The following is a 57,671-nucleotide window of genomic DNA, read 5'->3' as shown; positions in this document are numbered from 1 at the left end:
TGGGTCTCGGACAACCAATAGGTGGCGTATTTTATCCCGTTCATTTTCTGCCATACTTTGTCCTTAAATTTTCATATCGGTAGATTTTGCTATGCAACAATATGGCTTCTAGGAGTCCTGATTTTCAAAGTCTGCCATATCAAAAAGGTAATTTATGACTTTTTATTTTATGGGTGTTTATTCAAGGTTAACCTCTCTACTCTGCCAAAAATTGACTTTCTGTTATGAGTAGAGGTTTGGTTGTATTGAGTGTTATGTGTAAATTGTTAATTACCAAGTAAAAATAAATACCCTTTCCCCAATCCGGCAACCCTATTCATCTCGTAAGGATTTTATTGGCTTTCAGCCCTATATTTGACAAATTGGCAAAGGTATTTTTGTAAGTAAAAATATAATCTAGTTTTTTCTAATTTATGTTACTTAAGTCACGACAAATTATAAGAAAATAGGCTGAAGTTTAAAATATTTTGAGTTAGGCTAAAAAATCAAAGCCCACGCAGGTGGGCTAAAATCTTTGTAGGCTGAGAAGGCACCCTTAATAAATTTTGATCACCGACTATGTACCGTATCTTAACTAGAAGCACGATGTACCGAATAATCACGTAAATGAAGTCTTACTAAGCGCAACCAGCGCATCCAAGTTTTAGCAGGGTAGTCAAAAAATGTGAAAATATCGCCAAAACCCAAATTAGTTTTTTGATGATGCAGCCAATGTTGTTCGGGAGTGGTGATAAATAGCAATCCACATAACAGAGTGACAAGTTGAGGAGTTTGCCATCCTAAAGCTGTGATATGTCTCCACCACACATGAAACTGACCTAACAGCAAACCACAAATCACACCAACAGGAGAGAAAGACCAGAGGAATAATGCTACAAGCAGGTATGGTAGTGCGCCTAATATACCATCTAAAAGCACCTGATAATTGAATGTTAAAATAGCATAGTGCCGAAAATCCTTTTTCCAAGAGTGGTGTGTTGTTAGATGAAGGCTACCAAAAACGTGCTGAGGTACATGATAAAAGAAAGTTGACAGGAAATCGCCTAAAAACAGTAACAACCAAGCAACAACGATAGCCTCAAGCATTTGTACTCCTAAAGTTGGATGGAAAAATTGCCTAGGGAAAATAACTCAAACTTGATAGCAGCAGTCACCAGTCAGCAATGAAAGGGGTGTAGTGTGTGGGGAATCCTATAATTAAAAATCAGAGGTTAAAAATCAGGACACTGTATTGAAAGCACTATATGTATCGAGAGCTATTTTTATCTCTTTCTGCATAGATACTTGCAGGGTCTGGGCATTTAGTCCCTAAACCTCATACCCTACTTTCAGTCAGTAGTAAAGCTATCTTGGTAAATGGCTGTGTCACACTTATTTTTTTCTTCATTGACCAGCAACACCGTGTATGTAGATCAGTTGCAGGTTTGTAAATTTAGATTTCTTAATCGCAGTGAACAGCAACTTTGGATTGATGATTGTTTGTCTGATGGTAAAGCGGTACAGTAAATTATACATTCACAACCCGATAGATATAGTGGAATTTATTTTTTCTATACACAATCTTCTTACTAAGACATACGGCGTAAGCAAAGATTGAGTTAACATCAGTACAAATTTAGGTTAAACTTTCCTTTTGCCTGTTAAAAGTTCTTTGTGTTGACAATTACAGCCGATAAGCGGTGAATGCAGTACAAAACAAGAGTGAAACAGCCATTTACCAAAATGGTTTAACTACTGACTGCTGTAAGTCCATAAATTCAACAAATTCAACAGGATGACTATATTGAGGTGATATTAAAATGCCCAAATGGAAATTATTAACAGAATTCACGTTTGATAGCGCCCACTACATCAAAGACTATAATGGTCCTTGTGGGAGAATGCATGGTCACACTTATAGGGTCAAAATCGAAGCAAAATCATCACAGTTACATTCTTCAGAATACTGTCCTCACCCCGTTATGGTTGCTGATTTTAGAAGCTTACGTTGGGCTAAAAAAGATGTCACCCAAGGAGGTTTAGATCATTGTGTTCTGAATGAAATTTTACCTCCTGAATATGAAACAACTGCGGAGATGATTGCTAAATATATTTATGATGAAACCAAAAAGCGATTACCGCAGGATGTAAAACTTAAGGTCGCAGTTTCAGAAACTCCTAATTCTTGGGCAGAATATGAGGATGATTGATGGTTAGAATTGTTGGCAGCATCCCAAATGTGTAAGTTGATTTTTTGGCAAGAAAGGCAATTGCTCCCAGGCTTGATATGAATCAACCGCAAAGCACGCAAAGAACACAAAGTTAAGATGGGTGAAAAGAGTTTTTCGTTTTGCTGCGGTTATTTTTTATTTCATGGGGATGCTCCCGAATTGTTAGATATGTTTGTGAATTTTTCTCTAAATTCTGATTTAGATAATTTGATTATTTCATCCTAAAAATCCTGATTCTGACATCAACTCAACCGTTGTCTTAACCACAAAGCCAATAAAGGTAAAGCTAACCGATAACCCTGTTCAGCACTGTAAATTAAACCTTTATTTTGTAACCCAGTTAAAGCACCTTGCAGACTTCCGCCTCTAGACAGTCCATGTTTTTGAATATATTCTTTACTTTGTGGTTTGTCTGTAGGATCAACAGCTAAACATTCTAAAAGATGTATTTGGCTTGCAGGTAATAACATCAATAAAGATTCATAGGTGATGGATAAATCTTTCAGGATGGCTTCAATTACTTGTTGGACTTCTTGTTCAGTAATTAATCCTTGTGAATGCTGCAAATTTAATAATCTGCGAATTAAGACCATCGCATCGCCAATATTTCCCTGAACTGTATCTAAGAATATTTGTAATGCTCTTGAATGAGGATCAAATTTGAGGTTTTCTGTATGCAAAATCTCTCTAGCCCACAATGCTAAAACATCTTTAGCTAAAGGAGCTAATTGGATGGCTTCTAGCGGGTAGTTACTATCATCTTGATGATGGCTTGTTTCAGCAATTGTCGCCAGCAAAACGTAACTAACATTAGGGTTTGCTTTGACTTCGCGTCTAAAGGTTGATTCCCATAAACTATTGCGATCCCAAGAACGAATATGCGGGAAACTCTGTAAAATCAATACTACTCGCTGATTTAAATCAGCAGCCATAATTTGTAATAGTTCCAGTAAAATAATAAATGCTTGCCATAGCTGTTTTTGATTCAAATAATGCAATAATTTAAGTTTACTTTCTGCATTAAATATAAAAAAGTCACTCGCGGTTTGATTAACCCAAGTTTCTATTTTTTTTGCTTCCCAATTTTGATTAATCGCTTCTGCTAATAATTGCAAAAATCTCTCGCCATCTGTAGCGCGGATACAGTCTATCTCCAAGACAACAGCACTCACTTCCTGCGCTGCAACTCTGACTAAAGTCCGTCTTCCACTTCCAGGTACTCCAGTAATCAGCAAATCACCATCCTGTGCAAGTATTTCTACAATGCGCTGAAATTCTAATGAACGTCCAATTAATTGTAAAGAAGTAGATAAGTTTAAGTTCACGGGTTTCTCGTCTCTGGTTATGGTTCGCGCTATTGAAGACAACATAAATCATTTGGTGTAATTATGATAACTATTGCAATATTTTAGTGCAGTAATGTTGTTGGCACTAAAAAGTCGTGCTATTAGTAATTTAACACTTTAAATAACTGAACATAAAACCTAATATCCACATTCCCAACTTCTAACAGAAGTATGGGACACATCCTCTATCCCTTATTAAATAGGTAATTCCCGTGTTAGAAGCGTGCGTACTGGCAACAATACTGTGCGGATTTTTCGGCATCATCCTCAAAAAAAACCTGGTGATGAAGATTGTTTCAATGGATGTGATGAGTACGGGGGTGATTGCCTTTTATGTATTTATTGCATCACGAGAGGGTTTATTTACTCCCATTCTTGATGAGGTGAAAAAACCTATTTACGCTGATCCTGTTCCCCAAGCAGTAATTTTAACAGCAATCGTCATCGGTTTTTCGATTCAAGCTTTGATGCTAGTCGGTGTGATGAAATTGGCACGGGATAATCCCACATTAGAAAGCAACGAAATCGAGAAAAATAACACACCATGAATACAATTACCATTGCTTGGATTGGCATCCCATTTTTTCTAGGGTTCATCATTTTTTTAGTTCCCCAACTTAACCGACATTTGGCATTGTGGGGAACAATTGCTTCAGCAGCTTATGCTATACAACTATTTCTAGAACCATCACCGATAAAACTGAATTTACTGGATAGTTTCGGTGTGACTTTAGAAGCTGATCAGTTAAGTGGCTACTTTATTTTAACCAATGCTTTGGTGACGGCTGCTGTTGTTTTCTACTGTTGGAGTAGTGATAAAAACGCTTTTTTCTATGCTCAAACTCTGCTTGTGCATGGTAGCTTAAATGCTGCTTTTGTCTGTGCAGATTTCGTCAGTTTATACGTAGCCTTAGAAGTAAGTGGGATTGCTGCTTTTTTATTAATTGCATATTCCCGTAGCGATCGCTCAATTTGGGTAGGCTTACGCTATCTTTTTGTTAGCAATGTAGCCATGTTATTTTATCTGGTTGGTGCAGTGCTGGCTTATCAAACAAATCATTCTTTTAGTTTTGCAAGTTTAAAAGGTTCACCACCGGAAGCATTAGCATTAATTTTTCTCGGACTATTAGTTAAAGCTGGAATTTTTGTCTCCGGTTTATGGCTACCTTTAACACATTCAGAATCAGAAACACCAGTTTCTGCCTTACTTTCAGGTATTGTTGTTAAAGCCAGTGTTTTACCTTTATTACGTTGTGCATTTCTTTCTGAAGAAATTAATAATATCGTCATAATTTTAGGTGTAGGAACAGCTTTAATGGGTGTATCCTATGCCGTTTTAGAAAAAGACACAAAACGGATGTTGGCTTTTCATACCATATCCCAGTTAGGCTTTATTTTGGCTGCACCAGCAGTAGGTGGTTTTTATACACTCACCCATGGATTAGTAAAATCATCTTTATTTTTGACTGCGGGTTCTTTACCCAGTCGCAATTTTAAAGAACTGCAATATAAATCTATTAACACAACAATTTGGATACCCTTAGTGATAGCTAGTTTATCAATTTCTGGTTTTCCTTTGTTGGCAGGTTTTGGGGCAAAGGTGTTAACCATGAAAAATTTAGTTTCTTGGCAGTTTATAGCCATGAATGTGGCAGCAGTAGGTACAGCCATATCCTTTGCTAAATTCATCTTTTTACCCCATAAAAAAGATGATGAACAGCAAGCAAAACCCGGTTTTTGGGTAGCAGTAATATTCTTAATCACTGGTTTATTTGCGGCAAATGTAGTCTATTTACAGGCTTATAATACTGCGGATATTCTCAAAGCCATTATAACTATCGCCGCTGGTTGGTTAGCATATCATTTGATTTTCAAACAGTTAGCAATATATATACCCCGTGTATGGGAGAAATTTGAGCATTTGGTTGGTGTCATGAGTCTAACTTTAATATTGCTGTTTTGGATGGTATTAGCATGATTGGACATTTAATATTAAGATTAACAATTTGGTTTTTACTCACTTCTGATGTGAGTTTGATAAATATTATCATCGGCGTAACAATTGCCCTTATCTTACCACGTGGTTACACATCAAGAGAAAAATTAACAGAATGGTTTAAGGTGAGCAGTCAAATTTTTGTTGCTATTCCTGTAGCTTTTAAGGAGGCATTTGAAATTATCTTGCGTCCCCATAATCAAGAAGAAATTATCATGGAAACAGTGAAGCTGAAGCGTTCTCCTCTTCTAGTTTTCATAGATATATTTCTGATTACTTTTACACCTAAAACCATAGTTGTAAGACACCACGAAGAAGAAGGTTCTTATGAAGTCCACTACATTAAACCCAGGGGTAGATAATCATGAATTTAGAAATAGTTTTAATCGCCATGATTGCAGCTTTACTTATCCCCATTTATGAAGCTTGGAAAACAGATGATACTTGGCAGAAAATGTTAGCTTTTGGCAGTGCTTCTAGCAAATCAGCCATCATAATTTTAGTCATTTCCGTTTTGCGTGATGATTGGATGATAGGTGTAGTAGCCGCAATTATGTTGAGTGTTGGCAATGCCGGCTTCATGTTATTAGCACATATTTTAAGAAGGTTAAATGAAGCATGATTACTATTATTAGTTATACCTTGATAGGCATAGGCTTATTTTTCTGGTTTTGGGGTACTTCTCATTTAGTCAGCAATAGATCAGTATTATTCAAATTACATGGTCTTTCGGTGACAGATACTCTGGGTTCAATGTTGATTATCGTTGGACTTTTAATGAAAATACCCAGCGAATGGCCATTACTGATTTTAGGACTTATTTCCTTAGCAATTTGGAATACCATGCTTGGTTATGTCATCGCATATTGTTCAACTCAAGAGGCAAAAAATGAATGATTCTTATCTCTATATAATTATTGCTTTGTTACCTCTAACTGCGGGGATGTTAGTAACTCAAGTTAACCCTTATCACGCCTTAATTCTGCGTGGGGTTTTGGGTGCAATAGCGGCGATGGTAGATGCAGTTTTAGGGGCGGCAGATGTGGCTTTAACAGAAGCATTAATGGGAACAATGTTATCTATTGCCCTCTATGCAATTGCTGTTCGTTCATCCTTAGTTTTGCGTTTAGGTGTGATTGAAAATCAATTAATAGAAAAAAATCAAGATAGCAATTTTCAAGAACTTATCAACGACTTTCGCAGCATTTTCAAAAAACATTATATGCGTTTAGAACTCGTACCTTATAACAGTAACCAGTGTTTGCAAAAGGCGTTAACGGAAAAAGAAGTTCATGCTACCTGTGCGCCATTAACAGCAAATAATCAAACACAGGAAACTTACCAAACTGCGATTAGAGTACAGCGCATTTATAACATTATTGAAAGTGAAATTTCATCACAAAACACAAGTTTAAACTATGTCAATGTTTCAGATTCAGGAGAGAAGCATACATGAAATGGGTTTACATTTTAGCTGGAATAGCTTTGTTTGTAAAAATGCTGATTATGCCTGAGTCAGCATCTGACTTACCAGATATTTCTATCACGGAAACAGTAGTTAGGGAAAGTGGTGTTGTTAATGCGGTATCAGGGATTATTTTCAGAAATCGCCTTTATGACACAATCTTTGAAGTGATTGTATTTACTATTGCGATTCTGGGATGTAATTTTTTATTAGCTAATGAAAATCCATCCTGCACTATTTATCAATTCAAAGATCAACCATCCATAATTTTAGCTCGTTTGGGTGCGACAATTGCAGCGTTAGTAGGTATAGAATTAGCAATTAGAGGACATTTAAGTCCTGGTGGTGGTTTTGCTGCGGGTGTAGCTGGTGGAACAGCGATAGGATTAATAGCAATTACTTCATCCTATCAATGGATGCAGGATATTTACCAACGTTGGCACGCTGCTGCTTGGGAGAAGGTTTCAGTGTTGGTTTTTATCGTTTTATCAGTGATAACTTTGTCCGGGTTCGAGTTACCACATGGCGAGTTAGGAGCATTATTTAGTGGGGGAATTTTGCCGATATTAAATATTATCGTTGCTGTGAAGGTGGCGTTAGGTTCTTGGGCTGTGGTTTTGATTTTTATTCGTTATCGGGGTTTGTTGTAGTTGTTAGTTTGAGGGTTTTTACGTAAGGAAGATAAGGAAGAATATCCCCAAATTTTTACATAATTTGTTGGCATAATTTGGGGTAAGATTATTGTTGACCATTAGCTAATTGTTGTAAGCATTGGGAAAATTCTAGCAATGATTGATTCTTGTTTAGAGTTTGATGATTAATCTCAATATATTCAGCAATTTTAAATGATTGACTTTCTTGATATTTCCTTTCTTCTAAATTTTTAAGTTTATCTTTAAGATGAGGATTGCTCTTAATTAAGATTTGGTTTGATAACTCCGTCAAACATTCTTTTGCACCATTTCCCCCTGCTTCAGCTTCTGCTATCAAATCTGTTTGGCCACGTTGTTTACTATTAGCAAATCTGATCCATTCTTTATTCTTTCGATTATCAGCATTTTTTGTAAAGTAGCAGCATATACCTAAACAATCAACTAATAGCCAAGCTTCAAGTTCTTGAACCATCGGAAAAAATTTCACTCTGCCTTCAAATGAGTTAACAACCTCTTCAATTCGATTAAATAAAGAATTTTTTTCGTTGCGTCTTTGAGATTGGGATTGTCTACCATCTGAATCTAAAAGAAATATTACTAAATCATCATTTTTTAAGTAACTGTTTACTGCCTTCTTTAAACCATCTTTATTTTTTGGATGTATGGCTGTATTAAAGCCTTGTTTAGAGCCAATTGTGATCTTTATATCATTACGACCATAAAAAATGACTATTTTATTAGCAATACAGTAAACTGCATCCCGATCATAATCGGATTCCGGCACCCAAAGACGAACACTTGGCATATTAACCAGCAAAAATTTCTTCAATTAAGTGACTATGATAAATTGCACTACCTAATCCAAAATCATTCATCCAATCTGAAAAATCATCTCGGCTTGCTGCTAATCTATCCAGTAGACAAGCTTTTGTGCCAATTTCTCCTTTCTGACTTAAAAGAATTACCGAAATGTCAGATGATATTTCCTCTGGAGAAAAACAATCAAGTAATTGAGAACTATGAGTTGTAAAAATAACTTGTGTTCTCTTGGATAACCTTTTGATCATATCAGCAATATCTTGTAAAATACCAGGATGAAAATTTCTCTCAGGTTCTTCAATACCAATAAGAGATGGAACATCAGATTGATAAAGCAGGATAAAATAAGCTATCAATCTCAAAGTACCATCTGACATATTAGATAAGGCTATTTTTTTACCATCTTCTTCAAGCACTGTAATCAGTGGCTTTTCATCTTTTTCTTCAACTATATCTAACCTAATGTTGAGACAGTCATATAGTTCTTGACTGATTTCATCAAATTTATTTTTATCATGTTTAGCCCAATACTGTAGAATTTCTTGAGCTTTACTAGCGTTGGGATTAAGGCTAGGTATTATTTCATCACCTTGTACAGATTTATAAATTATAGTTCTCTTTTGAATTCTAGGATAGATTCTGACACTATCAGGATCTACATCATAAAATTTCCAATCTTTGATATAGCTTGCCAACTTTTTAGTAAACGGTTTATTACCATATTTACCTGCATCTGTTAATGCTAGTCCATCACCATCAGAATCTGATTGGTATGTTTGAGAATTTTCGCCATTTTCATCATTTACTATTCCTTTGCCATTATTAATATTAATTACTTCAATTCCGTTGACTAAAAGATACTCTTTATCAATTAAAGTATTATTTTCATTGACACTTACTGAAATACTATATTCTGCTTTATTATTTTCATCATCTTCTATAGTAATTTCATAAAATATTTGTTTTTGATCAACTCTTAAAATTCTATCCATATACTCTATAGGAGGTAGCTTTGTAGCCATCAAAAGTCTATTAAGAAAACCTAGAGCTTCTAAAGAATTAGATTTACCACTAGCATTAGCTCCTACTAGAATTGTTAAATCTCGGAAATTTAAATCGACATCTCCCAAGCTTTTAAAATTTTTGATTTTTGCCGATATGAGTTTAAGAGTCATAAATATCTCCAGTATAGATTTAGTCTAGTAAAAACTTAAGTATTTGATTAATAGAGTAACAAAAAGCAATCATTTACTCCTATTTTCTAAAAATTCTCTAACCTAAGATTAACATTCAACTGAAGCTAGAGTACATAATTGCCTTTATAATATATCTTTGTTATTTTTTTGTTATTTTTTTTAGAAAATAAAGCAATTTACAAAAGCAAACTATAATGAGATAGTCCTTTCACGACATACATAAAACTAACATCGCTTCACCTGCGCTAATAAAACCACAATTTCATCCATTGCTTTCCTTACCACACTTGTAGGTTGTTCCGATTGATTAACCATAATACTAAAAACCAAAGGTTCATAATTAGAACCATTGACATATCCAGATAAAGAAACTACACCCATCATTGTACCTGTTTTGGCTTGGACAATTCCCTGGGCAGATGTGTTAAGAAACCGATTTTTTAAAGTACCACTTATACCCGCAACAGGTAAAGAAGCATGAAACACTTCTGCTAGGGAAGATTTATCCATAATTTGCAAAAGTTGTACCAAAGCTTCTGGACTAATTAAATTTTTACGAGATAACCCAGAACCATCTACTAAAATGTAACTGGTAGGTTCAACTCCCAATTCAGTTAAAGTTGATTTTAAAACTTCCAATCCTACATCAGCAGTAGTTTTATTTTTTGCTAATGGTTGTTTATTAGCTAGTGTTCTAAGTAAAACTTCAGCATACAAATTGTTACTATTTTTATTTGTTTCTCCCACTAAATCAGATAAAGGTGGAGATTCAATCGCCGCTATTTCTTGTTCATTTTTACCACCATTTTTGCTAGATGTATGTTTAACTTTAATCCCTGCCATTGCTAAATTTATCCGAAAATTTATGAGCAAATTTTGAACCGGATTAAAAACTGCCAACGCTGTAATTTCTGGTTTTGCATTTACAGCTAATTTTCCCTTTATCTCTAATATCTGCCCTTTTAAATCACGATTTACTTCCACAGAACCTGGTTCATTTTCTTGAACAGTAACAGAATTATTTTCAATTTTCCATTTATATGCTTCTGTGGGGTCAGCCCATTGTAGTCGTAATGGTTGACCGATTTTTTGAGGTAAAAGTGTTAATAAAACAGCATTTTCATTGAAAATCAAACTATTGACTGGTGCGCCATAATAGGCTTGTACATCTTCCCACTGCCAACTAGGATGAACTATTTCACCTTGAAAATAACTATCATCAGCAATTAATTGATCAACTTCACGAATACCTTGTTGATATAGTTGCTTGGCTAATATTTTCATTTGCTCATCTTTTAAACTGGGATCTCCTCTACCGACAACACGCAAAATACCATCAGCTTCTTGATAAATAGATGTACGCATCCGAAAATCTTTTCCTAATTTTTGCAATGCTGCTGCTGTTGTAAATAGCTTGGTTACAGAAGCAGGAATAAAATATTTTTCCGCATCTCGACTGTAAAGTGTTTGTGGAGATGATAGAGGTTTTACCAAAATTCCCCAACGCATCCTTTTAAATACAGGACGGTTAATTATATTATCTATAGATGATTTTAATTGAGCAGAACAAGTATATTTTGTAGTAGTTGGTGTAACTGGAGTTTGTGCTTGAACTATTTGTTGGTTCACACCACCGTGAATACTCACAAATAGCAGTATTAAGCTAATAGAAATTCTTTTAGATATCATAAAATTTCTCTCTGTGACGATGGTGGAAACAACAATAATCTCTTTAATTTAACACGCAAAAAGCCCATGATAGTCAAAAAAAATGCTAATCATGAGCTACATGAAATTATTTATCTGGGTTATTGTGCAACTACAAAAAAACGATATGACAAATTATTCCTCTTCCTCCTCTTCTTCATCTTCATATTCTTCAAACACCTCATCTATTAGTTCTTCTGCTCGCTCATCGGAAATTTTTAATGCTTCCTGAAGCTCAAATAGATACTCTTGTTCTGATTCAGGTATCTCTTCCTCCATACCCACCACCAATAGAGCGATGATATAGGCAGTTTCACGATAATTCTTTTTTGTTAAGGATGCGATCGCACTAGGGATTAAATTCTCTACTTTTTCTTGTGCTATCAAGGAGTTGACTGTTGCTGTTAATTTGTCAAAATCTTCCTCAGCGTAATCTTCAAACACTCCAATACCTTCTAGCATTTCGTCCAACGGGTATTCTTCCGTGGAAATAATGCCTTCCTCTTCTGTAGCAGATGAAAACAGTCCAATAATAGCGATCGCCGCTTCTGGTTCTAGCTTAACTGAAGTTTCACTGTGGCTTTTTACCAACTCAGATTTAGACATAAATATCCTTATGATTTAGCTAACTTCTAAGATTCCCAAATCATTGCATAAAATCACAGAGGCTGTTACTTTTTTTCATACATTAACTCCACACCCCACACCCCGCCCCAACGTGGTTTAGTCAAGGCGAGACCCCAACTTCTTCAAGAAGTCAGGGATCTGAAGTTTGATACTTACAACTTAGTTCCGCACTCAGCGCAGAAATTATGACTGGCTGGGTTTTTAGTACCACAATGACTGCAATAAACAGGCTCATCTGTGGCTGTGGGTGTTGGCTTGGGTAAACCAAACATCTGAGCGTTGCTCTTACCAGGGGCTACCATTGGATAGCAGTTTTCATCTCTGGTGACATGAACATTGACAATTACCGGGCCATTATGTGCCAGCATTTCGGCAATTTTATCTGCTAACTCTTCCCGGTTGCGAATAACCATGCCTTTGATACCGTAGGCTTGAGCCAAAAGTTCAATATCTGGCATCCCTACTTCCATATTTGAGCAGGAATAACGCTCACCGTAAAAGGCTTGTTGCCATTGACGCACCATCCCCTGCCAGCCGTTATTTAAAATCACAGTCTTGACATTTATGCCATACTGTGATAATGTTCCCAATTCTTGCAGGCACATTTGGAAACTGGCATCACCGCTAATGCAGATCACTTCTTCATCGGGGAAAGCCACCTTCGCACCCATCGCCGCAGGCACACCGAAACCCATTGTTCCCAAACCTGCACTGGAGATCCAGCGTCTTGGCCCGTTCTTTAAAAATTGTGCAGCCCACATTTGATGTTGACCGACATCGGTGGTGTAAAATGCGTTCGGTGCTTGGCCACCAACTTCGACAATTACTTCTTGGGGAGAAATGCTGTCAGGATGATGAGGCACAACCAAAGGATAATCTTGTTTCCAGCGGTTAATTAAGTTTAACCATTCTTGATTTTGGTTAGGTGTAGCTTTACTATTTGCATCTTGACATCGACGTAATAAGTCTTTGAGAACGTTCTTGACATCACCAACAATAGGAACTTCAGGAACGCGATTTTTACCAACTTCCGCTGGGTCAATGTCGATGTGAATGACTTTAGCGTGGGAGGCAAATTCATCTAATTTACCTGTTACCCGGTCATCAAATCTTGCACCCACACAAATCAGCAAATCGCAATCTGTCACTGCAAAGTTAGCGTAAGCAGTTCCGTGCATTCCCAACATTCCCAAAGACAGGGGATGATGTTCATCAAATGCACCGATACCCATCAAGGTGGTGGTGACGGGGATATTAAATAATTCTGCCAGTTGTTTGACTTCTGCGTGGGCATTAGCTGCGATCGCACCCCCACCAACGTATAACAAGGGTTTACGACTTTCTCTAATCAACTGAATTGCTGCGTTGATTTGTCGAGGATTGCCTTTAACAGTGGGACGATATCCAGGTAACTTCACTGAACCTGGTTCTACAGGCACATAATCAAATTCTTCTAAAGCCACATCTTTGGGAACATCAATCAACACAGGTCCTGGTCTACCTGTACTGGCAATGTGGAACGCTTCAGCCACGATCCGCGCCATGTCTTTCGGGTCGCGCACTACATAAGAATGCTTGACAATGGGTAAAGTAATACCGTAAATATCTGTTTCTTGGAAAGCATCTGTACCAATAGCTGCCCGTGGTACTTGCCCTGTCACCACAATCATCGGAATAGAATCCATATAAGCTGTGGCAATACCCGTGACTAGGTTTGTTGCCCCAGGACCAGAAGTACCGAAACACACTCCTACTTTACCTGTAGCACGGGCGTAGCCGTCAGCAGCATGGGAAGCACCTTGTTCATGTCTGACAAGAATGTGCTTAATTGTCCCAGTTGCTTCTACTTTATACAGGTCATCATAAATGGGAAGAATTGCCCCACCGGGATAACCAAAAATATACTCAACGCCATGACGAAGGAGACTATCTAGCAAAGCAAAACCGCCAGTTTCCCTTGTGGGAGTAACAGATGACGATTTAGAAATGTGGGAGTGCTTGTGATTTTCCGATTGTGGGAGAGTGATTTGAGAAGGCGAGCGCACGGTTAACCTCAAAATATAACTAAAGTTAAGGCTTAGATTCTGTATTTATAATTTCATTTTAATTTAAAAATTCCCCTAAATGCTGAAATAATCTCTATCTATCAGCTTAAAGATGGACTATGATTCTACAATTTTTAAATCAAATCTTGCAAGACTCTCCGGGTATTATGCCAAGTCCAAAAACCGATCACTAGGACAGTGAAACTCATGCCGCATAATACTAATGACAGGCCAAAGGCGTTAACTAGCTTGGTTGTAATCAACAGAGGAGCAGAAAGGGCAATATTAATGGCATGATTTTGAAAGCCAAACACCTTACCATGCATAGCCGGGGGTGTGTGCTGTTGAATCAAAGTTTGCATTGGCACGTTAATTAGGGCTGCTCCTAAACCTAAGAAAACGCACAATCCCAGAACTAAAGCTAGGTTTTGAGTAAAAATGAACATTGCCAATGCCACTGCCATAAATACAAAACCAATTAAAGGCAAAGGCTTACGATGTAATTGATGCCCAAAATGTCCGATAATTCCTGCACCTAAAACCATTCCCACACCAGCAGCCGCCACAAAAAAGCTAAAATCAGTTTGCTCTAGGTTTAACTTGGCAGCTAATCTAATAGATAATTCTAGTAAAGCAGCAAACACGCAGTACAAAGCGACAATTTGCAGCATGGCATTCCAGATGAGGCGATTTGTTTTCAGATACTGCCAACCTTGTAAGAATTCAGTTACAGGATTAGCTACAGAAGTCTGCCTATGTTCTTGAAAATGAATCGGTAGCATGATGATGGCAGACAAAAGGTAAAAACCACCAACCAATAGTTCTTTACCAAATTCAAAGTTAAGATATTCTGCCCAGTTCAAAATAGGCTTGCCCACAGCATAACCGACAATTAATGCTCCCATCATGGTGCTGCTAAATAAGGCATTAGCGGCCATCAAATTCTCTCGTTTCACCATCAGGGGAATAGTAGCTTGTTCGGCGGGAGCAAAAAACTGTGTCACCGTAGAGATCCCAAAATTTAGTGCTAATAATATTCCTAACTGCCGTGGTAAGAAGGGTATACACAGTGTTAGGAATCCGCGCACAAAATCAGAACCAACCATAATCAGCTTTTTTGGCATTCTGTCAACAAGGACACCACCAGCAGAACCAAAAAAGATAGCTGGCAGGGTAAAGGCCATATATAAATAAAAGCGCCCAGTACCTTCTGATAAGTTGGCAGGTAAATATTTTTTCTCTAATAAGTCAATCATTAATATCAGTAAAACCTTATCTGCTAACTGGGAAATCAGTTGCCCAATCCACAGCAGCATAAAATTGCGGTTCTTTACTAGTGCGGCAAAGCCGCTATTAACAGCCGTCGGTTCAGTGGGAAACATCAGATACTTAGGGAATAGGGAATAGGGAATAGGGAATAGGGAATAGGGACTTCCAACTAAAAAAATATTCCATCGTTTGGGTCAGCAGGGGAAGCAGGGGGCGCAGGGGAGGAAGAATCTCATACTCATATTGGTTCTCACTCATTGAATAATTTAATTTCTGGAAGTCCCTTAAGTTATTCTCCCCTTCTCTCCAGTTACGTTGGTTTAACTATTTTTCTTTATAGCGTTTTAACAATAGACGCAAGAATTCAGCAGCATTCAGGGATTTTTGGGGCTGAGAATATCTGGTTGAAGGATCTGCCCAGTGACCTTGTACTGTTTGGGGCGATCGCCACATTGATAGATGGTCTACTGGTGGGTCTGCATAAAAATTATCTTCCCCACTACCTAAAATAGCAGAACTCCAATGGGTAAAATAATCATGACTCAAGCGATGTATCGGGAAATTACCCCATAGTGGGACTCCCCAGCCATCTATAGCGATAAAAGCTTTGACATGACCGCCCAAGAGTTGCCACTTGGTAGCAGCGATAATTGCACCAACTACACCAGCACTAAAGCTAATGAATATAACAGGCGATTCTAGCTTATTACTGAGGCGATCGCCTAAAAACTGCACAATATGAAATGCTGATAAAGCTAAAATACTTTCTCCTGGAAAACTCAGTATATTGACTGCATTGTGATTGATTGCTACATCAGTCGCTGGATTTAAGCACTCTGCAATAAAACTTTCCGTTAATTTTGGTTCATGGATGCCAGGGCAAATAATGATATTCATGCCATTTTGGATTTTAGATTTTGGATTTTAGATTTTGGATTTTGGATTAGGGACTTCCAGAAATTAAATTATTCAATGAGTGAGAACCAAGATGAGTATGAGATTATTCTTCCTCCCCTGCGCCCCCTGCTTCCCCTGCTGACCCAAACGATGGAATATTTTTTTAGTTGGAAGTCCCTTAGAGGATGTCTGAGAAATTAAAAATGTCATTTTCATTCGTGAGAAATATTAAATATACACCCTGACACCCTGTAAATCTGCGTCTTGTCTTGTTTTTCAGGTACTTGTTATACAACAAAATCACCGCACTATGTCTTGGGATGTATATTTTTATGTTTATGTTTATCCTATCCCCCCGGAAGGGATAATAATGAACGAGTATGGGCAATGATACAGTCATTCCCACTTCCAAACTTGCCATTTTGGTTATATTGAGGAAACTATTGTGGTTGCAACTCCAGAAAAACTGCAACATACTCATGAGCATCTACCAGGCCATGACCGCATAGCTGTATTGCTCATGGGTTACGGTGAAGTCGAAAGCTACGAAGATTTCGCTAATTATAATGAACAGGCTTTAAATCTACTTACAGCCAAATTTGCACCAGTACCCACTTGGATATATCCCCCCCTAGCAAAACTGTTGGCATTATTTGACCGCCATGAGTGGGGACACACCCATCATGATTTCATCTCTCCACATAATGCCATTTTTGAACGGCAACGGGCGGGAATTGAACACGAATTACAACATAAATGGGGTGGTGGTGTTCAAGTTTTCAAAGCTTTTAACTTTTGCGCTCCTTTTTTGCCTAAACAAGTTTTAGCAGAAATCAAAAATCAAGGTTTTGAAAAAATCTTAATTTATCCCCTTTTGGTAGTAGATTCTATTTTTACCAGTGGTATAGCTATCGAACAAGTTAATAATGCTTTAGCTGAATTAGCTGATGGTGATGAACATTGGGTTAAAGGAATGCGTTATATTCCTTCTTTCTACAATGAGCCGGAATATATTAATTTAATGGCGCGTTTGGTAGAAGAAAAAATTAACTCTGACTTAGCAGATGCTTACTTACCTTCCCAAATTGGCATCGTGTTAATGAATCATGGTTGTCCTCACAAAGCCAAAGGATTCACATCAGGAATTGATGAGAGTCAAGCACTTTACGAATTAGTCAGAGAAAAGTTAATTAACCGTTATCCTTTAATTTCTGTAGGTTGGTTAAACCACGACACACCATTAATTGAATGGACACAACCCAATGCAACCCAAGCTGCAAAAAATCTCATTCAATTGGGTGCAAAAGTGATCATGTTTATGCCGATTGGTTTTGCTACAGAAAACCATGAAACACTGTTGGATGTTCATCACATTATTCATGATTTAGAAAAACAGCATTCTGGTGTTGATTATTTACAAATGGCTTGTGTCAACGACGATCCACAATTTTTGGATATGGCTGCTGAATGGGCAAATGTTCACATTGCAGAGTTGATGCAAGAGGAAGCTAAGGAAGTTAATGTACAGTTAGCTTTAACTCACCATCATCACCATCATTAGGTGACAGGTGACAGGTGACAGGTGACAGAAGAAGAATAACTTCTTATCTATTGCCTGTTGCCTTGTATTTTAAGTTTAAATGTTAATCTGGAACTAATACTAGACAAGTACCAGTTTCAGGAGGGAAGGATGACACAAGCTAACTTATCTTCAGCCATTGCTGTGAATATCCCTACTACACTGACACTGAATATTTCCCATGAGCAGTTTGTTGATTTAGCACTTGCTAATCGAGATTTACAATTAGAACGAACTGCAATGGGAGAGTTAATTATTATGCCACCTACTGGAAGTTATACAGGTAATAAAAACTTTGATATTGCTGGACAATTGTGGTTATGGAATCGTCAGCATAAATAATGATTTTAACGAACCACGTTCGCGTAGCGTGCCGAAGGCATAGGAGCGAAGTACACTCACCCGAATGCTTCGCCCCTTTTAGATTGTAACTTGCATATTTCTTGTTGATATCCAAGGAGAAATAGTTGCTTTAATTTCTTGACCAATTTTTTGTTCAGCAAGTCTAAGTTCATAATTTTTCTGCAAATTCATCCAAAATTCAGCACTCGTACCGAAAAATTGTCCTAAGCGTAAAGCGGTATCAGCAGTAATTGATCTTTTACCATTAATTATTTCGGTAATTCTATTTTTTGGGACATGAACCAAACGAGCTAATTCACTGGCACTTATTCCTAATTCATGCAGTTCATCAGCTAAAATTTCTCCAGGATGAATAGGTGGACGTGCCATATAATTCTCGTTTAGTGATAATCTATAATTTCTATTTTTCTGACGGAGACATATTGTAAATAATGGTAAATGTTATGCGTTACGTAATCTATAACTTTTTCAGTATAGCACAACCAAAGCATAAAAGGCGCTGCTGATTTCAAAGATGAAGAAAAATCTTGAAAATTCCTCATACCCTCATTCAACAGCGCCCAATTTCTAAATATTCAGCACTTACACAGCTTCTGTATTCTTTTCTCCAGTCCGAATGCGAACCACTTGTTCAACAGGAGAGATAAAAATCTTACCATCTCCAATTTCTCCAGTTCGGGCAGCAGAGATAATTTTATCAACTACCATATCTACTTGGGAATCTTCAACGACAATTTCCACCTTCAGTTTTTGTAGAAATTCAACCGTATATTCCGAACCACGATAGCGTTCAGTTTGACCCTTTTGTCTGCCAAAACCACGGACTTCAGAAATTGTCATACCGACAATTCCCGCATTAACCAAGGCAATTTTTACCTCATCCAGCTTAAATGGACGGATAATAGCTTCTACTTTTCTCATTTTTGTCAATTCCTCACTTCTAAGAACGTCGTTTATATATCTAACCAGATTAGTCGTCTAAAGCTGTAACTATAGAGCTACTTGTTTAACTTGAGTTTGGTGTATTTTATTTTTCTTTTGCTCTGATGTCTAGACTTACTTACTCTGTTGTTGTAGGAGAGAGCGCCAATCTGCGATCGCCTGATCTGTCCACAGCCAATTTTGAGATAACTTATCTACTGTAAAACTTACTGGATCATTCTGAATTACAAGTTGACGAAGTTTAATCGCCTCATTCATATATTGCGTTTGTTTATTAGCAGGTTGATTATTTACGGATTTATATAAACCCAAGGCTAACCCTGCATAAGAAGTTAATGCTTCCGATGGCAGAATACCATTTTTATTTGACGTTGCTGTCAAGTTTGTATTTTGGTTCTTCAGTGCTAAATTCACGGCCTTAAACCACGCATCATTAGCCCGATTCAGATTTCCTTCTGCATAGTAAGCAAACCCCACTGAGTTATTATACAACACAGAATTAGGCTGATCCCGCACCGCAATTTCCCAATAACGTCGGGCATCATCAACACTGTATTTTTTATCTCTGGTTTGGGCAAATTGCCAAGCCAATCTTCCCCGGATAAAGTTAACAGATGGATCTTCAGTTTGCTTGGCGGGGATCAGAGCTAAAGCGGTATCTGCTGAAGCTAAAGCCCCACGATTCAGCAGTTCCTCTACAGCTTCTAAACCTGGTTGTAAGTTACCTTGACTCAATTGTTCTGTAGCTGTAGCAGTGACAACACCTGTGGGAGATGTTTTTAAATCAATCGGTGCTTGTTTAGTGCTAGGAGCAGTTTGGGGAGGAATCGGTGGAATTTTGGGATTTGCTGACTTTTGATGATGCGACCACCAGCTTAAACCTATTATGGCAGCTAACACACCTGCACCCACAATCCCAAGCATCGGCCATAGTCGCCGTCGGCGACGTGATTGGCGAATTGAGGTTAATGGAATCTGTGGAGAAACTACCTGATTACTTTCAACTGCTGTTGCTGAACTGGGTTTCTCACCCCAAAAATCAATTTCCTCTTCCACCTCAGCAGACTGCATTTCCTGAAGATTATTCTCTCCTTTAGCTGGCTCTAATTCTGCCTTCATGGTAGTTTCTGCCGTGGGGACTTGTGGATTACCCAATTGGCGAAACAGATCCGCAACAATCGCTGAATCTTCATCATAACCAGGGTGATCATAGTCTGGTTCATCTAAAAGATCCCCCCAAGTATCATCTCCTAGCCAATCTAGCTCAGAACTCTCCCGTGCTAAACCAGACGGCATCATATCCTCAAAATTTAAAGGCATTTCTAAATCATCTGTTGAAGCATACATCGCATTAGCAGATGTTCCCATCGGTGACTGATATTCATTCAGTAACTCCCCACTGGTAGACACACCAGTTTGTGGGCTGAGAAAACCTTCAAATTCCCGATGTAAATACAGCATCGGTAACGCCCAATACATTTGGTGAGAACCATAGGCAGAAATTAAACCCTGACGCACCCGACTCACACACAAATCTAGAGGATAGCCCTGACTTAAGTTACGGTAAAACAATTGTGTTAGGGTCAGCGCCACTTCATCAGGAATCCGTTCTGACATCGCTAAAACGCTTTTAATCCCGCGTTTTACCAAGCTTTCAGTTAAGTTGCGTTCTCCTGTATCCCCAGATGTATCAGCTTTTGCCCTATATGCGCCCAAACAGGAGTTAAACACCGCCATTTGGATATTATTATTCACCAGCAACCCTGCTAAATCATCACCGCTCAGGGTTTCTGTTAAACCTGTTCTGCGACTAACTAAATAAATTTCTCCGCCGTTCGCACCCACATTACTATGACCAGAGTAATGAAGGACGTGATATCGTCCCTGTTCCAAGGCTTGAGTTAATTCTTCCCTACCTGGTTGATCAAGAACCGTCAAATCAATTTCTGGCAGGTAATGACCATTTTCTACATGGGGGTTTTGGCGATGTAGTTCCGCTTGCAGGTTAATCGCTTCTTGTTTGAGTAAATCAAGACGCACTTGATCAGTGGGGGAAGAAATGACCATCAAAACTTTTACCCCGCTTTCTTCCTGTGGTGTAGGTAGATTGCGTGTTGGTAGTCGTGATGTGGAGGGAATTCCACTCTGGTAGCGTGAAAAAGCAATATAAGGGCCTGTGGCCAAAGGGCGATCGCCTGCGTGCATCACTTCCCAAGGCAACCGCGCTAACCTGGTATCTTTTAGCCCCAAACGTAAGCGTAGTACCTGCTGCTGATTCTGGGCAATACCTTGGGCAGTAATCCAACTATCTCTCAGAGTGCCTTGAAACAGTGCATTATATAATTGTTGACCCAGTGCCACCAAGTTTACAGAGTTTCTGGCAATCGCATCTCCCTGTAGCACCAACTGTAAAGGGTCATTCATCAGATGTCCTGCTGCTGCTAACCACTCAGCCACAGGCCAAGTCACCAGTTCTTCTGCTAATGGCACCCCAGGTGCGACTTGTTCCGTCCGCACCAAGTAGTCATTTTGCCCTACTGGAGTTACGGAAATGTGAAATTCCTGGGTCACAACTTCTCCTATTTGCCTCCTAAATCCGGTTTCCACCGTACAAGTTTCTAGTCATTCTTCCCTCTTGCTGATACTTTAGATGAATATTAGTGAGGAATGTTTCTGATTTGGTGTTGTTTTGCCTTTTTTGGCTTATACAACTTTATCCGGATTGGATTACTTCCAACTAGAACACTTTATTGGTAGATGCACCTTGATCTTCAACTCCTCTGGTAGGTTAACACCGACCGGAGGTTTTCTTTTTAATTTTGGCAAAAAAAGCAATCTTTGACCCAACAATTTCTTAAGCATTCAGCATAAAAATTCAGGACAACCACACCAACCAATACTAATCGGTGTAGAACCTGGAAGTTGTAAGTTGGTTTAGAGAAGGGTGAAAGGGTAAAGAATCTAGGTTTTTTCTTCATCTTTTACCCTTCCCCTTTAACCTTTAATCGAGCAGTGTGGAGATCCAAGCCTGATAACTAACTCCCCTAAGCAGCTACTAGCCATAGGAATTTTTTCTGTAAGTGACAACCACCTACATCGGGTGAAATTTTTCCGGAGCATAGTACAGTAAATAGGAACGTTTAGATGGTAGATGCACCCTGATAACTAATCTCCCCTAGTTGGCTAACACCTCTGGGGGTTTTTTCTGAGGTTCAAAAATATCAATGATGGAAATGTCCGCCAATTTTTCCGGAGATCAGATTGAATACCTGAACATTAAATTAGTAGATGCACCCTGATAACTAATTTCCCCTAGTTGGCTAACACCTCTGGGGGTTTTTTCTTAGGTTCACAAACAACAGTAATTATGCACCTCAATTGATCCGGAGATGAAATTAAGTTCTTGAACATTAAATTAGTAGATGCACCCTGATAACTAATTTCCCCTAGTTGGCTAACACCTCTGGGGGTTTTTTTTGGTTAGTATTCATCATCCTAACTTGGTCAGCATTCAATACTCAACATTAAGCTAGGCTAAGAGCGAGACGCTACCTTGACAATTTAATGTTTATTTTCCAACTCAATACTAGCAAATTAAAACCTCCAGATTGTTGACATTATCGTTGCATCAGGTAGAGAAGTTTGATCTTGTTTGCTGGCGGCTGTTCAATAAATGCTCATATACCCTGATTATCAAAAATTTATCCGGAGGATTGTCCAGCACCTGAGAACATTAAATTGGTAGATGCACCCTGATAACTAATCTCCCCTAGCTGGCTAAAGCCTACTGGGGGTTTTTTATTAAGAATTGACCTCTCTGTCAACTCAAACCACAGAAATTCTGAAGTAGAGCGAAAAACGAATTTTTAAAGCCTTAGTGAAAGCACCTCTGACAATGTAAGTTGCTAGTTAGGAGTATGGCTATAACTGCTGCGAGGACTTAGAAACCATAGACCAAGCTGCGCTATTACGAGTTGGCAAGGCGATACATGATTCTCCTTTGCCTCTCTACTACCCTACTCTTCTACACCCCGACAAAAACAAAAAAACAAAATTCTAGGAAATAAATTTATCCGGAGGATTGTCCAGCACCTGAGAACATTAAATTGGTAGATGCACCCTGATAACTAATCTCCCCTGGCTGGCTAACACCTACTGGGGGTTTTTTGTAGGTAAAAGCACAATTTACGTATTAATTGGTCAATATTTTGCTGTAGCAATATTCTACCTTACTTGCTACTAGCTGGGAAGTACCAGTTTAACTTTGTTATTTGCCAAAAGTAAAACTTCTTCCTTTATCAGTAAAATATTTGGGTTTAAGTCTCCCTCCCATTGCTAGTAGGGTGGGTGCGCTATTACACCACATCATACACCTTGATAACTGTTCACTGATTTCATACCCTTCACTTCATTTTGGGGCTTAGTTGGGACTTCAGAATGATTACTGCGATATATAATCTCATTCTTAATTATTTTTATATAATTAGCTTCTGAGCGTAAATCAGGTTATTGGTTCAAAGGGGAGTACCGAAGAAAGGCTGTCTTGCTGGAGGCAAAAGGTTGTAGAAAATAATTCTTCCCTCTGGCAAAAGGGTTTAAAGCCGCTACTTTTCAGTATGGAAACATAAAAAAGATGTATATAGGAATAATATTTGATTTTTGAAAAAACTCCGTACACCTAAATTCTCTAAAACCCTTTTGCCTCTTGCATGAGTGCCTCTTGCCTGCCTACATAGATAATTTCAGATATCAAATCAGATTCCTATAGTGCGAAAAATACAGCGTCCTTGCTGGAAACCCCTGTTTTTAATTATGGGGTTCCCTACACCCCCTTCATCCTATAAGCACATAACTGTAATAATTGTTCACCCAAGAATAAATTTTTACGAAAAATTCATTAATCTCTGCTGCCGTCCACAATCTTAACAATAGTAAAAACACCTGAAATCTTACTTGTACCAATTCAGATACACTGAAATTATCAAATTACTCATGGGGATTGAATTTAATTTTTTAGTAAAAATACCGAAGACATACTTCAGTAAATGAGTCTTATATGTCACAATGATTTATTATTAGAACAAAAAACAGTCAATCACATAACCATATAAATTTTATCCGTACAAATAACATAATATATAGTGCTATATATTATTTCAAATTCCCTAATATTTTCGGAGTCGTCAGATGACTCAAAGCCTAGCTACCCAAAATTACCCTATGAGAAACTTCTCTACCCTGGTCGAACTACTACGCTGGCGTGCCACCTATGAACAGGACAAGCTCGCCTATACGTTCCTCATAGATGGGAAAAAAGAAGGTTCTCCGTTAACGTATCAGGAACTAGACCGCCAAGCCCGTGCTATTGGCGCATTGTTACAGCAACAGAATGCTCAAGGGCAGAGGGCATTGTTGCTCTACCCGCAGGGAGTGGAAGTCATAGCAGCTTTCTTGGGTAGTCTTTATGCAGGGGTAATAGCTATACCAGTGCCACCGCCAGATGCGGGTCGATTAAAGCGGGCATTGCCTAGGTTACGGGCGATTGTCGAAGATGCTAATGCGTCCTTTGTTTTGACCAATCAAAGCTTTCTAGACATTCTCAAAGAAGCAGCATCAGATTTCTCTGAATTACAAGAGATGACATGGATTGCCACGGAAGACGTTGATTTGCAACTAGCAGATCAGTGGCAAGATTCCCAAATTAGTGCAGATAGTTTGGCATATTTGCAATATACCTCTGGTTCTACCTCTACACCCAAAGGAGTGATGATCAGCCATCACAACATCATGCACCACTGCGCCTATCTACAAAAAGCCTGTGGTTACGATGCTGATAGTGTTTCCATCACCTGGATGCCCTACTTCCACGATTATGGATTGGTGGAAGGTATAACCGAACCACTATACAACGGACATCCCTGCTACATCATGTCTCCCCTGGCATTCATCAAACGGCCGCTGCGCTGGCTGGAAGCTATTGATCGCTATCGTGGTACTCATAGTCAAGCACCTAACTTTGCCTATGAATTATGTGTTAGCCGCATCAGTGATGAACAAGTGGCTAACTTAGATTTGAGTAGTTGGCAAGCAGCAGGAAATGCCGCCGAACCTATTAATCCTAGAGTATTAGAACAATTCTTTGAAAAATTTGCTCCTGCTGGTTTCCGCTGGGAAACCTTTGCACCTGCCTATGGGTTAGCAGAAGATACATTGCTAGTATCCACTAGTCCAAAACAACAACCACCAGTACTGTGTCTGGTAAAAACATCAGAAATTGAGAAAAACAAAATTGTAGAAGCTACTGGTTGGGGTGATGGTGTCCGGGCTATTCCTGGATGTGGACAACTGGTGTGTGATACCCAGGTAGCGATAGTTGACCCCGAAAACCTGACTCGTTGTCCACCCAATGAAGTGGGTGAAGTGTGGGTATCTGATCCTAGTGTGGCAGGTGGTTATTGGAATCGCCCAGAAGAAAGTGAAAATACCTTTCGCGCCCGTACATCTGATACCAATGAAGGCCCATTCCTGCGAACTGGTGACTTAGGCTTTATGAAAAATGGTGAATTGTTTATTACAGGACGGATCAAAGACTTAATTATTATCCGGGGTACTAACCACTATCCCCAAGATATCGAGTGGACAGTGCAGCAAGTTCATCCTTGTTTGCGTCCTGACTATGGTGCAGCCTTTTCTATAGAGGCGGATGGAGTAGAAAGATTGGTGGTTGTGCAGGAAGTAAAACGCAACCCTGAAGAATATCAAGCTGAAGAAGTGATCAATGATATTCGTCAGGCGATCGCCGAAATTCATGAACTGCAAGTTTATGCTGTAGTCTTAGCTAAACCAGGTAATATCCTCAAAACATCTAGCGGCAAAATTCAGCGTCGCGCTTGTAAAACCAACTTCCTATCAGGAGATTTGGAAGTATTAAATGACTGGAGTGAAAACCCCAAATACAGCGCCAACTATCGCAAATTATCCAAAGAAGTTGATAACTTACTAGACCAAGTGCAAGTTAGCCACTAAGGAGAACACTATGCAGCTACTCAAACAATTTTGGGTCGCCGAAGCACTCGAAAAGGATTTAGGCGATCCTGGTAATCCAGAGAGTATGATGTCCTTCCAACAGGTAATTGACCTGGATGAGAAGGAAGAATTTCCCCAGGAAATTATCGACTGGTTATATAACTGGAAACTCCAACATTACTACATTCCCACAGAATGCGGTGGTGAATTTACTTGTTTTGACGAGTTCATCTCCTTTGTGCGCGTGCTTGCACGGCGGGATCAAACAGCAGGGATAGCTTTCACTACAATGTTTTGGTCATTCTTGGTTTGGATGGCAGGAACAGATGAGCAAAAGCAAATCCTATCCAGCTTTATGAAAGATGCCAACGGTACTATGTGTTTAGCTTATTCAGAAAAAGCGCATGGTAGTGATTTGTTGGGTGGGGATATGGAAGCCAGAAAAGTTTCTGGTGGTTATCTCCTCAGCGGCGAAAAATGGCCAATTAACCGCGCTACCCGTTCTGGAGTTGCCTTTGTACTCGCTAGGACAGACCCAGAAGGGGGACCCCGTAGCCTTTCCCTATTCATGGTGGAAAAGAGCAAAATTGACCCAGCTAACTATAGTAATCTGCCCAAAATTCTGACACACGGAATTCGCGGTTCGGATATGAGTGGTATCTGCTTTGATAACTGCTTTATTCCCGAATATATGCGCTTAGGGGCTGAAGGTGCAGGATTGGAAATAGCATTAAAAGGCTTCCAAATTACTAGAGCCTTATGTGCAGCTTTTTCCCAAGGTGCGGCTGATACAGCTTTGCGTACCACTCTAAAATTTGCTATAGAACGCAAATTATATGGTAAGACAGTCTTTGATATGCCCCAACCCCGACGCACTCTCACCGATGGGTTTTTGGATATCTTGATTTGCGACTGTTCTACCTTTGGTGTGGGACGTGGTTTTAGTACCATGCCAGAACAAATTAGCGTTTGGTCAGCAGTGGTGAAATATTTTGTCACCACCACCTTGGAAACAGTGGTACAGAATGTATCCGTTGTTCTAGGTTCGCGCTTTTATATGCGGGAAGCACACGACTGGGGCATTTTCCAGAAAGTGTTGCGGGATAATTCCATCATCAGTATGTTTGATGGCAGCACGATTGTAAATCTTCATGCCCTATTACTACAACTACGGCAGTTAGCCAAATCTCGCGCCAGAAACGCGGGCAGCAAGCTAGAAGCCTTGTCCGGGCGGCTTGCTACCACTTTTGACCTCACACAGTCTTTGCCCGCCTTTGATGGCAAGAAACTGGAGTTAGTTAATAGAGGCGGCGATGATGTCTTACAAGGACTAGACTTGGCTTTAGCATCACTGGAGCAGCTAAAAACCGACTCTAATCTGAATCCAGATACTCTCTACCAAATCATTACTTTAACGGACATAGTGCGGGAAGAGCTAAACAATCTGGATGTGCAGATTACCGAGTCAACCTTCCAGTTTGGTCATGAACAAGACCCAGAATTGTTTGATATGGCAAAACAATACTGTGTACTGCACGCTGCTGCTTCCTGTGTGTATACATGGATTTATAACCGTAATCATCTGGGAGAATTTTTTGCTAATGGAGAGTGGTTAGCACTTAGCTTACGTAGGCTAATGTTAAACTTACGACCAGCAAAAGCATTACCTGGAAGAATTGACGACGGTAGTGTAGTTCAAGAAATGATTCGTTTGTATAACGAAGACCGGATGTTTTCCATAGTTCCTTTCCAACTAGCAAAATCTCAACCACAGGAAACTAGCACAGATGCAACTCCAAAACTCCAACTCCAAGCCTGAAACTATGAACGCTGTTGATACTATTCAAGGATGGTTAGTGAACCAGATTGCTAAACAACTGGGAATCAAAGCTGAAACTATTAAAGTGACTGAACCTTTGACACGCTATGGTCTAGATTCTATTGACTCTGTGACGATAGTTGGTGATATGGAAGATTGGCTGGATGCAGAACTTCCTTCTACCTTGCTTTGGGACTATCCAACTATTGAAAAAGCTGCTAAATATTTAGTTGATGAAGTTGGTGTTTCACCAGCGGAAACTACTACTGCTCAACCAGTTGCTGCTGCAAGCAAACCTAAAGAAGAAGCTACTCAAGGTAAAGGTTGGGGCGGTCTTTGGAACAAGATTAGTGGTAGTTGATATTGGTGATTGGGAAAGAAGGTAACAAGGAACAGAGAACAGGGAACAGGTAAAGAATTTTCTCCCCATCTCCCCACCTCCCCATCTTCCCACCTCCCTATTCCCTATATTTCACAGGTTGGAGGCATGGTGAATTGAATTTTTCGGAGTTTTCTTTTTGGTGGGTGCTAATACTTTTCAGCATCCCTTACTTTACAGTCCGCTATATTGCCAAGTCTTTGAACCTGTGGAAAGGTGCTTTTGACGGGGTGGGCTTGGCGGCTATGTCCTTATTATTGTTTGTCAACGCCTCCAAGTCTAGCTTTGCTATTTTCATGTGTGAAATCATCTTCAACTACATCATGGTGTGGTTGATGTTGAGACAAACAGAATGGAAAGCTAAGGCGATCGCTACAATTGTCATCGTAATTGATATAGCTATCTTGGCTTATTTCAAATATCTCAACTTTTTCGTTGAAGATGTTTTAGGTTTAGTAGTTCCAGGGTTAGCAGAAAATTGGCAAGCAAAGTCTATTCCTGGGATGGGTTCAATTCCTCCAGGATTGTCTTTTTATACATTTCAAATGGTGGCGTTTGTAGTTGACTCATACACCAGCAGAAAAAAACAACCTATTGCGGCTTTAGATTACGTCAACTTTGTTTCCTTTTTCCCACAAGTGGTAGCAGGTCCGATTGAACGGAGAGCAGACTTGTTTCCGCAGATTGAAAACTTTAGATTCAAATTGACTTATGATAATTTTGAATCGGGTTTTCGGTGGTTATCTCTAGGACTATTTATGAAGTTTGTCCTGGCAGATAATATTTCACCTTATATCAAATTAGAGCAAGCTGATAATCCTTGGTTAGTTTGGTTTTTTGCCTTTTTGTTTACATTACAAATTTATTTTGATTTTGGTGGATATAGTTTTATTGCTGTAGGTTTAGGAAAGTTCGTTGGTGTGAAATTAACCCTTAACTTTCTTGCTCCCTATACTTCCCAGAGTATTAACGAGTTTTGGCGCAGATGGCACGTTACCCTTAGCACTTGGTTTAGAGACTATGTTTTTCTGCCTCTGATGGGCAAAAACATGAAATATGCTCCATTTTATCTTTTTATTACCTTTACTTTATCTGGTTTCTGGCATGGAGCCGCATGGAACTTTATTTTGTGGGGAGCTTATCACGGTTTATTACTCCTAGTATTGCGCTATGCTGGACGACCATTTTATAAATTTTTAGGACAGCAGAAGTTGCTGATGCCACAGTTTATTTCCTGGGCTTTAACTTTTGGATCTGTAATCCTGGGATGTCTGTTTTTTATGGAAACAAACACAGGACGCTTGATGCAAAAGCTGTTAGTTTTAATAACTCCTTGGAATTATTCTTTAGCTAATTTGGGTGAAGCTTTGACATTCTTTAATGAGAATGGAGCAGCGGCTTTAGTATTTACTTTGGTGCTGGCAATAGGAGTATTACTGATGGAACAAATTGGAGTTTGGCGACAAGGAGAAACGGACTATGATTTGTTGGTTTCTCCTTGGATGTCACGGGTTTTATTAGTGCTAACTATTTTGTTGGCAGCTAATACACCTTCTCCATTTATTTACTTCGAGTTTTAAACAACCAAGCTGAGAGGGCAGCCAAATAAACTAATAACAAATCACGAATTACGAATTACGTTCGCGCAGCGTGCCGGAGGCACTATTACGAATTACGAATTATGAACAAGTTTTTCAGACTTTCTAGTTGGTTTGCGATTGCTGGTTTAACCTGGAGTGTTGGTTATTTTTACAATGCCCGTTATGGTGGTGAACTTAGCTGGGTGCGAATGTTGTATGAGCAGAAAATGGCCATTGCTAAGGAAGTACAAGCACCCCGACGTATTCTTGTTGTTGGTGGTTCGGGCGCTCATTACACCGTCGATGCCAAACTGATGCAAGAGAAATTAGGCATCCCTACTATCAACATAGCTACTGATGGACCTATCGGTTTAGATGTGATTTTGCCTAGTGTTTCTGATGTGATCAAAAAAGGCGATATTGTCCTACTTATTCCTGAATATTTATTGTTACTAGATGATGACGGTTTTGGCGATCGCTCTGGCCAGTTTGGTGCTGCTATTGGTAAACCCGGTTTGGGAAATGTTCCCCCCAAGCAACTCGCTCAAGACTTAATGTTGTTAGGTATACCCACTCTCAAAGCCGCAACTAAATCATCTTTGGATGTTATAGAAAAAGGCCGTTTAACTGGTTATTATTCTGATCCCGTGACAGCTAACGGTGATCCGACAGTCATGAAAAAACGGACTAAGAGCAAATGGTGGTCATTAACAATTAATAATAGTGTTTCTCCTCATTCTTTGCGGCGGATTCAACAATTTAAACAGGAAGTTGAAGCCAAAGGAGCAACTTTGGTATTAGGACTTTCTTGGATTTATGGTAGCACTGATCCTCTAACTCTCGGTAATATTCGTAAAACAGCAGAAGAGTTAGAAAAAATTGCCCCGGTACTTTATGACAAAGAAAGTTTAAACGTCAAGACTGATTCTAGTTTATTTGCTGATACTCATTATCATCTGAATCCTAATGGTCGTCGTACCCGCACCAGTGAACTTGTTGAGCAGTTTAAAGCTGCAAATATTAAATAACATATACATTATATGGGTTGATAAAATACTCATTGAGGCAGGGAATAGGGAATAAATTTGTTGGTGATTCATCTAGGAATTATATATATTTTATTTCGCGTAAAGACGCAAAGGAGCAAACTATGGATATCAAGTATGAATTATATATATGAAGATAGATAAGTTGCTTATTAATGGGCATTTGAAAAACAAAAATACTACTAATTCCCATACGCGAATTTGTATTTTAGGTGGTGGTTTTGGTGGTCTTTATACGGCTTTAGAATTGGGGAAGTTTGCTCAATTTCGTCAGCCTAATTATGAGATTATTTTAATTGAAAAACGGGAGCATTTTTTATTTACCCCTTTACTTTATGAAGTGGTAACTGGAGAATTACATAGTTGGGAAGTTGCACCCACTTATAAAAAGTTGTTGTCTGATAGTCAAGCCAAATTTTATCAAGCTGAAATTCAAAGTGTTGATTTAGAGCAAAAATTGGTAACTTTGGAAAGTGGAGAAATACTAAATTATGATTTTTTGGTATTGGCTGTCGGTAAAGAAACGAGATTAGATATAGTCCCAGGTGCGGCAGAATACGCCCAAACTTTTCGCACTTTAGCAGATGCTGAATATTTAAAGGAACGGTTAAGGATTTTGGAAGCATCTGATATTCCCGTAATTAAAATAGCTGTAGCAGGTGCTGGACCGAATGGTGTGGAAATAGCTTGTAAATTGGCAGATAGACTAAAAAAACGGGGAGAAATTCGCTTAATTGATAGGGGCAATGAAATACTCAAAACTTTGCCTAAAGGTTGTCAAACAGCAGCTTATAGAGCTTTATTAAAAAGAGGTGTGCAGATAGATTTGAATACTTCTGTTGAGAGAATTGAATCTAATGCAATTATGATTAATCATCAAGGTAAAACTCAGAAATTACAAACAGATTTAGTATTATGGACAGGAGGAAATCAATCAATTCAATGGGTAAAAGATTTAAATTGTCAATATAATCAACAAGGACAAGTTATAGCTACTCCTACTTTGCAACTAGCAGGATATCCTGATGTATTTGTATTAGGAGACTTGGCAGAAATTCGAGACGTTAAAGGTAATGAATCTCCCGCTACAGCCCAAGCAGCATTTCAACAAGCCCCCTGTGCGGCTCGTAATATCTGGGCAAAAATTACAGGACGAAAATTAAAGTCATTTAGCTACTTACATTTAGGAGAAATGTTAACTTTGGGTATTAAGAATGCTGTAGTTTTTAGCTTTGGTATTACCTTAGATGGTAGTCTAGCTCGTATCATTCGCAGAGGCGTTTATATTCAAAGATTACCCACTTTAAAACATAAATTGCAGGTGGCTAAAAGATGGATATTAGAAGGAATTAAAAAACTGCTAAGAAGATAAATGCTCACGCAGAGACACAGAGACGCAAAGAGACTAAGAGTTTATTAAATAAAAACTTATATGGTTACTCAACAAGAAACATCAAAAACATCCTGGGGAAAAATACTAGATACCGTTATAGGATTAGATTTGCGATCGCTGGCTGCGTTTCGCATCGGTATTTCCATCATCATTCTCGTAGATTTATTTACTCGCTTTAGTGACCTCACCGCCCACTACACAGATTATGGTGTACTTCCCCGCACTTTACTAGCGGAAATCGCTAAAACTGGACATTGGTCTTTACACGCTATTAGTGGTGAACCAATTTTTCAGGTGTTATTATTTGCACTGGCAGCATTTTTCGCGTTGCAAATGTTGGTGGGTTATCGCACTAGAGTTGCTACCATTGCATCTTGGGTATTGTTAATATCCATGCACAATCGTAACCCAGCCTTGATTTTTGCTGGGGATGATGTGTTACGCGCTCTCATGTTTTGGGCGATGTTTTTACCTTGGGGCGCTCGTTATTCCCTTGACAGTGCGCTGAATACTTCTCAACGCCAGTTACCAGCAACAGTGGTTTCTGGTGCAACTTTTGCTCTGATGTGTCAGCAGTGTTTTATCTATATTTTTTCCGCTGCAATTAAATCTAAAAGTCCCATTTGGACTGATGGTGATGCCGTTTATTATGCTTTGAGTTTTGACCAATATGTGACTCATTTAGGTCATTTTTTCCTGAATTTTCAGCCCATTATGAAGCTATTCACTCAAATTACTTTGGTGTTGGAGTGGATCGGTCCATTAGCAATTTTTATTCCTTTTCGGAATAACTTGTTTAAAACTATCACGGTTTTTACTTTTATTGGTCTGCATTTGGGATTTGGTTTAACTTTAAATATTGGCATTTTCCCATTTTTGAGTACCTTTAGTTGGTTGGCTTTTCTGCCTAGTTCTTTTTGGGATTATTTGGAAAAGCGTTTGCAAACTCCCGCACGTCAAGGGTTAAAGATTTACTTTGATGCTGATTGTGGTTTCTGTAAAAAAGTAGTGCATATCTTACGCACGCTGTTAATTTTGCCAGGAACACCATTATTAATGGCGCAGGAATATCCTGATATTTATGCTGATATGGAGGCTAATAATTCTTGGGTAATTGAGGATTATCAAGGAAAGCGATATTTTAAATTTAAAGGCATTGTTTATGTGGTGAGTTTGTCTCCTATATTTAAGTTTTTAGTGCCTTTACTAAATTGGCAACCAGTGATGGCAGGAGGGACAAAATTTTATGAAGCGATCGCATCTAATCGTAAGTTCGCTGGTAATTTTACTAAACCTTTCAAATTCCGTCCTCTGGAAGTTCGTAAATCCAAAACTTTAACTCTTTTAGCTTTAGTGTGTTTAATTTACGCTACTATTTGGAATATTCAAAGTTATGCTCCTGATTTATTTAAGCGGAAAATTTGGCAACGCACAGAAGTTATGGGACGAATAACAAGACTTGATCAATCTTGGAGTATTTTTGCACCTGCACCTCCCAGAGATGATGGTTGGCACGTTGTTCCTGGAAAACTAGAAAATGGTAGTGAAGTTGATATTTTCCGCTTTGGCAATGCTGTTAATTGGGATAAACCAAGTTTAGGTGTCAGAAGTGCAATTTATCGCAATATGCAATGGCGCACCTATTTTATTAATCTAAATCGTGCTATTGGTAAAAAGCTTTATCCTTTTTATGGAAAATATCTCTGTCGTGCTTGGAATAACAAACATCAAGGAGGGGAAAAATTAGAAAAATTAGACGTTTATTTTATGGATGAAAGAACAGTACCACCAGGGGAAGAACAAACTGTTGAGAAAAAGCTGAAATTGGAACAGTCTTGTAATTAATTAATCCGACTGGGAATTAATTCCCAGTCTCATAGCGAAAGTCTGTTAAAACAGACTAAAAGAATTTTGTAGTAATTAATAAATTCAACATCCTGAAAATCCTGAAATCCTGGATATCCTGATTCAGACAATCTGCGTTTATCTGCGTTTATCTGCGTTCTTATCCTGAAAATCCTAAAATCCTCGACATCCTGATTCTGACAACAAAATCATGTTATCACTTCAAAAGAATGCACCTCTAAAACAGAACCAATCATTGCAATTGTCATTAAATCATCCCGAACTTTTCCTGTAATTCTGGCTGTTTGTCCTGACTTGAGTAAGTTTTTGTCAGTGCCTTTAGGAATTTCATAAGTAACACCTTCATCTGTTACAAATGCCCAAGCACCAAGTCCAATATTGCGACGTTCGATTTTGCCTGTAACTGTAATAGTCATAATGAGAAATAGGGAATAGGGAATAGGGAATAGGGAATAGGGAATAGGGAATAGGGAATAGGGAATAGGGAAGAATTTTTGATTTTTTAATTCTTTTTTACCCAGATCCCCATTACACAATTATTTAAGCTATTTGTTTTTCGTCTTTTAATGCTAACCGTGCTAGTCCGTAACACAGTAAAGCATTAACTATTAGGAAAATACGCGCCAAGTTACCATCTCCTAATCCCCAAACAGCGGGATCATAAATGGCACTAACTATTAAACAAGCTGATACTCCCAAGGTAGAACCAACAGCAAACCATTTCCAATTGGGATGTCCTAACAGCAATACTATTAACAAGATGGGAATTAGTACACTGGCAAAGAGAGGATTTAAAACCCCTGTTCCCTGTAAACTATTGCCTAGTTCGGGTATAGAACTACCCAAAACCCGGAAAGGCCACTGGGGAAGGTCAAAGATATAAAATCCTTTCAGGAAGAATAAACCAGAACTACCAAAAATTAAACCGCTGGATAAAGACCAACTCCAAGTGAAGGGGAAGTAAACCCGTAAAAACCAAGCGAGGAGGTAAGAACCTATGACCATTAAAATCTTAGGTAATAAAGCTACAGCACCGCCATCTATCCAAAAGCGGGGGTTGAGATAGCCGTTATCCCGCAACCACCGGAAAAAGTCGGGAAAACTAATTTGTCCTTCGCTGGCCAATTTCACTGCTGCTTCGGCGTTCAGTTGTCCAGCACCGTAATAATTTAAACCGTCGTCTTGGATAACTCTAGCTGACTGTTGGAGGACTTTTAAAATTTCATCAGGTTCTGTGACTCCGGCGGCTTTAATTAATGCTGCCACACCGGCAACGTGGGGAGAGGCCATACTTGTGCCTTGGAGTCCCAAAAATACGCCTTGGCCGTTTTCATCAATGGTTTCTTGGAGAATTGTCCCTGTTTCGCTACCACCGGGGGCGGAGATATCTACACCAGCACCAAAGTTAGAATAGGATGCTTTTTCTCCATCTGGGCCAATTGCAGAAACACCAATAACATGAGGATAACGGGCTGGATAACTAGCCCCATCTGTACTTTCATTTCCCGCAGCGGCGATAATGACTACACCTTTTTTGTAGGCATATTCAATCGCATCTTGCATGAGTTTGCTTTCACCACCACCACCTAAGCTCATGTTAATCACATCTGCACCGTTATCGGCGGCAAATTTGATGGCTTCGGCGATATCGGCAACTGTACCAGCACCATCAGTATTTAACACTTTCAAGGGCATGAGACTGGCTTCGTAAGCGACTCCCGCGACACCATATTGATTATTGGTACTTTGGGCGACTGTACCAGCTACATGGGTACCATGTCCGTTGTCGTCTTTGGCTGTTTCTGTATCGTTGACGAAATCATAGCCTTTGACAAATTTGGTTTCAGCTAAGTCCCGCACCTGAGTAATACCTGTGTCAATGACTGCAACTGTGATGTTGCTGCCTTTGGTGCGAGTCCATGCGCCTTCTATGCCGATTTTGTGCAGATTCCACTGCTTACTGTAATATTGGTCGTTAGGGCCAATTAATGAAGAACTGGGATTGTCATTGTTTGGGGATGGGAACAGTTCACCTAGTGCTGTGGCCTTGCCTGTGGGGACTGTCCTGTAAATATAATTTGGTTCGATGAACTCTGTAGCTTTAGCAAAGGGAGATTTTCTTAAATCTTGCAAACGTTGGCGATCGCCTTTGATAATATACACATGATCAGCATCTGAAAATTGGTTATCCAGTCGGGGTGTAACATTATATTGTTGAGCGATCGCTTGTAAGTCTTGTTTAATCACCGCTGCTGGAATATCTTCCCGAAAATCCAGCAAAATTGTCTCAAATTCACCTTTGGTTGCCAATCCCTGCACACTCAGGAAACCGAACACGGCAGCAACCAACCCGATGACAAACAAGCCCAATAATATAAGTCTTCTCATATCAACTCATCACCGCTCTTTGTCAGTTTGCACACTACCATAACTCAAAATTCAAAATGATAAAAGGAAGGAGTATGGCTTACGCCACGCTTCGCTATCAGGAGTTCAGGAGTATGGCTTACGCCACGCTTCGCTATCAGGAGTTCAGAATGAAGGATGAAGAACATTTTTCTTTTATCTTCCCTGTTCCCTGAATCCTTACAAAATTAAAAAATTCTATTTCCCAGTCCCCAGTCCCCAATTCCCTGTATCCAATTACGAATTACGAATTACGAATTATTAATTATGGAACGTGGTCTTTTATGGTTGCCCCTGTTAGTGGCATTTTTTTGGTTAGCTTGGCAAGGTTCAAAAGAGTATCAAAAAGTTGAAGCATATCGCCTTTGGGCAGAACAGTTTGAACGAGCTAAGTATGATATTTATGCCGTTTTAGGGCAAAAAGGTAATGATGTTACCTGGGGAAAACCCACTCCCCAAGGACCAATTCAACTAGAAACTTTTTCTTTACTAGATGTCCAGGAAATTAAATTTTTGATAGATAACAAACAAGTAGAAATAGGAAATCCACCCCAAAAAGGGCGTGTGATTGAGTTAGAATTTTCATTTTCTGAACTAAATAAATCAGTTCGTGTTCCCTTTACAGAAATTTCTTTAGCGTCAGAATGGGGTAAGTATTTTCAGGGAGTTTTACAAAACCTCAATTCCCAAAATCATTAAATATCAACTCAATCCCCTGTTCACTATTCCTTATTATAAATTGCTGAATGTGTTTACCTGAGAGACGTTTTATGCATTACTTACTTCTGTATACTGCCACATCTATTCTCATTGCAACTTCAGCAGTAGCGGTATTTGCTGCACCAGCCAAAATTGCCCAAGTTAGCACAGTAGGCAACATTAACCGTCCTACTCTAAAAATTGGTAGTCAAGGAGATCGGGTGTCTGAACTTCAAGCTGCACTAAAACTTTTAGGTTTTTACACAGGTGCAGTCGATGGTGTTTATCAAGAAGGTACAGCTAGGGCGGTTTCCCAGTTTAAACAAGCAGCTGGTTTAAATCCAGATGGTGTTGTAGATGCGATCACATGGCAAAAACTTTTCCCCGGCGTATCAACAGTGGCGACTATTACTTCTTCAAATCCTGTTCCACCTATATCAACTGGTAATTTCACTGTTCCTACCAGAGTTAATAACACACTTGCACCCAAACCTACTGCTCCAAAACCAAGTGTCATTGCCCGCAATCAAAACAATACTGCTTTTCAACCAACTCCACTTAAACAGCAAAATCCCAGCATTCAATACACCGCAGAGGGATGGCCGATTTTGCGTTTAGGTAATCGTGGTTCAGAAGTCGTCAAGCTGCAAAAACTACTACAAAACTTGGGCTTTTTGAAAGGGAGTATAGATGGAGACTTTGGTGCTACCACTGAAGCCGCTCTCAAAGCTGCTCAAATTCGTTATGGTTTAACACCTGATGGTATAGCTGGTGGTGCGACTTGGGAAGCTTTTATCAGACGTTTACCCCAACAACGTTAGATTGACAGGACTTACGCACAGAAGTTATCTGTTAGGGCTGGGTGTAAGTCCTGTTTCCGTGTTCATAATTTTTCCAGGATTTTTTCATCACTGTAACAAGCGGGTAGACACTGTGAAAATATCGAGTTCTGAACTTTTGTCACCCGTGACTGGGAATTTTAGTTTTTAGATTAAAAAAATTTGGTATAAGCCCGGAGTCCGTAAATCCCAAATTTTCAAGCTCTACACTTGAGGGTGGAGTCAATCCAAAATCCAAAATACTCGCTGTGCTGCGTACGCTTCGCTAACGTAAATCCAAAATTGAGTAACCTGCCAAATCAAGGTATGCTAATTTTTATTAAGATTTAATAATTAGGATAACAAGGCGATGAACCTGGAACTTTCTCCAACAGTGAAATTTGGGTTGAGCTTCCTTCACCCAGTAATCATGTGGATACTATTGGCACTTTCACTCTATGCTGCTTACTTGGGTTTGCAAGTGCAGCGTACCAGAAATGCTTCAGCAGAAGAAAGAAAAGAACTGATTAAAGGCAAATATACGATTAAACACCACCAAATTGGATCCATCATTTTAGCTTTGATGGTAGCTGGTTCAATTGGAGGTATGGCTGTCACCTACATCAATAATGGCAAATTATTTGTTGGTCCCCACCTGTTAGCAGGTTTAGGAATGACAGGTTTGATCGCCTTTTCTGCTTCCCTCTCCCCTTTTATGCAAAAAGGAGCAAACTGGGCGCGGGCAACTCATATTTTGTTGAATTTCGGAATTTTAGGGCTATTTATTTGGCAAGCCTTCTCTGGTGTAGAAATTGTGATCAAAATTTTGAGTCAAGCGTAGGCAGGAGGCAGGAGGCAGGAGGCAGGATAAAAATAAACGTTCCCTGTTCCCTGTTCCCTGTTCCCTATTCCCTATTTTTACTAATGACGCTTTTTCTTAGAATTAACAGGAAAAGGTACACCGATAGATTGATGAAAATCTTCTTGGACTTTACGGGTTAAGCGACGCGAAACTTGACGGACAATTTGATGAAGTAAGCGATCGCCTGTAGATTGAATTAACGAATGTGGTAATCGCTGAATAAATCTGGGAAAATGCAATTCAACCATCAAATCTAATTTCCATTCTACCCGTGTCATCTCCGGCCAACTTTCTACTAATTCCATGCACGCATTATAGTCCACATCATAACCAGGGGCTTGATAGTCAGGGATGGGAATTGTACGGATACGGTATTTACCTTCCTCTGGGGCTAACAATTCCAAACCAATTTTTGGTTCGACTTCATAACCGAAAGCACCAAACTTACCAATTACTAACCCATAACCATTTTCACCTAAAGGTTGTACGCTCATGGGTTCAGCGCACCGTGCAAACCATGAAGAGTGAGTATTAAGATATTCAGCCACCTTTTCCAGAGGGGCATACATTTCCATGCAGTCTTGATGATGACTATAAAATTTACTTGGTTCTCTATGAGCATCTTTTACTACTGTTTCATCTACCCCAACACTCGAACCTACTGGTAAAACTGATTCTGTAATTTCCAAATTTTGAAATTCCCAGTTGTTTGTAACCATAAATGAGCTTTTTGTATATTTGCAAGTTTGTCTATATTAATGATTCCCAATCAGGGAGGATTTTTTCTCACAGAAATACAAATTTCACAAAAAAATCATTAATCTGTCATCAACTCCATATAATCACTACAATAAAGAACGAAATCAACACATATTAGTTTCTCAGGATAGCGCCAATTATGAAAGCATTTGTAGCAGGAGCAACAGGTGAAACAGGTCGTCGCATAGTACAAGAGTTAGTAGCCAGGAATATTCCCGTCCGTGCTTTGGTGCGGGATGCTGAAAAAGCCAAGGCAATTCTATCTCCTGAAGTCGAGATAGTTATAGGTGATGTGTTAGAAGCAAGCAGCCTAGCTGCGGCATTGGGTGATAGTACAGTGTTGTTTTGTGCCACAGGTGCAAGTCCATCTTTTGACCCAACAGCACCCTACAGGGTAGATTTTGAAGGTACGAAAAATTTAGTTGCAGCAGCCAAGGCCAAGCAAATTGAGCATTTCATCTTGGTTTCTTCTTTGTGTGTGTCCCAGTTTTTTCATCCCCTTAACCTGTTTTGGCTAATTTTAGTATGGAAAAAGCAAGCTGAGGAATACATTCAGAACAGTGGCCTCACTTACACAATTGTCCGACCTGGAGGACTAAAGAATGAAGATAACTCAGATGCCATAGTTATGCAAGGCGCAGATACTTTGTTTGAAGGTAGCATACCTCGGCAAAAAGTGGCTCAGGTTTGTGTCGAGTCTTTGTTTGAACCAGCCGCACGCAATAAAATTGTGGAAATTGTCGCTAAACCTGAAACTCCCTCCAAAAGCTTCCAAGAGTTATTTCAACAAATAGGGAATAGGTGACAGGTGACAGTGAAGAAACTGACAAGAGACTAACAACTGACAATTGACTAATGACTTTTAAACTCAAAGGTGTAGAAAAACTAATTGCCCCGATAGCCGCACTTCTGGGTTTTGTGTATCTTTTTCAATGGTATATTTTTGGAGATTTGCACTCGCCTTCTGATCCCGTGTTTGAAGGAAAACAACCTCCTTTAGTGATGAAAGACGGTGATCCTTACATCCGTGCCTTGATGCGGACTATTTCCTTCAGTGAAGCTAATAGTAAACGTCCTTATTCTCTGTTATATGGTGGTCAACAAGTAAATGACCTAAGTCGTCATCCTCAAATATGTGTGACTATTACAGTTGGACCCAATACAGGTAATTGTTCTACTGCTGCGGGTAGATATCAAATTATTAATACTACTTGGTATGACATTGCGCCTCGCTATCATCCCAAGCCATCTCAGGTAATGTTGTGGTCTAGTTATAGTTTTGAACCTGAATATCAAGATATTGTTGTTTATAGTTGGTTGAATGATGCAAAAGTTTGGGGAACTGATATTTCTAAACTGCTGCGTCAGAATAAGTTAAATGAGGTTTTACGCATACTTTCTCCGACTTGGACAAGTTTAGGATATGGGATAGAAACTAATTCTAATACCCGGTTTTTACCTAAAGTTTATCAGAAAGTGTTGGCAGAAGAATTAAAAGCTGCTAGTCAACCTACACCTGGAAGAGGTGACAGGTGACAGGTGACGGGAATGCAGGGGAGGAACTTAATGACTCAACCCAAAAATTGACGCAAATTCTGTACAAATGCGAATGTATTTTCTATGTGTGTATTATGTGCAGCTTGACTAATTATTTTAAGTTGAGCAACTGTACTTCTGTGTAAAATTGTTGTATTTATATCTATAAATTTTTGATCATTTTCACCAACTACTAACAGTAAAGGTATTTGATTCTCTTTGATATTTTCCCATAAAGAAGGCTGGTATCCAGTACCCATAAATTGCAATGATTTGGCTTATTTTACAGGTTCATTATCTAATCGACTTTCTAGTAGGCGCTGATATTGGTAATGATTTATTATATGACCAAATATAGGCTGATTATACCAGTTGTTCAAGAAAGTAAGAAAATCTGTTTTATTGCTGATTCTGAGTAATTTTCTGGCAATTTGATAATCACTTTTAATTCTGGTTAATCTTTCTGTTGCTGTTGCTAAACCAGTTGAGGCAGATTCTAAGACAACTTTGATAAATCTTGCTGGGAAATGTAAAGTTAAATATAAGCTTAATCTTCCTCCCATTGAATAACCAACCAAGAAGCATTTGTCTATTTTGAGTTCGTCTAATAAGTTGATTATGCCTTGGGCAACATATTCCATTTTATAATAATCATCACCTCCTAATACGTGGGTTTTACCATGTCCAGGTATATCAAGGGTGAGATAGGAAAATTCCTCTCCTAGTAATTCTATAACTGCATCAAATTCATGAAGATTACCAATGAAACCGTGTAAAAAAAGAATTAACGGTTTTTGCAGATTACCTGTTAAAGAATAATTAAATTGATAGTTTTTTAAAATCATCTTTTTAACTGTAATCAGAATTAGTTTTGTTTAAGCGATCACTTTGATAGGAATCTGAATTTGAACCTCTGTACCTTCTTCAGGACTAGAAAAACAGCTTATTTTACCATTGTGTTCTTCAACAATTTGGTAAGCGACAGATAATCCTAAACCAGTTCCCTTACCTACAGGTTTGGTGGTAAAGAAAGGATCAAATATTCTGTGCCGATTTTCTTTGGGAATACCAATGCCATTATCAGCAATAGAAATTAAAATATAATTAGCTTCTACTAATTTAGTTTTAATAAAAACTTGGGGATTTCTTGGTAATTTTTGAGTACCTAAAGCCTCAATCGCATCAATCGCATTTGTTAAAATATTAAAAAATACTTGGTTAAGTTTTGCAGCATAGCACTCTACAAGAGGTAAATGACCATATTGTTTGATAATTTGAATTGGTGAGGAATTTGATTGATTATTTATTCGACATTGCAGAATCATGAGAATACTGTCGATATCTTTATGAATATCAACTGTTTTGATGTCAGTTTCGCCCCAGTGCGAGAACGTTTTCAAGGCAAGTACAATATCGCGGCTACGAGTTGTGCCGACTTCCATTGATTTTATGAGTTGTGGTAAATCTGATTTGATAAAATTTAAATCAATTAGTTTTGTAAAAATTTTTATTTCTATTTCTGTGTCATTTTTAAGATGATACTTTTCATAAAGTTCGATTAACTGCAATAAATCTGTCATGTATCGTTGAGCATGAGGAAGATTAGGATGGATGAAATTGATAGCATTATTAAGTTCGTGAGCTATTCCGGCAACCAGTTGCCCTAAACTAGACATTTTTTCTTTTTGGATGAGTTGAACTTGGGTTTTTTCTACTTCCTTGAGAGCGTTTTGAATTTTATTATCACTAATTGTCAGATTTTTTAAGGTGTGAAAAAGCAAGATAAAAAAATTGATTATGGCTAGTAATAACCCAGTTATTTGAATAATTTGTAATACATAAGTCCTCTTGTTAGATATCTTTTGTTGTTCTGTAGTGATCTGATTCATCAAGTCTAGTAATTTGATATTATGTTCATTTGAATAGGCTATAGCTTTTTGTAGTGGCTGCGGAGAAATTTTATTTCTAGATAAAATAATAGATTCAATTTTGACTTTATATGGATTCCAAATTGTTTCTGCTTGCGTGAGTAGATTTTTAACCTTAGCATCTGTCATTGCTGGAATAAATACTGGTTGATTATCACTACCAGTTACAGTCTTACCCGTTTTTAATCCTATTAAAGTTTCATCAAATTGTCGATAAGCCTGTGTTAATTCATCCTTGATCAGAGCGATATTGTGTGAATTTTTTTCTGCTACTTGTAGCTGCAATATAGTTTTAGAAATTCTTTGTGACAACATTCGCTGTCTTCCAGTCAAATTAATAATTATCGCATCTTCCTTTAATTTAGAAGATATCAAAAAATTAGGGACAAGAACACCTAAATCAAAACACAGAAACAGCGCAGCAGAAACGAAAATAATCTGGTACTTTCCTTGAAAAGATAAATATGTAGGCCAAACTTGCTTGAATTTTGCTATCATTATTTCATACTTGGAACTCAACAAATATGTTCATAGGTTTTGATCAATGGATAATGGATAATGGATAATTGACAATTGACAATTGACAATTGACAATTGACAACTGGTTAATTTGGTGGAAAACCTTTTTTTAAGGTAAAAATCGGTCTAAAGCGGCTTTTAGTTGGGCAATCTCTACATCTATATTCCCTTCTTGTGCGGCTCTACCTATACATTCTGTTAGATGTTCATCTAAAACAATTCGTGCTACTTTGTCTAATGCACCTCTGACTGCGGCTATTTGTAATAAAACATCAGGACAAGGGGTGTTTTGTTGCACCATGGTCTTAATACCGCGAATGTGTCCTTCTATTCGTGAAAGTCGGTTCACAATTCGCCGTAAAGATTCCTCACTATGCACATGAGGATGAACGGACTCGACCTGTCCCGGAGTAGGATCTGTATGTTGGTGGTTGTGTTCGTGGTTGTGATCGTGATTGTGTGTGTGTTCTGCTTTCTGAGATGAAAATAAGGATTCTTCAGCTACTCGGTTTAATCCGTTCATGGGTGATCACGGTTTTGGTGTTATTTAAGATCGTAACCTAGAGTGATTTGAGATTTTGGATTTTGAATTTTGAATCTAAGATTGGGGTAAAAACCGAACCTGGAATTAGCAAATTTCCATAATAGCCGAGTGAATGAATGTTCCATTAACTTGATTAAAGATAGTCAGTAAATCAATTTTGTTAATCGTTAAGTAGTTGTGCAGAATAAATTATCTATTTAGAAGAGGAAACAGGTAACTGAAGGTAAAAGGCAAAAGGTAAGAGTTATAGCGGGAGGCAAGAGGCACTCATGCAAGAGGCAAAAGGCAAAAGTAAAACCCTTGTTGTCACTAGCTTTTAGCTTTTGAGAATTTCCTAACCACCTTGTCTACTGCTATATGATGATTCTCTCCCTTACACCCTTACACCCTTACACCCCTACACCCTTACACCCTTACACCCTGTCTGAATTATGCGAATTTTTAAACTACCTCGGTCTATACGCCAACTAAGTACCCATGTTTTAGCAATTTTTCTAGGAGTGCTGCTGACGGTTACTTCTTTGGCAGTTTTACCATCTCAAGCTGAACCCGCTCCTGCTGTAGTTGCTCAAAAGTCATCTCCTGCGGTTGCAGCTATTGGTAACAGCAGTTTTGTGACAGCTGCCGTCAATCGTGTTGGACCTGCTGTGGTCAGGATTGATACAGAACGGACGATTACTCGTCGGACTGATCCTTTTATGGAAGACCCTTTTTTACGGCGTTTTTTTGGTGATGGTTTTCCCCAACAGTCACCAACTGAACAATTACGCGGTCTAGGTTCTGGTTTTATTCTCGATAAGAGTGGAATAATTCTCACTAATGCTCATGTAGTTGATCAAGCTGATAAGGTGACAGTCCGTCTGAAAGATGGTCGCACTTATGAAGGTAAAGTTAAAGGTATTGATGAAGTCACTGATTTAGCAGTGGTCAAGATTAATGCTGGTAATGATTTACCTGTGGCATCTTTGGGTTCTTCTGAAAATGTTCAGGTGGGAGACTGGGCGATCGCAGTGGGAAATCCTTTAGGATTTGATAATACTGTTACTTTAGGTATTGTTAGTACATTAAAACGTTCTAGCGCCCAAGTGGGAATTAGTGATAAACGTTTAGACTTCATTCAAACTGATGCTGCTATTAACCCTGGTAACTCCGGTGGTCCGTTATTGAATGCTGGAGGAGAAGTAATTGGCATCAATACAGCGATTCGTGCAGATGCGATGGGGATTGGGTTTGCCATTCCTATTGATAAAGCAAAAGCGATCGCTGCTCAATTACAACGAGATGGGAAAGTTGCTCACCCCTATTTAGGTGTGCAAATGGTGACATTAACACCCCAGTTAGCTCAACAAAATAACACTGACCCCAACTCTGTATTTGAAATTCCTGAAGTTAACGGCGTTTTAGTGATGCGGGTTGTACCTGAATCTCCTGCTGCTGCTGCGGGTATCCGTCGCGGAGATGTAATTGTCCAAATTGATGGTCAAGCAATTACCAGCGCAGATCAATTACAAAGAGTTGTGGAAGATAGCCGTCTGGGTCAAGTTTTGCAGGTAAAAGTGCAAAGGGGTAATCAGACACAAATACTTTCAGTGCGGACTGCTGAGTTGAAGGAGATACAGTAGGTAATAGGTGACAGGTGACAGGTGACAGGCGACAGAAGGCAAAAGGTAATAGATTATTCTCCTCTGCACCTCTGCACCCCTACACCCTACACCCTACACCCCACACCCCTGCCCCCTACACCCTTTCTTCACTGGCTAATTTGATTAAATTATCCAATTCTTGCTGCATCTGGCTTCTGACTAATTCATAGCATTCATTAACATAAGTGCGATCGCTTGCTGCTTCTTTTCCATAGTGTTCAAAAACAATGGGTGGACAAACCCTGGTGTACATCCGCACTGGTAAAGGAATATTCGGTAGTGGACCTACAGCTAAACCCCAGGGTAAACCCAGATAAATAGGGAACACTAGCGGATCAACATCAAACAGCCAAGGCATCCCCCATTTATGGAATTGCTGCATAATTTCATATAAATCAGCCAAGACAATGAGGGTATCGTGCGCTCCCCAGGAAATTGCAGGTACAATGGGTACATTTTCCCGTAGTGCTAATTTAATAAACCCGCGACGTTCAGCAAAATAGATTTTGTCCCGCATTTGATGGGGTCTAAATACATCTTCCGGACCACCGGGATAAACTAAGACACTAGCTCCCGAATGCAAAGCTGCATAGGCCATTTTCGGATGAGCCATAATTGCACCACCCTTCATAGCTAGTTCTGCGGCTGGAGGAAAAACTTGCCAGACTTTGGGATGCATTAAACCGTAAATTGGTCTTTCAAACCCAAAACGACGTAACCAGTCATACAGCATCATTGATGTATCTGGGGTTGCTAAACCGCCATTGTGAGAACCAACAACGAGGATTTTTCCTTCTGGGATATTTTCCCAGCCGCTGGTTTGGACTCGAAAATAGTAGTTATACAAAATTCCCAATAGAGGCATGAGATTTTCGATGAACTTTGGATCTCGCTCGTCCAAAGACCACCCTGGTTTTTTGTTCTGGGGATGTTTTAGTTGTAACATCGAGGCATGATTAGGAGTTCAGGAGTTCAGGAGTATGGCTAACGCCACGCTTCGCTATCAGGAGTATGGCTTGCGCCACGCTTCGCACTTCAGGAGTATGGCTAACGCCACGCTTCGCTATCAGGAGTATGGCTTGCGCCACGCTTCGCTATCAGAAGTTCAGGAGTTCAGGAGTATGGCTAACGCCACGCTGCGCTATCAGGAGTTCAGGAGTTCAGGAGTATGGCTAACGCCACGCTGCGCTATCAGGAGTTCAGGAGTCAGAAGAAAGAAGAAAGAAGAAAGAAGAAAGAAGTAATTTTTCCCCTGCACCCTACACCCTACACCCTACCCCCTGTTGCTTTCCAAGTCCCGTGAAAACTATGGGGAATAACACTGGGTAGACCGATTTTACAAACAGGTTCTTCATCCAAGCGATCGCTATCAAATATCCAAACTTCGCTATTATGGGAATTTCCGTCATAAACCACTGTTAACACCCAACCTTGCTCACGGTTTTGGCTATCGGTAACGTGAAGGGGTTCGGAAGGATAGCGATTTTCTCCCAAGTCTGCTTCTGTGAGAGTATTGGTTTTGTGGTCAAAACGAGCGATCGCATTTAATATCTCTTCACTTGGGTTAGTTCCTTCTCGAAATATAGACATATATGTATAACGAGAAAATTGACCCACATTTTGTTGTGGGACATTGGTAAACTCACAATGTCGAGCTAAAAGTTGCTCATGTTTAATTACTTTGCCAGTTTGGGGATCAAGTTGAACTCGTAAAAATTTACTGATAGCAGCAGTGTGGGTTTCACCAGTAGCTAATTCCTTAAGATATTGATTAGTTTGAAAATCTGCATAACCAGGAAAATCCACAATTACTGCACCACTATCATCAACATAACCATTAGCAAAATGCCACTGAAACCAAGGTTCTGTTTCTCCTTGACTCACCACAGATAATGTTTCCTTGTCGAGAACCATAATCTCAGTACCTAATTCTGGTCGCCATTCTAGAGAATCACTATAATTACTTAATCCTATCAATACAGGAAGTAAATTTAAACGCACTGGGGGAATAAAAAATACCAGATACTGTCCCGCTAACACAAAATCATGAATTAGTGGTACTCCTTGGAGTGGATAGGCGGCTTGTTGGATAATTTGTCCTGTAGAGTCACTTTTATAAATATTTAGTGTGCCATTTAATCCTGGAGTAACACTAAAATTAAAAATTTCTCCTGTAAATGGATCTTGTTTATAGTGTGCAGAATAACTGAAGTCATGATCTAAAGTTCCTAAATTATCTTCGCCCCAAGTTTCTAAAGTTTGTAAATCTAGTGCATAAGGTTTTCCACCTTCCCACAATGCTAAAAGTTTATGTGGAAGTGCCAATACCGATGTATTAGCTGCATTTTTCACAGGTTTTATCCACTGATTCCAAATTACCCCCGGTGCAGTCATGCCATAATTACCATACAAAAATTTACCTGCGGCTTCCTCTTTTTGATACCCAGTAGTCTGCACATAGCGATACACCCCGGTAGCACCTGCATCAGTAAAATGCACTGCGAGAATAGCCCCATCCCCATCAAACCAATGTCCCACAGGCACACCACCCCGTTCTAAGCGTGCAGGTCCATTACGGTAAAGTGTCCCCCGTAACCCATCGGGAATTTTACCTGCGAGAATAGGTAATTGCGTGAGAGGAAATTCTGTTGCAGGTTGAGATATTGCTTTTGCCCAAGGTTTTTTAGTTGACTTTTTATCAATTGTCTGCATGGTAATTTATACCTCTATATACTCCTGTATAGATAATTTTTAAAACCATCATTAGTTCTTAACCAAATACTACTAAAGTATGAATGTGAAATTGATGTTGTGATTGTACGTATATATTCAATGTAAAACAATGTTCAAACGATTGGATAAAAAAGTTATTGGTTTCATACTTTTGGCTCTGATATTTGCCCTAAGTTACCAACAACACATATTCGCTAAGAATACATCTACCCAAGGTAATGTCATCTTCATCCATCCAGATGGTACAAGTGCGGCTCACTGGGGAGCAACTAGGATACTTTACCAAGGTGCAGATGGCAGGTTGAATTGGGATAAAATGTCCAATTTGGCTGTTTACCTGGGACACATGAAAAACCAATTATCTGCAACTTCCAACGGTGGCGCAGTGACTCATGCTACCGGGGTAAAGGTAAATGCTGACTCTTTCGGGTGGGATGAAAACGGTAAACCGATAGTCGCACTTTCTGGGAAACCGCAAACAATTATGGAAGAAGCCATTAGTGCAGGAAAAGCAACAGCTATTATTAATTCTGGTGTAATTCATGAACCGGGAACAGCGGCATTTTTAGCTAAAACAGCAAGTCGTCGTAATTTTGCAGACATCACCAAACAAATAGTTGAATCTGGTGCGGATGTAATTTTAGGTGGTGGGGAAATGTGGTATCTTCCCAAAGGAGTAGCCGGAAGACATAGCACTGCTGCACAAAGTCAAAGAACCGATAATTTAAATTTAGTAGAAATAGCGAAAAAGAAAGGTTACACCGTTGTTTACAACCGTGATGAATTATTGCAGTTACCAACAAATACCCAAAAGGTGTTAGGAATTTTTGCGGCTGACGACACCTACAACGACGACACAGAAGAAAACTTGAAAAAACAGAATTTACCGTTATATGTTTCCACTGCACCAACGGTAGCAGAACAATTGGATGTAACGTTAAAGATATTATCGCAAAAACGCAAAAATTTCTTGATTGTTTTGGAAGAAGAAGGAACAGATAATTTCGGTAATTATAATAATGCCATTGGTTGTCTCACAGCTTTAAAACGTGCTGATGATGCTGTTGGGGTAGCAATGAAATTTATTGAGAAAAACCCCAAGACTTTATTAGTAACTGCCGCTGATAGTGACGCTGGTGGTTTAGAATTGGTGGGGGCAACAGAGAAAGAATTTCCCTTTGATAAACCCTTACCAGAAAAAGGTAAAAATGGCGCACCTTGGGATGGGAAAGAAGGAACAGGAACGTTACCTTTTATTTCTGCACCTGATAAACAAGGTAGGCGTTTTCCCTTTGCTATCTCTTGGTCTGGTTTTGGAGATAATGCCGGAGGAATTATAGCGAAAGCGCATGGTTTTAACGCTGGGTTGTTGAATGGAACGGTGGATAATACAGATATTTATCGGTTGATGTATCGGTCTTTGTTTGGGAAGGAATTAAGTAGGTGACAGGTGACAGAGTTAAAAGGGTTTTACTGTCTACGTTTTATCATCTGTTGAAAGTAGAAAAATAAAAGCCAAAAATTGCTGGGGTATGATTCCCCAGTTACCTTCTATGTCTGTTCACCTAAACGTAGAGGGATAGAAACTTTAGGAATTAACCATTAAGGCTTTTTTAGAGATTTTCTAGAAACTCCTCAACAGAAACTCCAGCTTGATTGAGAATACTTTTGAGTGTTCCTACGGCTACAGTTTTGTTATGTAATGGTACAACACAACCAACTTCGATGATTTTCTGTTCCTCGTCTTCCTGTACAAATTGTTTTTTTAAAATTACATGACTTCCTCGTTGTCTGACCTGGACAAAGCCTAAACGTTGCAGAACATAAATAACCTCAGAGGGTTTAATTCTCGGTAATTTAGGCACTGGTAGCCACCTCAAATGTAGTCAGTAACCGACGAGGTGCATTTTCAGACAGCGGAAATTCCTCTAAATACAGTTCTGTTGCTTCCTGCAAATTAGCAATAGCTTCTTCTATCGTCTCTCCCTGACTAGCAGTTCCCACCTCTGGACATTCGGCAACGTAAACATCATCCTCCCAATACAAAATTGCTGTTAAGGTGAGAGTTTTCTTTTTCAGAACTTGTTGTAATGAAGTCATAAAGTTTTTAGTAGTTTATATTCCTATTTCCTATTATCCCTCAATTATCTGGAGGTAACAACATCCTCCCCTCTATTTCTTCCCAGGTTGTAGGAGACACCCGCACCGCAGCATATTTACATTTAATCATTAGATAATTAGCGTAGAGATAATTACTGAATGCTGTTATTTCTTCCTCAGATAAATCAACTATTTCTAAAGTGAGATTGAAAAAAGCTAACCAATTTTCATGGATATACCCAATTATGAACTGACCTATTTCTTCTATCAATGTCAAATCCATTTCTTCTACTTGCTTACTTTCAGTCACTAGTTCTTCTGTAGATTTAAATCGCTTAATCAAAACATCAAGATTAAGACAACTAAAAATTTCTAGCTTTTTAATTTCGTTAGTTGTTGCCACAGATTGAATGTATAATTGTGCGAAAATTTTAATTTTGGTTTTGGTGTCGCTACTAAAGTTTAAATTTGCATGAGCATAGCTAGAGAGACGTATTTTGAAATAATTGATAATTTCCTGAATAGGAATATCATAATAACCAGCGATACTGACTGGCATGGAATAGAGATAAGCATTAAGCTGTTACGCACCTAAAGTTTATAATCCTAAAATGGTTAAGTCTTGTGGGGTGGGTATCTTGCCCGCCAGAATTATACAAATTAAATGCACAACAGCTTAGCAATAGGAATCTGAATACCTTCAGCCCCCTCTTTTGTTATGTTCTTTTTTATTGCATTAATATTGACAAAACCACAAGCAATTGCGGCTGCACGTTTCCCAACTGGTTTATAATCACCTTGAGATCCTACTGTGACTTCTTCCGCCCAACTTAATAAATTTCGTAGTTTATCGGTATTGATATATTTTTGTGCTTCCTTTTCCATCAATAACAACAAATCATCGGCACCACCCCGCATTACCCCAGCAACTAATAAAAATACCTCTTTCCAGCGTTCATCTGTCAGGTGTTCAGTGACTAATTTTTCAACTATGCGATGATCATCAATATATTGTGCCGTTAAATATTCCTGTAGTGTTAAATGAGAAAATGAAAATACATCTTCTGCTCGTTCTACTAAAATTCCTTGTTGCACTGCAATGGCATTTAAAACTTTTTCGCCATCTAAATGCTGTGGTGCATTCAGGTTACTTGCTAGAAATTTTTTAATTTGTTCAACAATTTCCCGTTGGGAGAAAAACAGGTGATTAGATTCAAAACCTGTATAGGCAATTTCTGAAAGTAATAACTCTTCTAATTCTGTATGCAGTCCTTGATAAATTTCATCTCGTAAGATTCGCTTTTCAGATGCCCATTCTTCTAATAATATCCGCAAAGCTTTTTTATATAGCACACTGCGATTATTGGGAAAATTTTGGGAACGGTCATAAACTAAACAAAGAAAAGTCAACAATAAAGGGGTGTGTGCCAACTCTTTTGCAGCTTCATTTTCTGGCTTTTGCAATAATTCCCAACATTTATCCCCTGTTTTCGCCTGTTGATCACTTTCTCCATGAAACCAATTCTTTATAAATTGCTGAATTTGTTCATCATCAAAATCAGCCATAGCCACATCAGTAAACCGTTGAAAATTATTGCGATAAGCGGCTATACGACAGGAAATTATAAAGCGATTTTCATGATACTTATCAACAAAGCTTTGAATTTTATTTATAACTTCATTTAAGTTTTGATTTGGAACTTCATCTAACCCATCCAAAAGAATTAATAATTTACCTTGTTCTAACGCTTTAGCCGTAACCTGTTCTGGGAAGGGAAAACCACAAATATCAAATTCTTCAATAATAAATTTTTCAATATTAATCTCGCTAGATGCAAACCTCTTTAATTCGATAAAAACAGGAATGCGGTCATGTTTAAATTCTCCTTGTGTACCTTTGATTTCTTCTAATCCTATCTTTCTTAAAAATGTGGACTTACCTGCACCTTGTTGACCCAGAACCATCAAATACGGTTTTTCATTGGCAACTTTAATTCCTGGTTTTTTACAATCTTGAGAATTAAACCTGCGGCTTTCTGCTTTACGATATGATTCTTCTAATTTCTCGATAGATTCAAAACTACTGATAGCATCATCATTTAGAAACTGCACTGCTGTATAGACTGACTCTAACTTAACAGGTTCACGCATTATCAATACTTTGAGAATGCCGTGTCGTTCTCTATATTTATTTTCATATTTCCCGCAAGCTGTAGGAATGGCATTTTTTGCTTCTTCAGTTAAATTTTGACCTAATCTGGTAATAATGTCCCAGACAGTTTTCACAATGGGAGCAACTACAGCGGTAACAAGTGGGGCTGGCAGATGTTCAAATCCTGTCATAATAGGGAGTCAGTGAATATGCCTAAAAAATCTATTTAAATATTCTTATTACTACATTAAACCCCATTATGACCACCAAAACCACCTTTAACTCGTGGGTAACTGATCCTATTAATTGATTTGCGCCTCTAGCCAAGATGACAAATCAGCTAAACTGTTAAAATCTAACAGTGCTTCACTCAAATCTTCCAAAACAATGCATTTATTGGTGGATTTTTCAACAATTCAAATAGTAAAGTGGGAGATTGTTGAAACAGTTTGTAAAAAATAGAGTCCCGACGCATGAAGGATTTTACTTATTTTACTTTTAAATCTGGGATACATTTAATCATATATTAGATTGGGAGTGTACCAATTTTTGGGAAATCTCTGGCAATTATAAACAACTTCACTATGACCACTTTCAACTCCTGGGTAACTTGTCCCAAACCCAACCCCAACGCCAAATTACGCTTATTCTGTTTACCCTACGCAGGTGGTAGCGCGACAATATTTCGCACCTGGCCTAAAAATTTACCTCCAACTATCGAAGTGTGTCCCATAGAACTTCCAGGAAGGGGAAGACAAATGCGACTACCTCTTTACACAAAAATGCAGCCTTTAGTTCAGGAAATAGCAGAAAATCTCATTCCCTATTTAGATAAACCTTTTGCAATTTTTGGTCATAGTATGGGTGGACTGGTGAGTTTTGAATTAACTCGTTTATTGCGGTCAGATTATAATTTTACTCCATTACATCTATTTATATCTGCTCGCAATGCACCACAAGTTTCTCCCACAAAAAGAAAAATTTACAACTTACCAGATGCAGAGTTTTGGCAAGAAATTCTTAATTATAATGGCACTCCTGATGAAGTGACAGCAAATCAAGATATTATCGCAGTTTTTTTGCCAATTCTGCGGGCTGATTTTACGGTGTTAGAGACTTATATTTACACACATCAACCACCATTTGATTTTCCTATTAGCGTATTTGGTGGGTTGCAAGATCCAACCTTTGCTGATTATGAACTAGAAGCATGGAAAGAACATACAACAGCAGCTTTTTCTTTACAAATGTTTGAAGGTAATCACTTTTTTATTAATTCAAATCAAAATCAAAATGGTTTATTGAAAAGTATATCTGATATATTAGGTGACAGGTGACAGGTGACAGGTGACAGGTGACAGGTGACAGGTGACAGGTGACAGAAGGCAAGAAAGAGATTATTCTCCCCTGCACCGCTGCTTCTCCACACCTTATTTAATCAACTCCTCTAATGCCACAAATAAATCCTTTGTCAAATCACTTACTCCTTGTCTTGAAGCCTGTTTATTGCCTTGACAAGCTTCCCATCTTTCAGTGACACAAATCGGTTCACCTACGTTAATCATTGCTTGTTTTAAACCTAAACGTGGTCTTCCGGGCAAGGTTGAATCTTTAATGCGAGACAGCATATCAAACATTAATAATATTGTTTCCGCAAATCTATCTGCTGTGGGTTTTTCTTGGATATAGTTAGCAGTAACCGCCACAAAACTTTCTGCTATTCTCATGTGCTGCATTCGCAAATCTGCTTCTTCTGCTACCCAGTCAGCAAGACCACGTTTGAATGGTGGTAAACTATTAATATCTGCTATATCATCACGATAAATATAATTCCATCCAGCTTCTTCTAACCGCCGACATCTATCAATAAAACTACCTTGCGCCTGAACATTAAAATACTGTTCACAAACTTGTAATGCTGTATCCATTAACCGATGTAATCTGGTAATTAACACCTCATTAGCTGGTGTAGTTGCTTCAGAAGTAATTGCTGGTAAATCTCGATGATAGAAACGGTGATAAAATTCTTCCATTTCCGTAATTAAATATTCAGCTAAATACAAAATCCGCTGATATAAAATTTCTTCTGGCTGCTTTCCAGTTTGATTAATTTCTGTAACAGGTAAACCGCTATCAGCTTCTAATTTTGATAACAACCAATCTATTTTTGACCAAGGTGGGTTAACGTAACTATATTTAATGCTAATAGGAATGATAAAAACGGTTTCCTGACGGTTAGCTTTTTGTAAATCTTCCACACACCAAAAACCTAACTGTGCTACACCCGGTTCTAAAGGGCTGACAATCCCACTATGACCATTTGTACCACCTTCTGGTGCGATCGCAATGGGCATTTTTGCATTGGCAAATAAATCTCGCACCATTTGAATAGCGTTTCTGTCTACTTTTCTCCCCCGACGCACAGGTACACCACCAACTTTAGAGAATAACCATCCTAACCAATTTCCTGCCCATAATGTCATTCCTCTTTCATACATAAAATGACTGTGGACTGGATATTTTAAGGAAATTCCTTGTTCACGCGCTACTTTAGGAACAATCCGAGAAAGTAAATATAACATAGTTAAGGGATCTTCGACTTCTGGATGCCGAAAGGCAATTAAAAAGCGAATTTTCCCTGCTTGAAATTCCTGGTATAATTTAGCTAAGTTTTCAGCATTTTTAGCTTCAATTTTCACAATACCTGCCGGTAGCCAAGGTCTAGTTCTCACCCGCATAATAAAGGGCAGAAACAAAGACATAAACTTGAGTATCAGAGGATTAAAGCGTGGGGGAATAAATTTTAGTGGGGGTTGGGTGGAATGAATTGATTTTGGCAAGTTTTTCTCCTGTAATGTAGCGAAAAAAGTAAAAAGAAAGCAGTTGATTTGAGATTTATTCTGTTGGTTTAATTATGATTAATTATGATACTAAATGCTAAAAGAATATGAACACAACACCAGACGAAAAACAATTCGCACCAGCAACCCAGCGCAACCGTGAACCCATTTTGCAGGTACTTTCACAAGTATTACCGACAAATGGAACTGTTTTAGAAGTCGCTAGTGGGACAGGAGAACACGCAGTATTTTTTGCACCCTGTCTAGCACCTCTGAAATGGCTACCTTCTGACCCCAACCCTACATTACGCGATAGTATTACAGCTTGGTCAGGGGAAATTCAAAGTGATAATCTTTACCCACCAATAGATTTAGATGCAAAGTCACCAATTTGGCCAGTAGAACAGGAGGCAATAATTGACTCGCCAATTGTCGCCATAGTCAACATTAACATGATTCATATTTCTCCTTGGTCAGCTTGTCTGGGACTCATGGCTGGGGCTGGGCGGATTCTTCCTTATGGTGGTATCCTTTATTTATACGGGCCTTACAAAGTCAACGGAGGACATACTGCACCCAGTAATGAGGCTTTTGATGAGTCGTTAAAGTCGCAAAACCCAGAGTGGGGAGTGCGTAATTTAGAGGATGTGGTACAGGCAGCCAAAAACGAAAATCTGACTCTGCACAAAACTTACCAGATGCCAGCCAACAACCTATCGCTAGTGTTTAGACGTGATTAATGGAGGTTAGCGGACTCGAACCGCTGACATCCTGCTTGCAAAGCAGGCGCTCTACCAACTGAGCTAATCCCCCGTAACAATTCAAAATCTAAAATTCAAAATCTAAAATTCAAAATTAAAGTGCTTCTTTTTTTACTAAAAAAAGGTTAATTTTAAATCTTGACAACATAATACCCTAATATTCTTTGTTTGTAAATATATGACACCAAAAAATATTTTAGTTGTAGCTGCCCTGTATAAATTTGTCAGTTTACCTGACTATGTGGAAATACAAGCACCTTTATTGTCTTTTTGTCAGGAACAAGACATCAAGGGGACACTGTTACTAGCAAAGGAAGGAATTAACGGGACTATTGCTGGTTCTCGTCAATCTATTGATACTGTTTTAGCGTTTCTGCGTAGTGACTCACGGTTAGCAGATTTAGAACATAAAGAATCTTACACAGACACCCAACCCTTTGGCAAAATGAAAGTGCGGTTAAAAAAAGAAATTGTGACTTTGGGAATACCAGAAGTTGACCCCAATGAAAAAGTCGGAACTTACGTTAATCCGCAGGAATGGAATGATTTAATTTCTGACCCAGAAGTGACAGTAATTGATACTCGTAACGATTATGAAGTCAGTATTGGTACTTTCAAAAGGGCAGAAAATCCCCAAACGCAAATATTCAGAGAATTTCCGGAATACGTGAGTAATAATCTAGACCCTCAAAAACATAAAAAAGTCGCTTTATTTTGTACTGGTGGAATTCGTTGCGAAAAAGCCTCATCCTATATGCTTAACCAAGGCTTTGAAGAAGTTTATCACCTCAAAGGTGGCATTCTCAAATATTTAGAAGAAGTACCCAGCGAAGAAAGTTTGTGGGAAGGAGAATGTTTTGTTTTTGATGAACGAGTTGCAGTTCGTCACGGCTTAGAAGAGGGAAATTATGAATTATGCTTTTGTTGTGGACATCCCATTGCGGAAGACGACAAAACCTCACCCAAGTATGAAGAAGGCATTTCCTGTCCTCACTGTTTTGATAGCTTGACAGCAGAAAAAAGAGCGCGACAACAGGAGAAATGGAAACAGTATCAGTTACAGGTGACAGGTGACAGGTGACAGGTGACAGAAGGTAACAGAAAAAAGGCAAAAGGTAATAGATTATTCTCCCCCTGCCTCCCCTGCC

At 38.9% G+C, this 57,671-nt stretch carries 54 protein-coding genes, 1 tRNA gene and 2 pseudogenes (1 of these 57 running past the window's edge); 28 read left to right on the top strand and 29 right to left on the bottom strand.

What is annotated here, in order from left to right; all coding sequences use genetic code 11:
* Together A0J48_RS02825 and A0J48_RS02820 are read right to left on the bottom strand one after the other, a co-directional pair.
* On the bottom strand, positions 1–54 hold the beginning of the coding sequence (locus A0J48_RS02825) for an EAL domain-containing protein (protein ID WP_200320140.1). 2,592 nt of this gene lie to the left of the window's left edge; the window shows 54 of its 2,646 coding nt (coding positions 1–54); it begins with the start codon at positions 52–54; its stop codon lies beyond the left edge, outside the window.
* 516 nt (positions 55–570) lie between these two features.
* The gene (locus A0J48_RS02820; protein WP_200320138.1) at positions 571–1,086 is read right to left on the bottom strand and encodes a sterol desaturase family protein; all 516 of its coding nucleotides are present in this window, start codon (positions 1,084–1,086) and stop codon (positions 571–573) included.
* A gap of 713 nt (positions 1,087–1,799) precedes the next feature.
* Here A0J48_RS02820 and A0J48_RS02815 point away from each other — a divergent pair.
* On the top strand, positions 1,800–2,189 hold the full coding sequence (locus A0J48_RS02815) for a 6-pyruvoyl trahydropterin synthase family protein (protein ID WP_200320136.1): 390 nt from the start codon (positions 1,800–1,802) through the stop codon (positions 2,187–2,189).
* A gap of 263 nt (positions 2,190–2,452) precedes the next feature.
* Here A0J48_RS02815 and A0J48_RS02810 read toward each other — a convergent pair whose 3' ends face one another.
* Entirely contained in the window at positions 2,453–3,580 is a 1,128-nt protein-coding gene (locus tag A0J48_RS02810; RefSeq protein ID WP_200320134.1) for a DNA polymerase III subunit delta, read from the bottom strand.
* A gap of 188 nt (positions 3,581–3,768) precedes the next feature.
* Between A0J48_RS02810 and A0J48_RS02805 the strand changes: the two genes are divergently transcribed.
* The 7 genes from A0J48_RS02805 to A0J48_RS02775 are packed head-to-tail and all read left to right on the top strand — an operon-like array spanning position 3,769 to position 7,667.
* Positions 3,769–4,104 (top strand): cation:proton antiporter subunit C, encoded by a 336-nt coding sequence (locus A0J48_RS02805; protein WP_200320132.1) that lies wholly within the window; start codon positions 3,769–3,771, stop codon positions 4,102–4,104.
* Positions 4,101–5,534: a cation:proton antiporter gene (locus A0J48_RS02800; RefSeq protein WP_200320130.1), complete on the top strand. Its 1,434-nt coding sequence runs from the start codon at positions 4,101–4,103 to the stop codon at positions 5,532–5,534. The genes A0J48_RS02805 and A0J48_RS02800 overlap by 4 nt, the downstream gene beginning before the upstream one ends.
* Positions 5,531–5,914, top strand: coding sequence for a Na+/H+ antiporter subunit E (locus A0J48_RS02795; protein WP_200320128.1), 384 nt, complete (start codon positions 5,531–5,533; stop codon positions 5,912–5,914). The genes A0J48_RS02800 and A0J48_RS02795 overlap by 4 nt, the downstream gene beginning before the upstream one ends.
* Positions 5,915–5,916: 2 nt before the next feature.
* Positions 5,917–6,174, top strand: coding sequence for a hypothetical protein (locus A0J48_RS02790; protein ID WP_200320126.1), 258 nt, complete (start codon positions 5,917–5,919; stop codon positions 6,172–6,174).
* Positions 6,171–6,449: a monovalent cation/H(+) antiporter subunit G gene (locus A0J48_RS02785; protein ID WP_200320124.1), complete on the top strand. Its 279-nt coding sequence runs from the start codon at positions 6,171–6,173 to the stop codon at positions 6,447–6,449. Before A0J48_RS02790 ends, A0J48_RS02785 begins: the two co-directional genes overlap by 4 nt.
* On the top strand, positions 6,442–7,008 hold the full coding sequence (locus tag A0J48_RS02780) for a DUF4040 domain-containing protein (RefSeq protein ID WP_200320122.1): 567 nt from the start codon (positions 6,442–6,444) through the stop codon (positions 7,006–7,008). The genes A0J48_RS02785 and A0J48_RS02780 overlap by 8 nt, the downstream gene beginning before the upstream one ends.
* The gene (locus tag A0J48_RS02775) at positions 7,005–7,667 is read left to right on the top strand and encodes a Na(+)/H(+) antiporter subunit B (protein ID WP_200320120.1); all 663 of its coding nucleotides are present in this window, start codon (positions 7,005–7,007) and stop codon (positions 7,665–7,667) included. Before A0J48_RS02780 ends, A0J48_RS02775 begins: the two co-directional genes overlap by 4 nt.
* An 88-nt stretch (positions 7,668–7,755) precedes the next feature.
* Here the strand turns inward: A0J48_RS02775 and A0J48_RS02770 are convergent, their stop codons facing one another.
* The 7 genes from A0J48_RS02770 to A0J48_RS02740 all read right to left on the bottom strand — a co-directional run bounded on the left by A0J48_RS02770 (position 7,756) and on the right by A0J48_RS02740 (position 16,230).
* Complete coding sequence (locus tag A0J48_RS02770; RefSeq protein ID WP_200320118.1) at positions 7,756–8,475, bottom strand: hypothetical protein; 720 nt, start codon at positions 8,473–8,475, stop codon at positions 7,756–7,758.
* A gap of 1 nt (position 8,476) precedes the next feature.
* Positions 8,477–9,664 carry an AAA family ATPase gene (locus A0J48_RS02765; protein ID WP_200320116.1) on the bottom strand — a complete coding sequence of 396 codons (1,188 nt, stop codon included), beginning with the start codon at positions 9,662–9,664 and terminating at the stop codon, positions 8,477–8,479.
* Positions 9,665–9,910: 246 nt separating this feature from the next.
* Complete coding sequence (gene dacB / locus A0J48_RS02760; protein ID WP_459213931.1) at positions 9,911–11,371, bottom strand: D-alanyl-D-alanine carboxypeptidase/D-alanyl-D-alanine endopeptidase; 1,461 nt, start codon at positions 11,369–11,371, stop codon at positions 9,911–9,913.
* Positions 11,372–11,527: 156 nt separating this feature from the next.
* The gene (locus A0J48_RS02755) at positions 11,528–11,998 is read right to left on the bottom strand and encodes a tellurite resistance TerB family protein (protein ID WP_200320112.1); all 471 of its coding nucleotides are present in this window, start codon (positions 11,996–11,998) and stop codon (positions 11,528–11,530) included.
* 173 nt (positions 11,999–12,171) lie between these two features.
* On the bottom strand, positions 12,172–14,064 hold the full coding sequence (ilvB, locus tag A0J48_RS02750; protein WP_200320110.1) for a biosynthetic-type acetolactate synthase large subunit: 1,893 nt from the start codon (positions 14,062–14,064) through the stop codon (positions 12,172–12,174).
* A gap of 134 nt (positions 14,065–14,198) precedes the next feature.
* Positions 14,199–15,446 (bottom strand): MFS transporter, encoded by a 1,248-nt coding sequence (locus A0J48_RS02745; protein WP_200320108.1) that lies wholly within the window; start codon positions 15,444–15,446, stop codon positions 14,199–14,201.
* Positions 15,447–15,657: 211 nt separating this feature from the next.
* Positions 15,658–16,230, bottom strand: a complete 573-nt coding sequence (locus tag A0J48_RS02740) for a hypothetical protein (protein WP_200320106.1) — start codon at positions 16,228–16,230, stop codon at positions 15,658–15,660.
* Positions 16,231–16,675: 445 nt separating this feature from the next.
* Here A0J48_RS02740 and A0J48_RS02735 point away from each other — a divergent pair, with 445 nt between their 5' ends.
* Both A0J48_RS02735 and A0J48_RS02730 read left to right on the top strand, forming a co-directional pair.
* A complete protein-coding gene (locus A0J48_RS02735) occupies positions 16,676–17,791 on the top strand; it encodes a ferrochelatase (RefSeq protein WP_200320104.1) in 1,116 nt (371 codons plus the stop codon).
* 129 nt (positions 17,792–17,920) lie between these two features.
* Complete coding sequence (locus tag A0J48_RS02730; protein ID WP_234300679.1) at positions 17,921–18,151, top strand: PDDEXK family nuclease; 231 nt, start codon at positions 17,921–17,923, stop codon at positions 18,149–18,151.
* A 78-nt stretch (positions 18,152–18,229) separates the two neighbouring features.
* On the opposite strand, the gene A0J48_RS02725 is transcribed toward A0J48_RS02730, so the two are convergent.
* The 3 genes from A0J48_RS02725 to hetF form a co-directional block, all read right to left on the bottom strand.
* On the bottom strand, positions 18,230–18,541 hold the full coding sequence (locus A0J48_RS02725) for a HigA family addiction module antitoxin (protein ID WP_200320102.1): 312 nt from the start codon (positions 18,539–18,541) through the stop codon (positions 18,230–18,232).
* Between the two features lie 213 nt (positions 18,542–18,754).
* On the bottom strand, positions 18,755–19,093 hold the full coding sequence (locus A0J48_RS02720) for a P-II family nitrogen regulator (protein WP_200320100.1): 339 nt from the start codon (positions 19,091–19,093) through the stop codon (positions 18,755–18,757).
* 135 nt (positions 19,094–19,228) lie between these two features.
* Positions 19,229–21,685 (bottom strand): cell division protein HetF, encoded by a 2,457-nt coding sequence (hetF, locus tag A0J48_RS02715; RefSeq protein ID WP_200320098.1) that lies wholly within the window; start codon positions 21,683–21,685, stop codon positions 19,229–19,231.
* A gap of 2,616 nt (positions 21,686–24,301) precedes the next feature.
* Between hetF and A0J48_RS02710 the strand changes: the two genes are divergently transcribed.
* From A0J48_RS02710 to A0J48_RS02680, 7 genes are all read left to right on the top strand, one after another.
* Entirely contained in the window at positions 24,302–26,140 is a 1,839-nt protein-coding gene (locus tag A0J48_RS02710; protein ID WP_234300678.1) for a fatty acyl-AMP ligase, read from the top strand.
* 10 nt (positions 26,141–26,150) lie between these two features.
* A complete protein-coding gene (locus A0J48_RS02705; RefSeq protein WP_200320096.1) occupies positions 26,151–27,959 on the top strand; it encodes an acyl-CoA dehydrogenase in 1,809 nt (602 codons plus the stop codon).
* Positions 27,928–28,320, top strand: coding sequence for an acyl carrier protein (locus A0J48_RS02700; protein WP_200320094.1), 393 nt, complete (start codon positions 27,928–27,930; stop codon positions 28,318–28,320). The genes A0J48_RS02705 and A0J48_RS02700 overlap by 32 nt, the downstream gene beginning before the upstream one ends.
* Positions 28,321–28,484: 164 nt before the next feature.
* Positions 28,485–29,918 (top strand): MBOAT family O-acyltransferase, encoded by a 1,434-nt coding sequence (locus tag A0J48_RS02695; RefSeq protein ID WP_325078240.1) that lies wholly within the window; start codon positions 28,485–28,487, stop codon positions 29,916–29,918.
* A 101-nt stretch (positions 29,919–30,019) separates the two neighbouring features.
* Positions 30,020–30,946 (top strand): hypothetical protein, encoded by a 927-nt coding sequence (locus tag A0J48_RS02690; RefSeq protein ID WP_200320090.1) that lies wholly within the window; start codon positions 30,020–30,022, stop codon positions 30,944–30,946.
* Between the two features lie 148 nt (positions 30,947–31,094).
* Positions 31,095–32,336, top strand: coding sequence for an NAD(P)/FAD-dependent oxidoreductase (locus A0J48_RS02685; RefSeq protein ID WP_200320088.1), 1,242 nt, complete (start codon positions 31,095–31,097; stop codon positions 32,334–32,336).
* Between the two features lie 60 nt (positions 32,337–32,396).
* Complete coding sequence (locus A0J48_RS02680; protein WP_200320086.1) at positions 32,397–34,202, top strand: HTTM domain-containing protein; 1,806 nt, start codon at positions 32,397–32,399, stop codon at positions 34,200–34,202.
* Positions 34,203–34,411: 209 nt separating this feature from the next.
* On the opposite strand, the gene A0J48_RS02675 is transcribed toward A0J48_RS02680, so the two are convergent.
* Together A0J48_RS02675 and A0J48_RS02670 are read right to left on the bottom strand one after the other, a co-directional pair.
* Entirely contained in the window at positions 34,412–34,639 is a 228-nt protein-coding gene (locus tag A0J48_RS02675) for a hypothetical protein (RefSeq protein WP_200320084.1), read from the bottom strand.
* 124 nt (positions 34,640–34,763) lie between these two features.
* Complete coding sequence (locus A0J48_RS02670; protein ID WP_200320082.1) at positions 34,764–36,611, bottom strand: S8 family peptidase; 1,848 nt, start codon at positions 36,609–36,611, stop codon at positions 34,764–34,766.
* A gap of 285 nt (positions 36,612–36,896) precedes the next feature.
* Between A0J48_RS02670 and A0J48_RS02665 the strand changes: the two genes are divergently transcribed.
* The 3 genes from A0J48_RS02665 (at position 36,897) to A0J48_RS02655 (ending at position 38,987) form a co-directional block, all read left to right on the top strand.
* Positions 36,897–37,328 (top strand): hypothetical protein, encoded by a 432-nt coding sequence (locus tag A0J48_RS02665; protein ID WP_200320080.1) that lies wholly within the window; start codon positions 36,897–36,899, stop codon positions 37,326–37,328.
* A gap of 71 nt (positions 37,329–37,399) precedes the next feature.
* Positions 37,400–38,149, top strand: coding sequence for a peptidoglycan-binding domain-containing protein (locus A0J48_RS02660; RefSeq protein ID WP_200320078.1), 750 nt, complete (start codon positions 37,400–37,402; stop codon positions 38,147–38,149).
* 367 nt (positions 38,150–38,516) lie between these two features.
* On the top strand, positions 38,517–38,987 hold the full coding sequence (locus A0J48_RS02655) for a DUF4079 domain-containing protein (protein WP_200320076.1): 471 nt from the start codon (positions 38,517–38,519) through the stop codon (positions 38,985–38,987).
* Between the two features lie 80 nt (positions 38,988–39,067).
* Here the strand turns inward: A0J48_RS02655 and A0J48_RS02650 are convergent, their stop codons facing one another.
* Positions 39,068–39,727 carry a DUF1997 domain-containing protein gene (locus A0J48_RS02650; RefSeq protein WP_200320074.1) on the bottom strand — a complete coding sequence of 220 codons (660 nt, stop codon included), beginning with the start codon at positions 39,725–39,727 and terminating at the stop codon, positions 39,068–39,070.
* A gap of 179 nt (positions 39,728–39,906) precedes the next feature.
* Between A0J48_RS02650 and A0J48_RS02645 the strand changes: the two genes are divergently transcribed.
* Positions 39,907–40,572 (top strand): NAD(P)H-binding protein, encoded by a 666-nt coding sequence (locus A0J48_RS02645; RefSeq protein WP_200320073.1) that lies wholly within the window; start codon positions 39,907–39,909, stop codon positions 40,570–40,572.
* A gap of 50 nt (positions 40,573–40,622) precedes the next feature.
* Positions 40,623–41,303 carry a glycoside hydrolase family 24 protein gene (locus tag A0J48_RS02640; protein ID WP_200320071.1) on the top strand — a complete coding sequence of 227 codons (681 nt, stop codon included), beginning with the start codon at positions 40,623–40,625 and terminating at the stop codon, positions 41,301–41,303.
* Positions 41,304–41,338: 35 nt separating this feature from the next.
* On the opposite strand, the pseudogene menH reads toward A0J48_RS02640, so the two are convergent.
* From menH to A0J48_RS02625, 3 genes and pseudogenes are all read right to left on the bottom strand, one after another.
* Positions 41,339–42,148, bottom strand: a pseudogene (gene menH, locus A0J48_RS02635) (2-succinyl-6-hydroxy-2,4-cyclohexadiene-1-carboxylate synthase).
* A 30-nt stretch (positions 42,149–42,178) separates the two neighbouring features.
* The gene (locus tag A0J48_RS02630) at positions 42,179–43,729 is read right to left on the bottom strand and encodes an ATP-binding protein (RefSeq protein ID WP_200320069.1); all 1,551 of its coding nucleotides are present in this window, start codon (positions 43,727–43,729) and stop codon (positions 42,179–42,181) included.
* 130 nt (positions 43,730–43,859) lie between these two features.
* A complete protein-coding gene (locus tag A0J48_RS02625) occupies positions 43,860–44,273 on the bottom strand; it encodes a metal-sensing transcriptional repressor (RefSeq protein ID WP_200320067.1) in 414 nt (137 codons plus the stop codon).
* A 452-nt stretch (positions 44,274–44,725) separates the two neighbouring features.
* Between A0J48_RS02625 and A0J48_RS02620 the strand changes: the two genes are divergently transcribed.
* Entirely contained in the window at positions 44,726–45,916 is a 1,191-nt protein-coding gene (locus A0J48_RS02620; RefSeq protein ID WP_200320065.1) for an HhoA/HhoB/HtrA family serine endopeptidase, read from the top strand.
* A gap of 115 nt (positions 45,917–46,031) precedes the next feature.
* Here the strand turns inward: A0J48_RS02620 and A0J48_RS02615 are convergent, their stop codons facing one another.
* The gene (locus A0J48_RS02615; RefSeq protein ID WP_200320063.1) at positions 46,032–46,883 is read right to left on the bottom strand and encodes a lysophospholipid acyltransferase family protein; all 852 of its coding nucleotides are present in this window, start codon (positions 46,881–46,883) and stop codon (positions 46,032–46,034) included.
* A 97-nt stretch (positions 46,884–46,980) separates the two neighbouring features.
* Between A0J48_RS02615 and A0J48_RS02610 the strand changes: the two genes are divergently transcribed.
* On the top strand, positions 46,981–47,181 hold the full coding sequence (locus A0J48_RS02610) for a hypothetical protein (protein ID WP_200320061.1): 201 nt from the start codon (positions 46,981–46,983) through the stop codon (positions 47,179–47,181).
* A 22-nt stretch (positions 47,182–47,203) separates the two neighbouring features.
* Here A0J48_RS02610 and A0J48_RS02605 read toward each other — a convergent pair whose 3' ends face one another.
* Positions 47,204–48,649, bottom strand: a complete 1,446-nt coding sequence (locus A0J48_RS02605) for a carotenoid oxygenase family protein (protein ID WP_200320059.1) — start codon at positions 48,647–48,649, stop codon at positions 47,204–47,206.
* A 130-nt stretch (positions 48,650–48,779) separates the two neighbouring features.
* On the opposite strand from A0J48_RS02605, the gene A0J48_RS02600 reads away from it, so the two are divergent.
* Complete coding sequence (locus tag A0J48_RS02600) at positions 48,780–50,117, top strand: alkaline phosphatase (RefSeq protein ID WP_200320057.1); 1,338 nt, start codon at positions 48,780–48,782, stop codon at positions 50,115–50,117.
* 166 nt (positions 50,118–50,283) lie between these two features.
* On the opposite strand, the gene A0J48_RS02595 is transcribed toward A0J48_RS02600, so the two are convergent.
* The 6 genes and pseudogenes from A0J48_RS02595 to A0J48_RS02570 all read right to left on the bottom strand — a co-directional run.
* Positions 50,284–50,535: a type II toxin-antitoxin system HicA family toxin gene (locus tag A0J48_RS02595; protein WP_200320055.1), complete on the bottom strand. Its 252-nt coding sequence runs from the start codon at positions 50,533–50,535 to the stop codon at positions 50,284–50,286.
* Positions 50,528–50,770 (bottom strand): type II toxin-antitoxin system HicB family antitoxin, encoded by a 243-nt coding sequence (locus A0J48_RS02590; protein WP_200320053.1) that lies wholly within the window; start codon positions 50,768–50,770, stop codon positions 50,528–50,530. Before A0J48_RS02590 ends, A0J48_RS02595 begins: the two co-directional genes overlap by 8 nt.
* A 40-nt stretch (positions 50,771–50,810) precedes the next feature.
* Entirely contained in the window at positions 50,811–51,329 is a 519-nt protein-coding gene (locus A0J48_RS02585) for an NACHT C-terminal helical domain 2-containing protein (protein WP_200320051.1), read from the bottom strand.
* A gap of 101 nt (positions 51,330–51,430) precedes the next feature.
* On the bottom strand, positions 51,431–53,113 hold the full coding sequence (locus A0J48_RS02580) for an NACHT domain-containing protein (RefSeq protein ID WP_200320049.1): 1,683 nt from the start codon (positions 53,111–53,113) through the stop codon (positions 51,431–51,433).
* A 111-nt stretch (positions 53,114–53,224) separates the two neighbouring features.
* The gene (locus tag A0J48_RS02575; protein ID WP_234300686.1) at positions 53,225–53,296 is read right to left on the bottom strand and encodes a DUF4351 domain-containing protein; all 72 of its coding nucleotides are present in this window, start codon (positions 53,294–53,296) and stop codon (positions 53,225–53,227) included.
* 14 nt (positions 53,297–53,310) lie between these two features.
* Positions 53,311–53,397, bottom strand: a pseudogene (locus A0J48_RS02570) (DUF2887 domain-containing protein); the annotation flags it as partial.
* A 109-nt stretch (positions 53,398–53,506) separates the two neighbouring features.
* On the opposite strand from A0J48_RS02570, the gene A0J48_RS02565 reads away from it, so the two are divergent.
* Complete coding sequence (locus A0J48_RS02565) at positions 53,507–54,259, top strand: thioesterase II family protein (RefSeq protein WP_200320047.1); 753 nt, start codon at positions 53,507–53,509, stop codon at positions 54,257–54,259.
* Between the two features lie 93 nt (positions 54,260–54,352).
* On the opposite strand, the gene A0J48_RS02560 is transcribed toward A0J48_RS02565, so the two are convergent.
* Positions 54,353–55,762 carry a lysophospholipid acyltransferase family protein gene (locus tag A0J48_RS02560; RefSeq protein WP_200320045.1) on the bottom strand — a complete coding sequence of 470 codons (1,410 nt, stop codon included), beginning with the start codon at positions 55,760–55,762 and terminating at the stop codon, positions 54,353–54,355.
* 107 nt (positions 55,763–55,869) lie between these two features.
* Between A0J48_RS02560 and A0J48_RS02555 the strand changes: the two genes are divergently transcribed.
* On the top strand, positions 55,870–56,502 hold the full coding sequence (locus tag A0J48_RS02555; RefSeq protein ID WP_200320043.1) for a DUF938 domain-containing protein: 633 nt from the start codon (positions 55,870–55,872) through the stop codon (positions 56,500–56,502).
* On the opposite strand, the gene A0J48_RS02550 is transcribed toward A0J48_RS02555, so the two are convergent.
* Positions 56,503–56,575 (bottom strand) — tRNA-Ala (locus tag A0J48_RS02550).
* Positions 56,576–56,701: 126 nt separating this feature from the next.
* Here A0J48_RS02550 and trhO point away from each other — a divergent pair.
* Positions 56,702–57,604, top strand: coding sequence for an oxygen-dependent tRNA uridine(34) hydroxylase TrhO (trhO, locus tag A0J48_RS02545; protein WP_200320041.1), 903 nt, complete (start codon positions 56,702–56,704; stop codon positions 57,602–57,604).
* Positions 57,605–57,671 lie beyond the last annotated feature (67 nt).

The sequence above is a fragment of the Sphaerospermopsis aphanizomenoides BCCUSP55 genome, from assembly GCF_001586785.1.
Taxonomy (GTDB): Bacteria; Cyanobacteriota; Cyanobacteriia; order Cyanobacteriales; family Nostocaceae; genus Sphaerospermopsis_A; species Sphaerospermopsis_A aphanizomenoides_A.
The sequence above is the reverse complement of the archived record's forward strand: the minus strand, read 5'-3'. Positions and strand labels throughout refer to the sequence as shown.

What these genes read in the sequence shown, in the direction of transcription:
- A0J48_RS02780 (WP_200320122.1), top strand. Translation starts at nt 6,442, where the DNA reads ATGAATGATTCTTATCTCTATATAATTATTGCTTTGTTACCTCTAACT.
- A0J48_RS02630 (WP_200320069.1), bottom strand. Translation starts at nt 43,729, where the DNA reads ATGATAGCAAAATTCAAGCAAGTTTGGCCTACATATTTATCTTTTCAA.
- A0J48_RS02555 (WP_200320043.1), top strand. Translation starts at nt 55,870, where the DNA reads ATGAACACAACACCAGACGAAAAACAATTCGCACCAGCAACCCAGCGC.
- A0J48_RS02655 (WP_200320076.1), top strand. Translation starts at nt 38,517, where the DNA reads ATGAACCTGGAACTTTCTCCAACAGTGAAATTTGGGTTGAGCTTCCTT.
- A0J48_RS02790 (WP_200320126.1), top strand. Translation starts at nt 5,917, where the DNA reads ATGAATTTAGAAATAGTTTTAATCGCCATGATTGCAGCTTTACTTATC.
- A0J48_RS02795 (WP_200320128.1), top strand. Translation starts at nt 5,531, where the DNA reads ATGATTGGACATTTAATATTAAGATTAACAATTTGGTTTTTACTCACT.
- A0J48_RS02810 (WP_200320134.1), bottom strand. Translation starts at nt 3,580, where the DNA reads ATGTTGTCTTCAATAGCGCGAACCATAACCAGAGACGAGAAACCCGTG.
- A0J48_RS02605 (WP_200320059.1), bottom strand. Translation starts at nt 48,649, where the DNA reads ATGCAGACAATTGATAAAAAGTCAACTAAAAAACCTTGGGCAAAAGCA.
- A0J48_RS02585 (WP_200320051.1), bottom strand. Translation starts at nt 51,329, where the DNA reads ATGCCAGTCAGTATCGCTGGTTATTATGATATTCCTATTCAGGAAATT.
- A0J48_RS02670 (WP_200320082.1), bottom strand. Translation starts at nt 36,611, where the DNA reads ATGAGAAGACTTATATTATTGGGCTTGTTTGTCATCGGGTTGGTTGCT.
- A0J48_RS02590 (WP_200320053.1), bottom strand. Translation starts at nt 50,770, where the DNA reads ATGACTTCATTACAACAAGTTCTGAAAAAGAAAACTCTCACCTTAACA.
- A0J48_RS02785 (WP_200320124.1), top strand. Translation starts at nt 6,171, where the DNA reads ATGATTACTATTATTAGTTATACCTTGATAGGCATAGGCTTATTTTTC.
- A0J48_RS02680 (WP_200320086.1), top strand. Translation starts at nt 32,397, where the DNA reads ATGGTTACTCAACAAGAAACATCAAAAACATCCTGGGGAAAAATACTA.
- A0J48_RS02720 (WP_200320100.1), bottom strand. Translation starts at nt 19,093, where the DNA reads ATGAGAAAAGTAGAAGCTATTATCCGTCCATTTAAGCTGGATGAGGTA.
- A0J48_RS02730 (WP_234300679.1), top strand. Translation starts at nt 17,921, where the DNA reads ATGACACAAGCTAACTTATCTTCAGCCATTGCTGTGAATATCCCTACT.
- A0J48_RS02645 (WP_200320073.1), top strand. Translation starts at nt 39,907, where the DNA reads ATGAAAGCATTTGTAGCAGGAGCAACAGGTGAAACAGGTCGTCGCATA.
- A0J48_RS02600 (WP_200320057.1), top strand. Translation starts at nt 48,780, where the DNA reads ATGTTCAAACGATTGGATAAAAAAGTTATTGGTTTCATACTTTTGGCT.
- A0J48_RS02710 (WP_234300678.1), top strand. Translation starts at nt 24,302, where the DNA reads ATGACTCAAAGCCTAGCTACCCAAAATTACCCTATGAGAAACTTCTCT.
- A0J48_RS02620 (WP_200320065.1), top strand. Translation starts at nt 44,726, where the DNA reads ATGCGAATTTTTAAACTACCTCGGTCTATACGCCAACTAAGTACCCAT.
- A0J48_RS02765 (WP_200320116.1), bottom strand. Translation starts at nt 9,664, where the DNA reads ATGACTCTTAAACTCATATCGGCAAAAATCAAAAATTTTAAAAGCTTG.
- A0J48_RS02625 (WP_200320067.1), bottom strand. Translation starts at nt 44,273, where the DNA reads ATGAACGGATTAAACCGAGTAGCTGAAGAATCCTTATTTTCATCTCAG.
- A0J48_RS02815 (WP_200320136.1), top strand. Translation starts at nt 1,800, where the DNA reads ATGCCCAAATGGAAATTATTAACAGAATTCACGTTTGATAGCGCCCAC.
- A0J48_RS02665 (WP_200320080.1), top strand. Translation starts at nt 36,897, where the DNA reads ATGGAACGTGGTCTTTTATGGTTGCCCCTGTTAGTGGCATTTTTTTGG.
- A0J48_RS02745 (WP_200320108.1), bottom strand. Translation starts at nt 15,446, where the DNA reads ATGTTTCCCACTGAACCGACGGCTGTTAATAGCGGCTTTGCCGCACTA.
- A0J48_RS02690 (WP_200320090.1), top strand. Translation starts at nt 30,020, where the DNA reads ATGAACAAGTTTTTCAGACTTTCTAGTTGGTTTGCGATTGCTGGTTTA.
- A0J48_RS02725 (WP_200320102.1), bottom strand. Translation starts at nt 18,541, where the DNA reads ATGGCACGTCCACCTATTCATCCTGGAGAAATTTTAGCTGATGAACTG.
- A0J48_RS02675 (WP_200320084.1), bottom strand. Translation starts at nt 34,639, where the DNA reads ATGACTATTACAGTTACAGGCAAAATCGAACGTCGCAATATTGGACTT.
- A0J48_RS02615 (WP_200320063.1), bottom strand. Translation starts at nt 46,883, where the DNA reads ATGTTACAACTAAAACATCCCCAGAACAAAAAACCAGGGTGGTCTTTG.
- A0J48_RS02580 (WP_200320049.1), bottom strand. Translation starts at nt 53,113, where the DNA reads ATGACAGGATTTGAACATCTGCCAGCCCCACTTGTTACCGCTGTAGTT.
- A0J48_RS02755 (WP_200320112.1), bottom strand. Translation starts at nt 11,998, where the DNA reads ATGTCTAAATCTGAGTTGGTAAAAAGCCACAGTGAAACTTCAGTTAAG.
- A0J48_RS02685 (WP_200320088.1), top strand. Translation starts at nt 31,095, where the DNA reads ATGAAGATAGATAAGTTGCTTATTAATGGGCATTTGAAAAACAAAAAT.
- A0J48_RS02800 (WP_200320130.1), top strand. Translation starts at nt 4,101, where the DNA reads ATGAATACAATTACCATTGCTTGGATTGGCATCCCATTTTTTCTAGGG.
- A0J48_RS02705 (WP_200320096.1), top strand. Translation starts at nt 26,151, where the DNA reads ATGCAGCTACTCAAACAATTTTGGGTCGCCGAAGCACTCGAAAAGGAT.
- A0J48_RS02610 (WP_200320061.1), top strand. Translation starts at nt 46,981, where the DNA reads ATGGCTAACGCCACGCTTCGCTATCAGGAGTATGGCTTGCGCCACGCT.
- A0J48_RS02700 (WP_200320094.1), top strand. Translation starts at nt 27,928, where the DNA reads ATGCAACTCCAAAACTCCAACTCCAAGCCTGAAACTATGAACGCTGTT.
- A0J48_RS02820 (WP_200320138.1), bottom strand. Translation starts at nt 1,086, where the DNA reads ATGCTTGAGGCTATCGTTGTTGCTTGGTTGTTACTGTTTTTAGGCGAT.
- A0J48_RS02565 (WP_200320047.1), top strand. Translation starts at nt 53,507, where the DNA reads ATGACCACTTTCAACTCCTGGGTAACTTGTCCCAAACCCAACCCCAAC.
- A0J48_RS02650 (WP_200320074.1), bottom strand. Translation starts at nt 39,727, where the DNA reads ATGGTTACAAACAACTGGGAATTTCAAAATTTGGAAATTACAGAATCA.
- trhO (WP_200320041.1), top strand. Translation starts at nt 56,702, where the DNA reads ATGACACCAAAAAATATTTTAGTTGTAGCTGCCCTGTATAAATTTGTC.
- A0J48_RS02660 (WP_200320078.1), top strand. Translation starts at nt 37,400, where the DNA reads ATGCATTACTTACTTCTGTATACTGCCACATCTATTCTCATTGCAACT.
- A0J48_RS02640 (WP_200320071.1), top strand. Translation starts at nt 40,623, where the DNA reads ATGACTTTTAAACTCAAAGGTGTAGAAAAACTAATTGCCCCGATAGCC.
- A0J48_RS02740 (WP_200320106.1), bottom strand. Translation starts at nt 16,230, where the DNA reads ATGAATATCATTATTTGCCCTGGCATCCATGAACCAAAATTAACGGAA.
- A0J48_RS02775 (WP_200320120.1), top strand. Translation starts at nt 7,005, where the DNA reads ATGAAATGGGTTTACATTTTAGCTGGAATAGCTTTGTTTGTAAAAATG.
- A0J48_RS02770 (WP_200320118.1), bottom strand. Translation starts at nt 8,475, where the DNA reads ATGCCAAGTGTTCGTCTTTGGGTGCCGGAATCCGATTATGATCGGGAT.